The sequence below is a fragment of the Mesorhizobium sp. WSM4820 genome (genome assembly GCF_055811075.1).
Genome location: NZ_JBVVQN010000010.1, coordinates 54,780 through 111,633, shown reverse-complemented (window position 1 = coordinate 111,633; position 56,854 = coordinate 54,780). Strand labels below are relative to the sequence as shown.

The window sequence follows — 56,854 nt, the reverse complement described above, 5'->3', positions numbered from 1 at the left end:
CGTCGTTCTATCTGCTGAGCGCGCTTGACCTGCGCTGGAATGCCGATGGCGGCATCGAAAGAGTGCCACCCGAACAGGCGATCTTCGTGCAGGTGTTCATGCGCACATTTTTGGTCGCCGCAGCGGTGACGCTGGCCACGCTGGTCATGGGCTTCCCCCTCGCCTATCTCATCGCCTCCGTGCCCAAGGGCCTCGCCGCAATCCTCATCGTTGCGGTGCTGCTGCCGTTCTGGACGTCGATCCTGGTGCGAACCGCGGCCTGGACGGTGCTCCTGCAGAAATTCGGCCTGGTCAACGACCTGCTGCTGTGGCTCGGCGTCGCCGACGACCGGCTCGATTTGATGTACAGTCGCATCGGCCTGATCATCGCCATGACTCACATCCAGCTGCCGTTCACCCTGCTGCCGATCTACAGCGTCATGCGCACCATCCAGCCCTCGCAGATGAAGGCTGCCTATTCGCTCGGCGCAAAACCCTTTACCGCCTTCCGCCGCGTCTACCTTCCACAGGTCTTTCCGGGCGTCATGGCCGGTTGCCTGCTCACCTTCATCCTTTGCCTCGGCTATTACATCACGCCGGCGCTGATCGGCGGCGCCGGCGACCAGCTGATCAGCAATTTCATCGCCAGCTATGTCAATGTCGAACTGAATTGGGAGATGGCGGCGGCGCTCAGCTTCATCCTGCTCGTCTTCACCCTGGCGCTGTTCGGCATCTTCGCCCGCATCCTCGGCCTCGACCGCCTCAAGCTGGTATAGCCATGTTGCTATCTCCCTATCCAACGACAGGCGAAAGAATCCGCATCACCCTGCTCTGGCTGTGGTGCGGCATGGTGATCCTGTTCCTCCTCGTGCCTATCCTCATTCCCGTTCCCTTGTCGTTCAACAGCGGCGCCTTCTTCATCTTTCCGCTGGAGGGAATTTCGACGCGCTGGTACGAGGTCGTGCTCGGAACCCAGCGCTGGCAGGCAGCCATCGGCAACAGCCTGATCGTTGCCTTCGGGACGACGCTGATCGCAACGATATTAGGCACATTGACGGCGATCGCACTTTCCGACGAAAAATTTCCCGGCCGCCGCATCGTCATGCCGCTGCTGTTGTCGCCGTTGATCGTGCCGGTGGTGATCACCGCCGTCGGCTCTTATCTGTTCTATGCGCGCGTCGGCCTCGCCAGCACCTATGCCGGCATCATCCTGGCGCATACCGCGCTCGCCAGTCCGTTCGTCGTCGTCACGGTGGGGGCGAGCCTCTCCGGCTTCGACCGCAATCTGATGCGCGCCGCCGCCATCTCCGGCGCAAGACCCATCACATCGTTCTTCAGGGTGATGCTGCCGCTGATCCTGCCCGGCGTACTGTCAGGGGCGGCCTTTGCGTTCGTCACCTCGTTCGACGAGGTCGTCGTGGCGCAGTTCCTGGCCAGCGCCAATCAGCGCACCATGCCGCTCGAAATGTTCATCGGCCTGCGCGAGAAGCTGAGCCCGGCAATCACCGCCGCCGCGACGCTGATGATGGCACTGTCGATCATCCTGCTCATCGTCGCCAATGTTCTGGCCCGCCGTGGCAAGCAGCGACCGCGCATCGACTAGAAGACCGTGCGGCGGTCGGCCCGAGCTTCTATAGGCCTGCCTGCGTCAGGCCCTCTCCATCGGTGATCGATTTCCATAGAAGACGGTCGCGAGCGGGTGGATAGCTGCCGCAGGGGACTGCGATCCCAGGTTTCCCTGCAGCATTCCTTTGCAACACTTTGCGCTCCCCGACGTTCTCCCAAGGCACGCTTCGAAGCCGCGGCGGTTCGGCGATCTGCATCGATATGACGCTGGAGGACACGCCATGGACATGAGCAACAGGAAGACGCAGTTCAATGTCTGGTACTGGATCGCCGCCTTCATCGGGCTGATGATCTTTCAATATGTCTACACCGCCACGCAGCACGTCGCGCAGATTCCCTACAGCCATTTTGAGACCCTGCTGCGCGACGGCAAGATCGCCGACGTGCAGGTTTCCGATCGCTTCATCCAGGGTCGCTTCAAGCAGCCGCAGGACGGCAAGCCGCTGTTCATTACCACGCGCGTCGAGCCTAATCTCGCGCGGCAGCTGCAGGAACACGGCGTCACCGTCACTGGCCAGATCGAAAGCACCTTCCTGAGCGACCTGCTCTCCTGGGTCGTCCCGATCCTCGTCTTCTTTGGCTTGTGGATGCTGCTGATGAGACGAATGGCGGGTGGCATGGGCGGTTTGATGCAAATCGGCAGGAGCAAGGCTAGGGTCTATGTCGAGGCCAATACCGGCGTAGGCTTCGACGACGTGGCGGGCGTCGATGAGGCCAAGGCCGAGTTGCAGGAAATCGTGGATTTCTTGAAAAGCCCGCAGGAATACGGCCGTCTTGGAGGGCGCATGCCCAAGGGCGTGCTGCTGGTCGGACCGCCCGGCACCGGCAAGACACTGCTCGCGAAAGCCGTTGCCGGCGAGGCAAAAGTTCCGTTCTTCTCGATTTCGGGCTCGGAATTCGTCGAGATGTTCGTGGGCGTCGGCGCCGCCCGAGTGCGCGACCTGTTCGAGCAGGCACGCGCCAAGGCCCCGGCGATCATCTTCATCGATGAGCTCGACGCGCTGGGCCGCGCCCGCGGTGCAGGCCCGATGATGGGCGGACACGACGAAAAGGAGCAGACGCTCAATCAACTCCTGGTCGAGCTCGACGGTTTCGACCCGAAAATCGGCGTCGTGCTGCTCGCCGCGACGAACCGCCCGGAAATCCTTGACCCGGCACTTCTTCGCGCCGGCCGTTTCGATCGGCAGGTGCTGGTCGATCGCCCGGACAAGCAAGGTCGCGTCCAGATCCTTAAAGTCCACATGAAGAAGGCCAAGCTGGCGGCGGATGTCGATGCCGAAAAAGTCGCCGCGCTGACGCCGGGTTTTACCGGCGCCGATCTCGCCAACCTGGTCAATGAGGCGACCCTGCTCGCCACGCGCCGGAGGGCGGATGTCGTCACGATGGACGATTTCAACAATGCGGTCGAGCGCATCGTGGCCGGACTCGAGAAGCGCAACCGGCTGTTGAACCCGAGGGAACGCGAGGTCGTCGCCTATCACGAAATGGGCCATGCACTGGTAGCCATGGCGCTGCCCGGCGTCGACCCCGTGCACAAGGTATCAATCATCCCGCGCGGCGTCGGCGCCTTAGGCTACACGATCCAGCGGCCGACCGAGGACCGCTTCCTCATGACCCGCGAGGAACTGGAGAACAAGATGGCGGTGCTGCTCGGCGGCAGGGCGGCCGAGTGGATCGTGTTCGGGCATCTGTCCACGGGGGCCGCCGATGACCTGGCCAAAGTGACCGATATCGCCCGCGCCATGGTGACGCGTTACGGCATGTCGGAAAAGCTCGGCCATGTGGCGCTGGAAAAGGACCAGCGCTCCTTCCTGAGCCCCAACCCACTTGCCGGCGGTCCGCGCGAGCACGATTACGGCGACGCCACCGCCGAGGCTATCGACGAGGAGGTTCGCGGCATCGTCGACACAGCTTTTTCGCGAACCGTCGGGCTCCTCACCGAGCGACGGGACCTGCTGGAAAAGACGGCGCGCAAGCTGCTCGAGATCGAGACGCTCAGCGAGGCCGAGCTCGCATCGCTCGTCGGAAACGCCGCGGCAGCGGATCGCACGGCGGCATCCGAACCGCAATCGGGGAAGCGACCGATAAGACGAGGCAAGGCTGCGGCTGCAAATTTTTCGCGCCCCGCCGAGTGATGCATCGCCGATCTCGAGGCCGCCGCCGCGGGTGACCGGTTCCCCAGTGGCATAGTGTCGCTGCCAGTCAGCGAGATGGCCGCCCAGGCAATGATCATTCAACAAGGACCAGCACGGCCTCTCGCACGCCAGGCCGGCGCACAAGGGCGGCCGCCAATCCGCGTCATCGCTTGTTTAGCAAAGGCTGGCAAGGCAGCGTTAGGCGACTGACCCTGGTGTCTGTTTTTCGGATTGGCGTTGCTTCGTCACCCTCCGAACCCGCCAGCTCGGATAAGCCAGGCTGAATGACCGACCCATTTGCCTCGAATTCGCCCCGATCATCGAAGAGCGGTAGTGATTGCAATGCTGGCGCCATGCGTTGTTTACTGGCTCTTGCAGAGAAAACGAAAGCTCCAATGATCCAGGACAATGCCACGGTCGGCGTCGTGGTGCCGATGTTCAATGCCGAGCGCACGATTCGCGCTACTTTGACCAGCATCTGCCAGCAGGACCATCAGGCGCTGGACATTGTCGTGGTGGATGACGGGTCGACTGACAAGTCCGCCTCGATCGTCGCCTCTTGTGCTGAGAAAGACCGGCGCATACGCCTGATGCGGCAGCCGAACGCCGGTGTTGCGCACGCCCGCAACAGCGGTGCGGCCTCTACCGATGCCGAGTTTCTGGCGTTTGTCGACGCGGATGATCTCTGGGCCCCTTCCAAGATCGCACTGCAACTGCGCGCCCTGCAGGAAGGCGGTTCTTCCGCGGGCCTGGCATATTGCTGGTTTGCGCAAATCGACGAGAACGGCCGGGTATTCTCACTATACCGACCCGATGCCGATGGCCGCGTTCTGCAACGGATGTGCAGAATGAATTTTGTCGGCAACGGAAGTTCGATGCTGCTGCGTCGCTCCGCATTCGAGCGGGCGGGACAATTCGATCCTTCCCTGAGGGCCAGGAATGCACAAGGCTGCGAGGACCTTCTTATGTGCCTCAGGATAGCGGAAAGTTATGAATTCCGTGTCGTGCCTCAGCACCTGGTGGGCTATCGGATGACGAACGTCAACATGTCGAGCGATGTCATGCAGATGCTTCGTTCATGTGAAATCGTCCTTGCCGAGTATCGCGAAAAATATCCGCAGTTCGGCAGCGATCTCGATGCGCATCTGGTCGATATGATCCATTGGCTTGCCATCAGAGCCTTGGTCGGCGGACGGCTGTTCGCAGCCGGCGACCTGCTGAAGAGATACTTCGTCCTGGAACCGCGCACGGCAATTTCCCGCCTGCCCAACATGATCGACATGTACTGCCGGGCCAGGCTGGTTCCTCGCTGGATGAAGGTTGGAGTGAAACGGATGCGCAACAAGAACGCCGAGTTCCGTCCGCTTTATGAAGAGACCAGCTGGTGAATGTGGGCGCGTTCTATTCGCGCGCTTGCGGCGCCTCATCCGCTTGGCGGCAGCGCCTGCATAGGCCGGGCCGACCATCGTCGGACTTGGTCTGGCTGCGGCGGTTCTCGAAGGTCGCACCTCGTGCTTAAGACCTAAGCGCCGTCTTCGACGAGAGCGGACGGATCAATACTCCTCGGACCCGACGCGCGAAGCTGGCGCGGCGTCGGCGTCTTGAGGGCCACCTCGACTCGCCTTCGAAGCCACTCCGGAGGAACTGGCTGGCAGATGAAGGTCGGATCGGCGTCGAAAAAACTCCCGGAGGTACAGATGGAATGCGGTGAGGTTGGAACCATGCGCTGTTCAACGGCAAGCAGTCTCGGCACAAAGCGACGCAGCCGCCGTCGCAGGGCTTGTGCGGACGGCTTTGCGAAGACATGAAACAGCGCGGCCGGATCTGTCCATGTTGCATGGACAAGCGGGCCGATGGCCGCGCCCGGCGACGTGCGGGCGGCTTCGGTGCCGTAATACGCTGAGGCCACGCCATCGGACCAACGAAACAAGAAAGACGCTAGCCTGGGATGTCGCGTGCGGACTGTTTCAAGGACGATCCGGTGCGATTTCAGCATGACGACATACCTGGTCGACATGGAAGATAGTGATCGCCGGTAACCAATCAGATACTCGGGAACGACATCATAATCGCAGATCGCGGCAATGTTGAGCTGCATCTGCAAGTCTTCGGCTCCTTGGGCGCCTGCGGCTCTGAGCGACGGGTCGTATCCCCCGGTTGCCGTAAGAACTGATCGCCTGACTAGCGGTGAACTTGCATTGCCGATAAAATTCTCAACCAGCAGCCAGTTGTGGACGTCCCCGCGAGCGAGAGTTGGCGGGGAGCATTCGATCACCCAATCATCATCATCGATGACGCGATACCATGCGTAGACAAGGCCGAGAGACGGCCGCGACTGAAAGAGGCTGTGCTGCTTTTCCAGCTTTGTCGGGTGCCACACATCATCCGCATCAAGTGGCGCTATAAATTCACCCTTCGCCGCATGAATTGCCAGGTTTCTGGCGACAGCAACCCCTTGGTTCTGCTGTCTCAGAAGAGAAATACGCGGATCACTGGTTGCAAATGCCTCGACGATCTCAGCGGTCCGGTCGGTCGACCCGTCATCGACCACTATGATCTCTAGCTGTTTTAAAGTTTGCGAGGCGGCCGACTGAAGGGTGTGTCGGATGGTCTTTTCCGCGTTGTAGGCAGGAATGATGACGGAAACTGCGGGTTGCATATCGAAAAAAAGCCTGCTTTTGATGAAGGTGAAAGAAAGACGGGAGCGCCACCGGCCCAAATACTAGCATGCTCGAGCGGGAGAGTATCAAGCCGCCTCTCCCTACGGCTACTTCAACGTCTGAGAATTCGCCCGGTCATTCGCACTTACGGCGGCGACATGTGCTAATATGCTGGTTTTAATCCGCCCAAACTGTGGATGCCTTTCATGCTTCCTTTCATTTCGCTCACATCCGTGCCCGTGGCCTCATGGGCTTATTGCCATCAGCTATATGCTTGAATACCCACATGTATCGCGCTTCTGCCGATCGAGATGGCATCCGCGATCGGACATGAGCGCGGTTTTTACCGTTCCTGCGGCGGGAGACCGATGGTGATCCCGCGAGTTCTCCTGCAGCTTGGTCGGCTGGTGCGGCGTCGAAGCCTGCGCCGTGCTCCCATCATACTGATGTACCATCGCGTTGCAGACGTCGCCGTCGATCCGTGGAGCCTGGCCGTCCATCCGGCGAGGTTCGACGAACAAATCGAAGCGCTGACGCGGAGCCGGCGGGTGGTGCATTTGCATGAGCTGTTTGATGTCATCGCACGGGGAAAGCCAGGCAAACCGCTTGCGGTTGTCACGTTTGATGACGGCTATCACGACGTCTACAGCAACGCTCGCCCGATCCTGCAGCGTCATGACTGCCCGATGACGCTGTTTGTTGCGACCGGAGCAATCGGAAGCGGCAGGGAATTCTGGTGGGATGCGCTCACGCGCATCTGTCTTGAGACGCCTGAACTGCCTGAACAACTCGACATCACGATCGAGGGAGGCAGGCATCACTGGCTTATCCCAAAGATGGTGGATCAGGCCGGCCGTGACAAAGTCTACCGGGAGGTATGGTCGGTGCTCCGAACGCTGCCGTATGAGCGTCAGAACGCACACGTCGAAGACATTGCGAAATGGGCGGGCGTTGGTCTCGACGCCAGGCCAGAGCACTGCATTATGACTCCCGCCGAAGTTGATGACATCAATGATGACCTGATCACGATCGGCGGTCATACTGTCAGTCATCCCACGCTTCCGGCCCATTCCTTCGCGACCCAGCTTCGCGAGATCGTCGACGGCCGTTCGGCCTGTGAGCAAATGACCGGAAAACGCGTCCTTTCTTTTGCATATCCATTCGGAGATCATGACGCTCTGTCGGTATCTGCCGTCAGGGAAGCGGGATTTGAGTTCGCATGCACGACGCGCGCCGGGTGCGTTGCGCCCAAGGCAGACGTGCTGCGTTTACCTCGATTGTATGTCGGCAACTGGTCAGGGGACGAATTCTTGCGAAAAATCGAGGATAATCTGTTCTGATGAACGCACAGCAGACTACCATTATCACGCCTCGACGCGGTTGGTTTGACCTCGATTTCTGGCACCTGTGGCGCTATCGCGATCTGCTGCTCCTGTTCGCGATGCGCGACATCAAAGTCCGCTACAAGCAGACCTTGCTTGGTCCGGCTTGGCTGATCCTGCAGCCCCTCGCGCTTACCGCAGCCTTGACCACCGCCATCAGCGGTATCGCGGGCATTTCAACCGGTGGCCATCCGGCGCCAATCTTTTATCTGACGGCACTGGTGCTGTGGTCGTATTTTTCCCAAGTCGTCTCCACCGCGAGCCAGGTCTTCATTGCTAACGGTCATCTCTTCAGCAAGATCTACTTCCCGCGACTTGTCGTTCCCGTGTCGTCGCTGCTGTCGAACGGTGTGGCCCTGGCGATCCAGCTTGGCGTCGCATTTGCCTTCTTGCTCTGGTACCAACTGACAGGAAAAGTGGACGGGTTGTCGTGGCGCCTCGCGTTCTTTCCGCTGGTGATCATCCAGGTCGCGGCCTTCTCGTTGGCTGTTGGGCTTTGTCTAGGGGCGTCGACCGCGAAGTACCGCGATACAGCTCATATGACTCCGTTCTTGATTCAGATCTGGCTGTTCGTGACGCCGATCATCTTTCCTTTTTCGGCTATTCCCGAGCAGTACCGAACGCTGACCGGATTTCTGAATCCGCTCGCTGTCATAATTGATGAAGGGCGCTGGTGCTTCTTCGGCACCTCGGCAGTCGGTGCGCCACAAATCGCTGCAGCGCTTGTCACGACCTCGGTTGTGCTGTTCATCGGCATCGTGATCTTTCAACGCGTCGAACGAACGGCCATGGACATGCTGTGAAGAGCAATAACAACCCTTGCGGCCCCGTAGAAGGTCGCCTTTCGTCGGCCGCCGCGCATTCTGCACAATGGGCACGACGCCGATGCCATTGATCTCCGTCATCACGCCTTTCCTCAATGTCGAGCGGTTTCTTCCGGACGCGATCGAAAGCGTGCGCGCGCAAACCTTCACCGACTGGGAAATGCTTCTCATTGACGACGGTTCATTCGACGGCAGCGTTGCAATCGCGGTGGCTGCAGCAACCGGCGATCCGCGAATCCGTTTCATTCGATCGAACGGCCAGCGTCGCGGCGCCGCCGCGGCGCGCAATGCCGGAATCGCGGCCGCGTCGGGCATGTTCTTCACGTTCCTGGATGGCGACGATATATTTGAGCCGGAAAAATTCGAGACGGAACTTGCGATCTTTGATGCGCATCCTCGCGCCAAGGTCCTTTACGGACCGACCCTGTGGTGGTTCCCCGAAGAGCCGCACAGGAACTGGACCGACTCGATGCCACGCCAATCGGACCGTCTGCACATGCCGCCCGACCTGCTCGACCAGGTCATCGTGCGCCAGCGGGCTCATGTGCCGTGCATCTGCTCGATCATGGTTCGCCGCGAAGCTTTGGTAGCGGTGGGCGGCTTCGATGAGGCGTTCGAGCTCTACGAAGACCAGACCCTTCTAGTGAAGCTGCTGTTGCGCTATCCGGTATTCGTGACATCCACGCCCACCGGCCGATACAGGCAGCACCTCGATTCGACATCGGCCAAAGCGACTGCTTCCGGCATCTACGATCGACTGCGCCCGCATGCGGCTCGCATTGGCTTCCTCGAATGGGTTGAGATGCATGCGTCGGCCTCGGGATTGATGACGCCGAAGTTGCAGCGGGCGCTCCGCTTCGCATTTGCGCGCTATCCAGCCCAGCGTCGGCCCCTGACACTTCGCGATAGATTTGACCTCGCCATCGACGCCGGACGCCGGTTCGCTCGGCGGCTGACGCCACGTCGCATCCTGTCGAAGGTGTTCGGGCTGCTGACGAGAGCACGGAGGTAGTGGCCGGGACCGGTGGCGCGGATTGGATCGCGACCGAGCCTGAGACTTCTGATATTAACGATACCGTTCTACGTGAATGACAAGTCGCATCGCCTCGCTGGGAGCGACGTGCTAAAACTGACGAGTCTCCAGCATTTCTGTGCCAAAATTCTGTTTGTGAGGCCTAAGGTCGCGTTCGATTTCTGGCAACGAACACCAGCCGTTGCCTCTCTGCGAAGCTAAGGAGAATTTGGCTGTTTCATGATCGCAGTCGTCATAACAACTTACAACCACACTCGCTTTCTCGAGGACGCCATTCAGAGCTGTCTTCGTCAAAGCCGGCCGACGGATGAAATTATTGTCGTCGACGACGGATCCACCGACAATCCGGCATCGGTTGTCGAGCGTCATCCAGGCGTGCGCCTGATCAGGCAGGACAATTGCGGGCTCGCGTCCGCCCGAAACACTGGACTGGCGGCTTCCAGATCCGATTACATCACCTTTCTGGACGCGGATGATCGTCTCCTTCCGATTGCCATGGAGACGGGCGTGCGAGTGCTGGATGCGCATCCAGATGCGGTTTTCGCTTACGGAGCTCATCGCTTCATCAATGGAAGGGGTGCGATCGAGTCAGACAAGCATCACATCGCGCTTGTTGAAGATCCTTATCTTCAGCTACTGCGGACGGGAAACTTCATTGCGATGCATGCGACCGTGGTTTATCGGCGGGAGAGGCTCGCGGCCATGGGCGGGTTCGACGTTTCAATGCGGTCCTGCGAAGACTATGAGCTATTCTTGCGAATCGCCCGGCGCGGTTCGATCGTAACGCACGACGATGTCGTCGCCGAGTATCGCATGCACCGCGACAACATGTCTAAGAATCGATCGATGATGCTCGCTGCAGCATTGTCGGTGCTTGACAAGCAGTTGGCAGGTCCGGTTGACGACGATGTGCGTCTTGCAGTCCGCGATGGTAGGCGGTTCTGGAAGACCTATTATACCGGAGAGGTGACTACTGATGCCTTGCGCGCGATCCGCGCCGAACCCGCCAAAGCGATGCGCATGCTGCGGCAGGCGTTGCAGATGTCGCCGCCGATCACGCTGCAAACGGCGGCATTTAAGATAACACGCAAGGTCGGCAGGCATGTGCAACGGCTGCTCGGAGCTTCCGGCGCTGATTGGCGGGCTCCGCGCGTCGGTTCGGTGCGGTTTGGGGATTTCGCACGCACGATGCCGATCAGCCACTCATTTGGATATGATCGCGGCAAGCCAATAGATCGGTATTATATCGAGAACTTCCTACAATTGAATGCGGCCGACATACATGGCCGTGTGCTGGAAATCGGCGACAACAGCTACACGATGCATTTTGGCGGTGCTCATGTCGTCAAGAGCGACGTGCTGCATGTTGATCCCGATGATCCAAACGCGACCATCATAGGCGACCTGTCGCATGCCGGAGTGCTGCCGTCAAACGCCTTCGACTGCATCATACTCACGCAAACACTTCATCTGATCTTCGACATGTCGGCCGCGGTCGCTGCACTGGCCGAAGCGCTCAAGCCCGGGGGCGTGCTGCTGCTAACTGTTCCTGGCATCACCCCGGTCGATCGCGGCGAGTGGGGCAGCACGTGGTTCTGGTCATTGACGCAGGCGGCGTTGGCGAAGTTGCTTGCGAAATCCTTCAGCACGGCGAACATGGCGCTCGAAACCCACGGCAACGTCTTTGCGGCAGTCTGTTTTCTCCAGGGACTCGCCAAGGAAGAAGTTTCTGACCAGAAGCTCGACGTCCGGGATACCGCCTTTCCTATCGTTGTCACGGCGCGCGTCGTGAAGGACGGGCTGACCGCGGATCAACCCGGCAGTCGAACCGCAAATGTTACGGCTTGAGATCGATGACAGAATTGCCAGCCGTTGAGGTCCGAGGACTTTCCAAGCGCTACCGGCGCGGCGCGATCGGCGTGAGCTCATTGCGTGAGGAGGTCGAACAACTTGTCGCGCGTCTGCGCTCGCGGGAAGCCAAAGCTTCCCTCAACGAATTCTTTGCCATCAAGAACATCACTTTTTCCGTTCCGACTGGCACCGTGTGCGGTATCATCGGACGCAACGGCTCGGGAAAGACCACGCTGCTCAAGGTTTTGACCTCGATCACGGCTCCGGATGAGGGCGAGGCAGTGATGCGAGGCCGGATCGGAAGCTTGCTGGAGGTAGGGGCCGGATTCCATCCGGATCTCGACGGGATCGAGAACATCTACCTCAACGGCGCGATCCTCGGCATGAGTAAGGCCGAGATCAAGCGTAAGCTAGACCGGATCATCAAATTTGCCGATATCGGCAGCTTTCTCGAAACGCCGGTCAAGCGTTATTCGTCCGGCATGTACGTTCGGCTTGCCTTCGCGATCGCTGCTCATCTGGAGCCGGAGATTCTCGTCGTCGACGAGGTGCTTGCTGTCGGCGATGCTGAATTTCAAAGGAAATGTCTCGGCACGATGAAGAACGTCGCGGGTGAAGGTCGGACCGTGCTGTTCGTGAGCCACAACATGGCCATGGTTCGGCAGCATTGCACAAAAGCGATTTATCTGGACGGCGGCCTTCTGAAGGATTTTGGCGAGGCATCATCGATCATCGATGCGTACTTGTCGAACACCGCCTCGAGCAGCAACGGATCCGAGCGCGTTGGCGATGATGACCTCTGGATGCAAGTGGCTATTGTGTATCCGGGTACGCGCGAGCGCTGCAGCCAGCTCAAGTTTGGCGGCGATTACGATTTTGTGCTGAAGCTGGGCGCGAGGAATTCGTTTCACCGAAGCGTGGTCCATATCCAGATCTTTGATCAGGAAGGCAACTTGATCTCTGTGCTCGAAAGCCTCGCGGAAGGTGTTGGTCAATTTGACATAGTTGGGCAGGCTAAGGTCGTATTCAGCGTGCGATCGTTGGGATTGTTGCCTGGCACTTATAGCGCTGGAGCGGCTCTCTATGCGTGGGGAGAGGATGACCCGGACCTCGCCAGCGAGAACTTGCTAACGTTCGACGTTGTTGCAGCAACAGTCAATGACGCCTATTGGCCATATCTGAAAGAGCACGGGATTGTGCGACTGTCGCATTCTGCCCAGTTGCTTAAGGTGGATTGAAGGCGCGTGGAGAGACGTCCTGGCGAATAAATCTTCGATGTAGTTCAATCCGTCGACCGCGCGGCCGCAACGCTGCAATCGCGCGCCCTGCAAAGACTGAAGGACAGCCCGGGCATGCGGGAACACCTCGGTCAGGCATCGCGAAAACGGATAGCGGAAAATTTCTCGCTTGCCGCAGTTGCCGCCGCTCTCGATTGCTTGCTGACCAGGCGGTAGGGCTCTTCCGCAAGAAAGATCGTCACAAACGGCGGCGATACCAGGCCAGCGCCGTTTCGACGATCCGGTCGATTCCGGATTGCTCAGGCATCCAGCCGAGTTCCCGGGTCGCCTTGCCTGCCGCGGCGACAAGCGCAGGCGGGTCACCTGCCCTGCGCGGACCGTAGGCCACGGGAAGGCGCGTTCCCGACGCCCGGCTCACCGCATCGACCAACTCGTTCACCGTCGTTCCGGTTCCGGTGCCGAGATTGTAAACATGGACTCCCGGATCGCGCAGAAGCTTCTCCCCCGCCAGAACGTGCGCACGGGCGAGATCGGTGACGTGGACATAGTCCCGCACCGCGGTTCCGTCCCTCGTGTCGAAGTCGGTGCCATTAATGGTAAAAACCCGGCCCGACCTGACCGCCGCCTCGATAGCGAGCGGAATGACATGCGTTTCCGGTTCATGCCGCTCACCGACCTCGCCGTCGGGATCACATCCGGCCGCATTGAAATACCGCAGCACAACCGCGTTGAGGCCATGGGCATCCGAAAAATTGTCGACCATTCGTTCTATGATGAATTTCGACCACCCATAGGGATTGATGGGCGACTGCGGATGCGTTTCATCAATCGGAGAACGAACGGGGATGCCGTAAGACGCGCAGGTGCTCGAAAAGATCAGCTTGTCGACGCCGGCCTTCAGCATTTCCTCGAGCAGGACCAGCGTCCCAAAACTGTTGTTTCGGTAGTAGAGCTCCGGGCGCTCGACGGACTCGCCGACATAGGCGTAAGCGGCGAAATGCGCCACCACATCCGGCCGATACTGGTGCAGCGCTGCTGCCACCGCTGCAGCGTCGCAAATATCGCCCTCGACAAGCGGTCCCCATTTGACCGCGTCGCGCCAGCCGCGCGAGAGGTTGTCATACGCAATGACCGACCAACCGGCACCGGCGAATGCCTTGCAACAGTGTGAGCCGATATAGCCCGCCCCGCCAGTGACCAACACTGTTTTCATTCGGCTGCAGCGGACCGAGCATATCCCGATGAGACCAAGTCTTCGAAATAGGCAATGGTCGTGGCGAGACCGTCGCGCAATGCGATTCCTGGCTTCCAATTGAGCTCGCGCAAGGCATACCCGATGTCGGGCTGCCGCTGCCTTGGGTCATCGACGGGCAAAGGTAAAAACCTGATCTCGGATCGGCTTCCAGTAAGTTCGATCACGAGATTGGCAAGTTCGAGCATCGTGAATTCGACCGGGTTGCCGAGATTCATTGGACCGGTAACATCGTCGCCCGTGTGCATCAGGCGAACCAAACCGTCGATGAGATCATTGACGTAGCAAAATGAGCGTGTCTGCTGGCCGGTGCCGTACACGGTTATTGGCTTGTTTTGCAGTGCCTGCATGATGAAATTGGAAATGACGCGGCCGTCGTCCGGACGCATCCTCGGACCGTAAGTGTTGAAGATGCGCGCTACCTTGATCCGCAGCCTGTTCTGCCGCCAATAGTCGAAAAACAGGGTTTCGGCACACCGCTTGCCTTCGTCGTAACAGGAACGGGGACCTATCGGGTTTACCCTGCCCCAATAGTCCTCGGTCTGCGGGTGAATCTCGGGATCTCCGTAGACTTCAGACGTGGACGCCTGAAGGATCTTTGCGCGAACCCGCTTGGCGAGTCCCAGCATATTGATCGCCCCATGGACATTGGTCTTTGTCGTCTGGACCGGATCGAACTGATAGTGAACCGGGCTTGCCGGGCAAGCAAGGTTGTATATTTCATCAACTTCTACGTAGAGCGGAAATGTCACGTCGTGACGAATGATCTCAAAGGATTTGTTGTCGAGCAAATGCGAGACGTTTCTCCGACTTCCTGTGAAGAAATTGTCGACGCATACAACCTCGTGGCCTTCAGCAAGCAACCGCTCGCATAGGAACGATCCCAAAAAACCTGCGCCCCCTGTCACCAAGACTCGCTTTGCCTGCTGCATGTTTGGGATCCTCACGCCAGTTCTTCACGCAATCGAATGCGCAAAGCCCCAGGGCGAGGATAGGAAAAAAATGCTGCGCCGAAAACACAAAATGTTAACGGACCTGAAATAGTCGCGTGAGATGTGCGCAAGAATACCGCGAAAAAAACCATTCGTTCGTCCGTTTTGACGGTTTCGTCCGAACGTCGCCTTGCCGGGAATCGGCATTTGGACGTGAACGCGCTGCGCCGCAGCATGATCGATTGTTATTAAGGGAGATGGGTCTACTATCACCGCCGATGAACGCCTCGAGACTGGGGGTCAAAAGCTGAACATGCTCGATGTCCACTGTCGACCCCCTGCGTACTCTTCGCCCAACCCCTACGCCGGTTGCAACTCCCTGCGCGACAGCCGCGGGAAGGCGATCGCCACCGCCACCGCGCCGAGCCCGACAAGGGCCGAGCCGATGAACAGCCAGGAATAGCTGGCATAGGCATCGAACACCATGCCGCCGGCGAGGGGGCCGAAGGCCATGCCGATGCTGGACAGCATGGTGACGGCACCAAACACCGTGCCGAGGATGCGCTGGCCGAAATATTCGCGCGCCAGCACCGCATAGAGCGGCATCACGCCGCCATAGGTGGCGCCGAAGATGACGGCGAGCGTGTAGAATTGACCAAGCTCGCTGACCGCAAGATAGGCTGCAATGACCACGGACTGTATCGCCAGACCGGTAATCAGCACCGGCTTGACCCCCAGCCGGTCGGCAAGCACGCCGTATAGAAGCCTGCCGCCTAAGCCCGCCAGGCCCTCGATGCTGTAGATGCTGACCGCCGCCATCGGCGCTATGCCGCACAGCATGGCATAGCTGACCATGTGAAAGATCGGTCCGGAATGCGCCGCGCAGCAGGCAAAGAAGGTCAGTGCCAAAACGATGAATTGCGGCGAGCGCAGCGCCTGTGGAACCGACATGCCGGTATCGTTGGCGGCAATATCGGCGGCGGCGTCTTCAGCGGCAGGCTTGGGCGGCTGGCGCACCAGCAAGGCGGCCGGCACCAGCAGCGCCCATGCCGCGACGCCAATGACGAACATGGCGGTGCGCCAGTCATAGGCCGTGATCAGCCATTGCGCGAAGGGCGAGATCGTCATCGGCGCCACGCCCATGCCCGCCGAGACCAAGGAAACGGCCAAGCTGCGATTGGTGTCGAACCAAGCGGCGGTCAGCGCGATCATCGGCGCGAAGAAGGCGCTTGCCGCGAGGCCGACGAGCACGCCATAGGTGATCTGGAAGACAAGCAGCGAGCCGGTGCGGCTGGCCAGCACCAGCGCCAGCCCGAGCAGCACCGCCCCTGTCATCACCACGATGCGAGCGCCGTAGCGATCGTAAATGGCGCCCCAGGCGAAACCGCCGAGACCCATCACCAGGAAGTTCAGCGTCATCGCGCTCGATATGCCGGCGCGCGACCAATCCGTGTCGAGCGCCATCGGTTCGAGGAAGATCGCCAGCGAGAACATCGCCCCGAGGGCGACGCAGGTCATCAGGGCGCCAGCCGCGACGATGACCCAACGATAGGAAAGGCTCATGCTTTTTCTCCCGAGATCGTTTGGACACGGCGCGACTTCGTTCGAACTTCGTCACAACGCTTGCGTCCGAAGGACGATGCCGACATTTCGAATCCTACAATCCGGTTGCATTTTTTATCCAGTCGCGAAATCGCGCCACTCGATTGCTCCTTGCCACCCGATTGCTCCATTGCATTGACCGTGCCCCGTCCTGAGCTAGATTTCCAACCTGGCGATCAGGAGCTGTCAGGCATGGAACTTCATCGCGGCCGTCTCATCGACCACGTCCAGTTGGTGGTCAGCGATCTCAAGGCAAGCCGGCGCTTCTACGAGGCGGTTTTCAAGGTGCTCGATGTTCCCATCGGCGGCAGCGCCGAGGATTATTTCTGGGCCGACGAGCTGTTCGTCTCCAGCATCGACAGCCCTGCGGCCAGCGGACAACTGACGGGCCGCCACCACCTTGCCTTCCAGGCCAAGGACCGCGCGATGGTCGACGCCTTCTACAGAGCCGGCCTCGACGCCGGCGGCGCGGACAACGGCGCGCCGGGTGAGCGGCAGCACTACCATCCCGGCTACTATGCCGCCTTCCTGCTCGATCCCGACGGCAACAACATCGAGGCCGTCTTTCACGGGCCGGCCAACCGCAGCGTCCCCTCGGTGAAGATTACGTTCTAATGACCGGGTGATGGATCGACGGCGGACGCTGTCCCGACCTATCCTATCGTGTCAGCGCCGCCATCTGGTTCGCCAGGAAGTCGACGAACAGCCGGGCGCGGACCGGTAGCTGGCGCCCGTACGCATGGACGATGTGCACCGGCATAGTCGGCATCGCCACCTCGGGCAGAATGCGGACCAGACGGCCGGTGTCGAGATCGTCCTGCACGGCAAACTGCATCAGATGCGCGATGCCGGCTCCGGCCAGCGCCGCTTGCCGGATGGCGCCGCCGTCGTCCGTATCGAGCCGCCCGTTCGGCACGATCACCGCGCCGTCGGCGAAGGTGACCGGATAAGGCCGCCCGGCCATGTGATAGCGGACGGAGTCGTGGCTCTGCAACGCCTCGACCGATGCCGGCCGGCCGCGCCGTTCGACATAGGCCGGCGAGGCCACCAGCACGACCGGCAGATTGGCGATTTTGCGCGCGATGAGCCCGGTGTCCGACAGCGTCCCCATGCGCACCGCTACATCATAACCTTCGCGGATCAGGTCGGCGTGACGGTCGGTGACGCTGAGCTCGAGTTTCAGTTCGCCGTGCTGCGCCAGGAATGCTTGTGCCCATGAGGCAATCAGGCCGCGCCCGAGTTCGACGGATGCCGTGACGCGCAGCAGGCCGCGCGCGGTATCCGCCATCTGGACGATGTCCTCGGCATCGTCCAGCGCTCTGAGCAAAGGCGCGACCCGCTCGTAATAGGCGAGGCCTTCGCCGGTCAGTGCCAGCCGGCGCGTCGAGCGCTGGATCAGCCGCACGCCCAGCCGCCGCTCGAGCCGCGCCACGCTCTTCGACACCGCCGACGGGCTGGAGCCGACCAGCCGGCTGGCGGCATGGAACGAGCCGGCATCGACCGTGCGCACGAAGGCGACGAGACCGGCGGTCTTTTCGAGGATGGTGGTCATTCAAGAATTCCAGGCACGAAAGAACCGATCGAGGTGATCCTAAATACGCTATCCGATCACCATTAAATACCGCTCATCATCGACAAAGGAGAGATTTGATGAGCAAGCTGAACGGCAAGGTCGCCATCGTCACCGGCGCCTCCAAGGGTATCGGCGCCGGCATCGCCAAGGGTCTTGCGGCGGCCGGTGCCGCCGTGGTCGTCAACTATGCCTCGTCGAGGGAAGGTGCGGACCGCGTCGTTGCCGAGATCAAGGACGCAGGCGGTCGAGCCGTTGCCGTCCATGGCGACGTGTCGCATGTGGCCGACGTGCGCCGCCTGTTCGAGGCCGCCAAATCGTCGTTCGGCGCGGTGGACATCCTGGTCAACAATGCCGGCGTCTTCGCATTCGAGCCGCTGGAAGCGGTGACCGAGGCCGAATTCCACCGTGAGTTCGACACCAATGTGCTGGGCACCATCCTGACCATCCGGGAAGCGGTGAACCATTTCGGCGCCGGAGGCGGCAGCGTCATCAACATAAGCTCGGTCGCCAGCCTTAACCCGCAGCCGAACTCGCTGGTCTACGCCGCCACCAAGGGCGCAGTGGATTCGATCACGCTCTCCATGTCGAGAGAGCTCGGCGCCCGCAACATCCGCGTCAACGCCATCGCGCCTGGCGGCGTCGACACCGAAGGCCTGCAGCGGATCGGCATCGTCGGCAGCGAGTTCGAGAAGCAGGTCATCGCCATGACCCCGCTCGGCCGCTTCGGCCAGCCCGACGACATCGCCCGCATCGCGGTGTTCCTCGCCTCCGACGACGCATCCTGGCTGACCGGCGAGCGCATCACCGCCTCGGGCGGTTGGAGATAGGCATAGAGCGCGCGGACCTGCCGTTTCACGGACCATCCCACGCAGCGTGACGTCGATAAAACCCCGCAATCGATGACGAGAGCGATCTGAGCCCTATGTTGCGGCGATGGAGCGCCGTGCGGTATCGATGACGGCGAGAAGCCAGGGAGGCAACGGATGACGGACGACGAAAGAGCAATCCGAAAGCTGGTCGAGACGTGGATGGATGCGAGCAAGCGTGGAGACACCGCGACCGTCCTCGGCTTGATGACGGACGACGCGATCTTCATGGTTCCCGGCCGGGAGCCCTTCGACAAGGAGATCTTCGCGGCAGCCGCGCAGGAGATGGCCGGCGTTCATGTCGACGGCACGAACGAGATCATTGAACTACAGCTTCTTGGCGACTGGGCCTTCATGCGCGGTCGTATCGATATGACCGCAACGCCGCCGAACGGGAAGCCGGTGCGTCAATCGGGATATACGCTGACGCTCCTGCGCAAGGAGGCTGATGGTGCGTGGGGGCTGGCCCCGCGATGCGAACCTGCTGACCGCGCAAGGCTAGAGCCGGTCTCCGGCATCTCTGCACCGGAAGGCGCGCCAGGGAGCGACAGGATGGCGAAGATGTGTGCAGGTCGGCCTGAACAGCGTTCCCCTCCTCCACTGATCACACCGGCAAGAGGGCGTTCGGCTTGACATCGGCGATGGAGGCGAAGGTGTGCGTTTCGCGCACGCCGGGCAGTGGCAGGATGACCCGCTGCAGGAAATCCTTGAACACCGCCATATCGGCGATCCGCGCCTTCACCAGATAATCGAAACCGCCAACCACCATATGGCACTCCAGAACCTCCGGGGCCTTCGCCACGGCTTCGGCGAAACGGTCAAAGACATGCGGCGCCGTGTGGTCAAGCCGGACCTCGATGAACACCAGCGTTCCCCGGCCGACCTTGCGCGGATCGAGCACCGCCCTGACCGCGGTGATGAACCCGTCGCGGAACAGGCGCTTCACCCGCTGGCTGGCTCCGGTCGGCGACAGCCCGACACGCCCGGCAAGATCAAGCGTCGTCCGGCGCCCATCCTCCTGCAGCAGCCGGAGCAGGCTGCGGTCTATCTGGTCGAGGTCGTCCATTTTCACAATCCACTCTATCTCAGGGATTTGTGTGCTGATTTCACGCAGAGATGTCAAAATCAACGTATTTCATCACATAAAACCTCGCAATAGCCTGCGCTTCCTCACCCACTCAAAGCAAACGTGGTGAGCCGATTTCGACAAACAAAAGGAGTGCAAGATGACCAAGGAAGCGTTCAGCCCAGCCGGCAGGAGTGCGGCGGAAATCAGCAAGGGAGCGACCGAGATCCTGGTGCTGAGCGAAGTCGACGTGATGGCGTGCATCGATCTCAGCCAGCTTCTCGATGTTCTGGAAGACGGCTTCAAGGCGCTGTCACAAGGCAAGGTCGTCAATCCACCCCGACCACAGCTCGATATCCCCGGGGCCGGCTACAGCCTCGCCATGCCGGCCTGGATGGAGGGCATGAACTTGACCGTCAAGATCGTCAACGTCTTCGAAGGCAACCTGGCCAAGACCCTGCCCAGCCACCTCGCCACCATCAGCCTGTTCGATCCGCTGTCCGGCCTGCCGGTCTGCATCATGGACGGCACCTTCATAACCGCGGTGCGAACCTCCGGCTCCGCCGTGCTGTCGGTGCGCGCGCTCGCGCGCCGGGACGCCAGGATAGCGACAGTGGTCGGCGCCGGCGTCCAGGCCAACCAGCACCTGCATCTGTTGCCGCTGGTGCGCGACTTTGCCGAAATCCGGGTCGCTTCGAAGAGCTTCGACGATGCGGCAGCGCTTGCCCGGCTGCATCCGTCGGTGGTGGCGGTCGCCGACCTCGAGGCGGCAGTGCGCAGTTCCGACGTGGTGTGCCTGGCGACGCATTCCTACGAGCCGGTGATCGAGGCAGACTGGGTTCGGCCGGGCACGCACGTCTCGTCGGTCGGGGTGGCACCACCCGGCGGTGAAATGCCGATCGAGCTCATCGGCAAATCCAGTCTTTTTGTCGAGACCAGGGATGCGTTCGAACCGACCCCGGTCGGTTCTTGCGAGCTTGCCGGCTTCGACCCGGATTTCGGCACCGAGCTTGGCGCCATGCTGCTCGACCGCGCGCCGGGCCGCGTTTCGGATCAACAGATCACCACCTACAAGGCGATGGGCATTGCCATGGAAGACATGGTCGCCGCCGATCTCGCCTATCGTTGCGCCAAGCGTCTGCACAAGGGAAAGCTCATCGTGCTGTAGGCGTGCCGCGAGCCAGGTTGGGATCGACGTTGCTGACAATGGCGCTTTCGCGGAAGCGGCCGGGCTAAAGGGCGGTCCCTCAGCCCGGCACACGCTTCAGCGCCTGCGCCATGCAGTGGATGCCGCCGCCGGTCTTCGAGATCTCGCTCATGTCGATGGCCGCCACTTCGAAGCCGCGCGCCTTGAGCTGGCCGATCAGCGTCTGGCTGGATGTCGGCGCGATCACCCGGTCCTTGCCCAGCGACATGAAGTTGCAGCCGAGCGCCATCGTGTCCTGGAACGGCACGTCGATGATCTCGTGGCTCTTGCCCTTCAACCAGTCGACGATGCCCGGCTCGGTGCAGGCGAGGCAGACGGCGGTCAGTTTCTCGGCGATCGGCACCACCATCAGGTCGATATGGACATAATATTCGTCGATGAAGGCGATGCGGGTTTCCCAGCCCTCCTTGTCGAACCAGGCCTGGACCTGGCGCGCGCCCTCCTCCTGGGTGCGGGCGCCGCCGCAGCCGATCAGCACCACGCCGTCCTCGATGACGTTGAAGTCGCCGCCCTCGAAAGTGCCCGCGGTGACCATATCGTAGATCGGGATGCCAAGCTTCTCATAGGTGCGGATCGCCGCATAGTTCTCGCCGCGCCGCCACCATTGGGACATCGCGGTGATGACGGCGCCATACGGCGTCATGACGCTGGAATCGCGCGAATAGACCTGCATCGGCAGCTCCGGCGCCGGCTCGTGCCAGTGGATGTTGACGCCGAAATGCTCGTAAGCGGCGACCAGGTCCTTGTGCTGCGCCTGCGCGATCTGGACGTTGCACGGCGCCTCGCGCAGATGCTTGCGCGATAGCGAGCTGGTCGAGAGATGGCGCAGGAAATTCGGCGAACCGAGCAGCACGTCGGTCAGGACATCGGTCTCGTTGGCAAAGCCCCAGACGGTCAATGGCTTGGTACCGCCGGCCGGATTGCGGCGCTGCAGTGAAAACGGCTCTGCTACGATGCGGTCGTGAACGGTCATGGCATTCTCCTGGCTTCGAGTGATCACGCGGCTTGCGGGTTGCCTGGTATCCACCAGTCCCGTCCGCGCGGGGTGGTGACATATTCCGGCCAGCGGAAATGAATCGGCGGTTCGTAGTCGCAAAGCGGCGCCAGCCAAGTGCTGCCACCAATGCCGCCGCCAGTGCGGGCGACGAATTCGTCCATCGCCGCATCGCGGGCCGCCTTGTCTTCCAGCAGGCGAAGAGCTGCCAACGCAATCGTTTTCGACGCGCAGGCAACCATCGGATCGATGGTGGCGGAAATGGCGCCCAGCGCATTCATCGCCCAGGACGGATACGCCTGGCCGTTTTGCGAACGCAGCGCCGGCCGGGCGACATAGAACCGCGCCGTCGGCGTCTGCCACGACATGTCGGTGTAATCGTCGGAGGTGGAATTCAGCTGCGACGGCGGCAAGTCGCGGCGCAGCAACGCCTCCGCCTCCTCAGGCGCAATCAGCTGCTCCAACTCGGCGATGAACGGCTCGTCGGTCGCCGCGCCGCCGGCATTGACCTGGATTTCACGGGCAATCGCCTTGGCCGTCTTGTCCCAGCGCGGCGGCCCGACCGTCGACAGCGCATCGTAGGCAATGTCAGCCATGGCATGATTGGCGAGCCCCGGCCGCGACTTCGACACCCAGTGCCGCTCATGGCGGCAGCCGCTCATCTTGGCGGCGGCCTCCGCGTTGCGGTCGAGCACGGCGGTGACCTGCTCGGCCATGGCAAGCGTCGGCACGCGGATCATGTACTGGATTTCGGCCAGACCCGCCGGCAGATTGTCGGCGGTCGCCTGTCCTGCCGTCAGGATCGCCTCGCTGATCGACCAGCCGCCCTGATGCGGCAGCATGGAATCACGCAGCGCCTTGGACGCCATGTACATCATGACAAGCGCGTCGTTGGCGCCGGGCGCCCGCACCGCCGAATGCGCCTGCGGAATCGGTGCACCATCGCTTGCGCGAACCCAATTTTCGGGTTCGTCGCACGCAAAGCGATAGATCATCGCATAGGCCGCGCCGCAATGCGTGTCCCAGCGAGCCGTGTTGCAGAGCGGCAGCATGTAAAAGGGATGGAAGGAGATCATGCCAGCGAGGCCGTCATAGTAGCCTTTTGCCGCATGGATCGGCTTCGACCCCCGCACCTTCTCCGCCGGCTCGCCGGTGAAGCGCAGTGTGCCTGTTATGCCGTGGCGCTGCATCGCCGCCTTGGTTGCCAAAAGTCCGCCAAGGCTGGCAATGCCGAGGCCGGAATGCGGATCGGTGTGGCCGCCGGCCTCAGCGCCTAGACCGGGACGCGGTCGCTTGACGGTCGCCGCGTCCTGGCAATTGCCCGGCACCGCGTCATACTCGGCATACATGCCGATCGTCGGCCCGGCGCCGTTGGTCCAGTGGGCGCAAAAGGCGGTCGGCATCCCGCCGGAGCCTTCCTCGACCGAAAAGCCCTCGTGCTTCAGACGGTCGACATACCAGGCGGCCGACTGGTATTCGCGCCAGGCGGTCTCGCCGAAATCGAAGATCGTCCGCGTCCACGCCGACAGCGACGGCTGGATGTCGTCCAGACAGGCAAGCGCGGTCGCTTGGGCCGAGGTGGTCACCGGATCCTCCATCGGTCAAAGAAAGCAGTGAAGCGCCTCGCCAAAAAGTGATATGTTTTCCCGGCTCATGCAAATTCGGTTCACCTCTTGAGAATTCCCTCGACTCAGGCGCTGCGCGCCCTCGACAGTTTCGCCCGCCACGGCAGCGTCTGGCGCGCTGCCGACGAACTGCATCTGACCCGCAGCGCGGTCAGCCACCAATTGCGGCTGCTCGAACGCGATCTCGGCTTCGACCTGCTCGAGCGCATCGGCAAGGGCGTGGCGCTGACGCCGCGCGGCCAGCGTTACGCCAGCGACGTGCGCAAAGCGCTGACGGTGCTCGGCGATGCGGTAACGCGCCATGCCGGCACCGGCGTCGGCGGCTCGTTCAGCGTCAGCTGCACGCCGGGCTTCGCCTCGCTGTTCCTGTGCACGCACATCGGCGAATTCCGGCAGATGTACCCCGATGTCGCGCTGCGCATCCTGACGCCGCGGCGGCTGGACGACGTCAGCAACGCCGACGCCGACGCCTTCATCGCCTTCGGCGTCGGCAACTGGCCGAACCGCGCGGTCGAACTGTTGTGCGAGATCTCGTTCACGCCGCTGTGCAGCCCGACGCTGCTCAACAAGATCGGCGGGTTTTCCAAGCCGGCCGACGTGCTGCGCGCCAATCTCCTGCATCTCGGCGACACCGAGGACTGGGCGCGCTGGCTGGCGCTGTCGAAGGTCGAGAATCCCGACACCGAGGGCGGCATCTTCTTTTCCGACATGAACCTGGTTTTTTCGGCCGCCATCGCCGGCCAGGGCATCGCCATGGGCGACGAACTGACCAGCCGCCGGGCGCTGAGCGAAGGCCGGCTGGTGCGCCCCTTCGACATCGCAATCAGTTCGCCACGCTCGTATTTTCTCGTTTCCGAACATGCCAAGGCGGCGCATCCGGTGCTGGAGGCGTTCGGGAGGTGGCTGAGGTCGAAACTGTCGGAGAATAGAATCCATCCGTATTGAGCGGGACGATGAAGCGCCAATCTTCCCCCCTCGTGGGGGAGATGCCCGGCAGGGCAGAGGGGGGCGCGAAGGAACGCTAGCTTTTCCAGCAACTCTGAAACCAGCGATGGACCGCTCCAAATAGTTGATAGGCTGGCGGGACAGCGCCCCCTCTGTCCTGCCGGACATCTCCCCCACACGGGGGGAGATTGGCAGCTCGAGCGTCCCGCTCGCCTCTCCCATGTGAACAACAGATGAATCAAATTTGCCGATCAGGCGAAAACTATTCGGTTGCGGTGAGCCGCGGGCCTGCCTACGATTTCAATCACATTGAGGACAAGGCAGGATGCAGCAACCCGGCCGTGCCGCAGAGATCAAGGCAATCGGGATCGGCAAGAGCTTCGGCTCGTTCCGTGCACTGGACGATCTGACGCTCGATATCGGCCGCGGTGAGTTCCTGACTCTGCTCGGGCCGTCGGGTTCGGGCAAGACCACCTTCCTGATGATCCTTGCCGGTTTCGTGCAGCCGACCGACGGCCGCCTTTACAGCGACGGCGTCGACATCACCGAGCGGCCGGCCGAGCAGCGCGCTGCCGGCATGGTGTTCCAGGGCTATGCCCTGTTCCCGCACATGAGCGTCGAGGCCAACATCGCCTTCCCGCTCAAGGTGCGCAAGAAGTCGGCGGCCGAGATCAAGCGTCGCGTCGGTGAGATGGTCGAGCGCGTCGGGCTGAAGGGCCACGAGAAGAAACTGCCGTCGCAATTGTCCGGCGGCCAGCAGCAGCGCGTGGCGCTGGCGCGCGCGCTGGTGTTCGAGCCGGGTGTGCTTTTGCTCGACGAGCCGTTCTCGGCGCTCGACAAGGGCCTGCGCGGCCAGATGCAGGCCGAGATGAAACGGCTGCACCAGGAAACCGGCACCACCTTCGTCTTCGTCACCCATGACCAGAGCGAGGCGCTGGCGCTGTCGTCGCGCGTCGCCATCTTCAACCACGGCAAGTTACTGCAGGTCGGGGCGCCTGACGAGGTCTACGACCGGCCGGCCAACCGCTTCGTCGCCGAGTTCCTCGGCGAGATCAACATGCTGCCGCTGAAGGGCGTGCGCAACGCCGACAACGGCGCCACCGGCCTGTGCGAAGACCGCACCATCACCCTGCGCGGCAATGCAAGCGCCGTCGGCAGCAACGCCATCCTGGCGATCCGGCCCGAATACATGTCGATCGCCCCCGAAGCGACAGCCGGCGAGAACGGCATCGCCGCGACTGCGGTCGCCTCGACCTATCTCGGCGCTGCGACGCGGCTCGATCTCACCACGCGCCAAGGTGCCAAGGTGACGGTCTCGGTGCCGAACGAAGTCGCCGCTTCGGCACTCAGCAAGGGCAATTCCGTATGGCTGACATGGCCGGCGGAAAAAGGTTTCCTCCTTCCGGACGGAGGATGACGACCAGAGTGACGAATGCAAATTCGCACCGACTACCGGGATAAAAACAACGACAAAAAAGGGGAACTGACATGACAAACAATTCAAAGATGAGCGAAACCAGGAAACACGCCATCGAGACACTGTCCGCCAGGGCGGTGCGCGGCGAGATCTCGCGCCGGCAGTTCACGCAGCTGGCTGCGCTCGTGCTGGCCGGCCCGCCGATGCTGGTGCGCTCGACCGGCGCCTTCGCGCAAGCCAAGGAACTGGTGCTGGTCAACTGGGGCGGCGACGCCATCACCGCCTATGACGCGGCCTATGGCCAAGCGTTCACCAAGGAGACCGGCATCACCGTCAAGATGGACGGCTCCGGTCCGACCGAGGGTGCGATCGCCGCACAGTTCAAGAGCGGCGCCCCGACCTGGGACCTGGTCGACGTCGACCCGTTCTCGGCGATCACGCTCGGCGCGCAGGGCATGCTCGAGCCGATCGACTATTCGATCGTCGACAAGAACAAGATGCGGCCTGGCTTCGGCTGGGAGCACGCCGCCTCGACCTATTTCTTCTCCTATGTCATTGCCTACGATTCCGAGAAATTCGGCAGCCAGGCACCGACCGGCATGGCCGACTTCTTCGACGTGACGAAATTCCCCGGCAAGCGCTCGCTCTACAAATGGGGCGTGTCGAGTTGGGAAGCGGCGCTGCTCGCCGACGGCATCGCGCCGGCCTCGCTCTATCCGCTCGACCTCAAGCGCGCGCATGACAAGATCGCCGCCTTCAAGGAGAATGTCGTGGCCTATTGGGGCGGCGGCGCCGAAAGCCAGAGCGTGCTGCTCGACGGCGAGGCTTCGATGGCCATCGTCTGGTCGACGCGAGCCTCGCTGATCGAGCAGGATTCCGGCGGCAAGATCAAGTTCATCTGGGACCAGGGCCTGATCTCGCCCGGCGCGCTCGCCGTGCTCAAGGGCAATCCCGGCGGCAAGGACGCGGCGATGAAGTTCATTGCCAGCGCCCAGGATCCGGAGAAGCAACTGATCATGTTCGACAAGCTCGGCCAGGGCCCGGCCAATCCGGCCACCGACGCGCTGATCCCCGCCGACAAGAAGCGCATCAACCCGGTCGACCCCGAAAACATGAAGAAGCAGATCCCGCTCGACATGGAGTGGTACGCCAAGAACTACGGGGCCGCACTCGACGAATACACGAAGATCATCTCCGCCTGATAGACCGGGATAACCGGAGCCGAGATGAAAGCATATCTCTCCGACAGGATGGGCGCGGCGCTGTTGATGGCGCCGCTGCTGCTGTTCCTTGGCGCCGCCTACGCCTGGCCATTCTTCGGCGTCGTCAATTGGAGCTTCACCCTGCCCGAGCCGGGGCTCGGGCAATATGGCACGCTGCTTAGCGACCCGCTGGTGCAGTCGGTGTTTGTCCGCACGCTGCGCATCGCTGCGATCGTCACGATTGTTTCGGTTGCCGCCGCCTACGCCATCACCGTGGTCTGGGTGCGCGGCACGCCGGCGCAGCGGGTGATCGCCGAGTTCTGCATCCTGGTGCCATTCTGGATCTCGGTGCTGACGCGCGCCTTCGGCTGGGTGGCGCTGCTTTCCAATCGCGGCCTGTTCAACACCTGGCTGCAGGCGATCGGCTTCATCTCGGAACCGCTGACGCTGGTGCGCAACGAATTCGGCGTCATCGTCGGCATGACCCATTTCCTCATTCCTTTCGCCGTGTTTCCACTGGCGTCCTCGATGCGCAGCCTCGACGACCGCGTGCTGCTGGCGGCGCGCGGGCTCGGCTCCAGCCGCATGCGCACCTTCTGGTCGGTGTTCGTGCCGATGACCCGCTCCGGCATCATCGGCTCGGCGCTCATCGTCTTCGTCTTTTCGCTGGGCTTCTTCGTGACGCCTGCGATCCTCGGCGGCGGCCGCAGCGTTATGGTCGCCGAGCTGATCTATCTCCGCATCTTCCAGAGCCCGGACTGGGGCCTGGGGGCGGCGATCAGCGTCGTGCTGGTGCTGTTCGTCGGCGCGCTGATGGCGCTGCTGTTCCGCTATGTCAGACCGAAGCAGCTGATCTGATGCCGACCTACCGCCCCGGCCCCGTCTCGCTGGTCCTCGCCGCCCTGGTTGCGCTCTTCCTGCTGTTGCCGCTGCTTGCCGTGATCCCGGTGTCGCTGACGCCGACCCGCATGCTGGCGATGCCGTCCGGCGAATTGTCGCTGCGCCACTACCGGGCGCTGATCGAGGATCCGCGCTGGATCAATTCGATCCTGCTCTCGATCAGGATCGGCGTCGTCAGCAGCGCCTTTTCCACCGTGCTGGCGCTGTGCTTCAGCCTCGGTGTGTGGATGTTCCAGCCGCGCTTCACCGCCGCGCTGGTCGGCTTCGTGCTGCTGCCGATGGTGGTGCCGCCGGTGGTTTCGGCGATCACGCTCTATTTCCTGCTGACCTCGATCTCCGGCGTCTCTTCGTTCTTCGGCTACGACACGTGGCTCGGTGTCGCCATGGCGCATGCTGTGATGACGGTGCCCTTCGCCACGGTGCTGATCCTGGTGTCGCTCAGCCAGCTCGACCGGCGCATCGACCTTGCCGCGCGCGGTCTCGGCGCCACCGTGTGGGAACGCGCCACCCGCATCATCATGCCCAACATCAAATTCGGCATCGTCACTGCCGCCCTGCTGTCCTTCGTGCTGTCCTGGGAAGAGATCGGCGTCACCCTGTTCATCACCTCCGTAAACGCCATCACGCTGCCCAGGCTGATGTGGATGGGCCTGCGCGACAACATCGACCCGGCGATCGCCGCCCTCTCGGTGATCCTGATCATCATCACGGTGCTGGTGCTGGCGGCGCGCAGTGCCGTGGTCAGGCTGCGCGCGGGGCAGTAGGGCGTCCGAAGCGGAGCGCATATCCCGCTCGATAGTTGGCGGGACAGCGCCCCCCTCTGGCCTGCCGGCCATCTCCCCCACTTGGGGGGAGATCGGCAGCTTTCGGCGACGGCTCCCTCCTTCGGCGGTAGTGATTGGCGAAAGCGGAGATGACGGCCAATCTCCCCCCAAGTGGGGGAGATGTCCGGCAGGACAGAGGGGGGCGCGAAGGATTGCCAACCTTTGAAAGCTTCTTCTACCCCATGGCGTGGCGGATCGACTTGGACAGACGGCTCAGGAATGCCGGTCTAGACGATGCGTCGAGCTTCCACGACAGCACCGCCGTCGCCAGTTTCCGCGGCAGCACCCCGACCGACAGGAACCAGGCGGCAAGGACGGCGCGCCGGCGCAGCGACGCGGTCATTTCGAGGCTGGCGACGGCGCCCGCCGCCCCAAGCGCCAGCCGGGAATCATTGGCCACGGGGTGCCGGCGCCTGTCCGCGCACAGCGACGCCAGCCGCTCTTCCAGGTGGACCGGATCGTGGCGGACAGCCTCCGACGGAACGATGGTCAGGCCGATCCCGGAGGCTTGGTCCGACAGCGCCTGCATGCGGCGGAAGTCGTGGGTTACCCGCCAGCGTGCCCGCTCGGCGAGCTTTTCACCGAACACCGAATGGTTGGCGCCGTGGATCCGGTAGGCGCCGACGCATTCGTCGATGGACCGGACGTGTCCGTACATGGGCGCCAGCGTTACAAGGTAGCCATCGGCGCCCTGGCGGAACTCCGCCTCCGGTATAGGCATGATCGATTCGAGGGTTGTGCGATCAAAGGCCAGCCCGCTGGTCACAGTCGTCTGATAGCGGCCCTTGTGCAGGAGTTTCGGCATGACGTCACCGCTGTCGAAGGGCAGTTCGGGCGGCGGAAAGACGTCCTTGATGCGTTGTCGTTCGTCGACGATATGCAGCCTTGACTGCACCTGGGCGGTTGCCGCATCCCAGGTGTCGACGATCCTGGAAACGGCGGTCGGATAAAGAAAATCGTCGGCGTCGAGGAACAGGACGATCTTGCCCGAGCTTGCCGCGAACCCGGTGTTGAACGCCGCCGCATGCCCGCCATTTTGCGCGCGCGGGCAGGCTAGGATCCTGTCCCCATATGATTTCATGATTGTCGTGGAATTGTCCTGCGAGGCATCATCGACGACGATGACTTCGACATCCGCGTAGTCCTGCTCGAGGGCGCTATCGATGCTGCGTTTGAGGAAACGCGCGTAATTGTAGTTCGGAATGATGATGGATACCGGAATCCTCGGGACAGACTGCATCGCATTTGACCTCGCATCTTGCTTTGGTTTCAGCAAACCCGCGCGCGGGCCTGGTTCCTCCTCAAGCGCGTCCCACGAATTCCTGGGAGAAGGCTCGCGCCTTTCGTCAGGACGGGTCACGTCTCTTGCTTTGCGACTTCATGCTGAGGCCGCCATTGCCTTCAAGAGCTGCCGCCGAGATCATGGTCGACGGCAGCAAGGGCTCCGACGGTTCGGCTCGGATGACACGACAACCGAGCCTGACGGAAAGGCTTGGGTCGCGATCAGGTCGGGACCGAAGCGGACAGGCACCTTGAAGGCATGGCGGATACTGGCCTTCAAATGCGGCTGGAGCAAGCCCCACGCCAAGACCAAAGGCTCACAAGCCTGTTACGTCTCAGGCGGCATGCAGCGTTGGAATGGCGCTGACATCCACTTCGCGCTCCGCGTGCCAGGCATCATACGCGGCCGCGACCATCGGCTTACAAGGCCAATCGTCTTTTCCCGGAGCCGGCGAACCGGCTCCGGGCCGTATGGGGGCAGGCCTGATCAGTCACGCGGCCTGCAGCCCCGGCAGCGACAGATCGGCTTCCTCCGGCAAGTCGCCGGCCATCGCGGCAGCGAACCTGGTCTGGTCGAGTTCCCCTTCCCAGCGCGCCACGACCACGGTCGCCACCGCATTGCCGATGAAGTTGGTCAGCGCCCGGCATTCCGACATGAAGCGGTCGACGCCGAGGATCAGCGCCATGCCGGCGACCGGCACTGCCGGCACGACCGAGAGCGTCGCGGCCAGCGTGATGAAGCCGGCGCCGGTGATGCCGGCGGCGCCCTTGGAGCTCAGCATGGCGACGGCGAGCAGCAGGATCTGGTCGCCGAGGGTGAGCGGCGTGTCGGTCGCCTGGGCGATGAACAGCGCGGCCAGCGTCATGTAGATATTGGTGCCGTCGAGGTTGAAGGAATAGCCAGTCGGGACGACCAGCCCGACCACCGAGCGGTTGCAGCCGGCGCGCTCCATCTTGGCCATCAGGCCCGGCAGTGCCGCTTCCGAGGACGAGGTGCCGAGCACCAGCAGCAGCTCTTCCTTGACGTAGCGGATCAGCGCCAGGATCGAGAAGCCGTTGTAGCGGGCGACCGCGCCCAGCACCACCAGCACGAACAGCAGCGACGTCAGGTAGAATGTGCCGATCAGCATGGCGAGGTTGGCGATCGAGCCGATGCCGTATTTGCCGATGGTGAAGGCCATGGCGCCGAAAGCGCCGATCGGCGCGGCCTTCATCAGGATGGCGACGAGGCGGAAGATCGGCGTGGTCAACGCCTGCAGGAAATCGACGACCGGGCGGCCGCGATCGCCGACCGCGGCAAGAGCGAGCCCGAACAGCACCGAAAAGAACAGCACCTGCAGGATGTCGCCCTTTGCGAAAGCTCCGGTGATCGTGTCGGGGATGATGTTCATCAGGAAACCGACGATGCTGGTGTCGTGCGCTTTTTCGGTGTAGGTCGCCACCTTTGTGGCATCGAGCGTGGCCGGATCGATATGCATGCCGGCGCCCGGCTGGACGACGTTCGAGACTACGAGGCCGACGACAAGCGCCAGCGTCGAGAATGCCAGGAAGTAGATCATCGCCTTGCCGGCGACGCGGCCCACCTTCTGCAGATCGGAAACGCCGGCGATGCCGGTCGCCACCGTCAGGAAGATCACCGGCGCGATCACCATCTTCACCAGCTTGATGAAAGCGTCGCCGAACGGCTTCATCGCCTCACCGGTTTCGGGATAGAAGTGGCCGAGCAGCACGCCGGCGGCGATCGCCGCCAGCACCTGCACATAGAGATGCCGGTAGAACGGAAGTTTGCCGCGCGGCGCGGCGGCAGCGAATGCTGTCTGCATGACGTCCTCCATTGTGCTCCGATCGAAAGCTCGACCTCCCGGAGCGTTTGCATTTGACCCCCAGCAGCCTCGTGACCGCTGAAGTCGTGTTTGCAACTGCCGTGCCAAGTGCGCGGAAAAGAGCCTCTCCCTTTGATTTTATTGAGTATTCCAGAACTGGTTGTTCGTCTCGCACACACACAAAGTGCGGATGTTCGCATGGTCGAATTGTGCTTTGTGCGAAATCATGCACAAATGGGCGATGCTGCAACGACCCGCCGCTGCCTTGCCGTCGACGCCCGAGCAACTCGGCAGGCGAGCGCGCCGTGCCTGGCTGCTGTTTGCGGTAATCGCCCTTGCGACGGCCACGGCCGCACTTTACGGCGCCGGTCTCTATGGCCGCATCACCGAGCTCGGGACACTGACGGCGCAGGGCCGCACCGACGCCAATCTGAAGGTCGCGCTATTGCGCGCCGTTCTGGAAAGCCCGCGCGCCCTGCCCCTGCTTTTGTCGGAAGACCAGCAGGTGCGCGACGCGCTGGCGCAGAAAAGTGCTGCTGCAATCGATGTGCTGAATCGCAAGCTTGAAGGGCTGGTCTCCGGCACCAAGGCCTCGGTGCTCTATGTCATCGGCAGCGACGGACTGGCGATCGCCTCCAGCAACTGGCGCGACCCGATCAGCTTTGTCGGCAACGACTACCGGTTCCGCGACTATTTCTCCGCGGCGATGCAATCTGGAACCGCCGAATATTTCGCGCTCGGCAATGTCAGCAAACGCCCAGGCCTCTACATCTCGCGACGCGTCGGCGATGCTGCCGCACCGCTCGGCGTCGTCGTCGTCAAGGCGGAGTTCGATCAGCTCGAAGCCGACTGGCACGAGGTGAACCGCCCGGCCTATGTCAGCGACGAGCGCGGTATCGTCCTGATCACCAGCGTGCGGTCCTGGCGCTTCATGACGACGGCGCCGCTTGCCGGGCCTGATCGTGCCGCGATCCAGAACAGCCAGCAGTTCGGCGATGCACCGCTGATGCCGTTGCCGATCACGCGCCCGCAGGCGCTCAGCCCGGACACATCCATCGTCCACGCGGTGACGCCCGGCGGCAGCGACGCGGAATATCTGAGACTTTCAGCCCCGGTTCCTTCGACCCCCTGGCGCCTCGACTATCTCGTCCCGGCCGAGGCGCCGATCGCCGCCGCGGCCCGTGAAATGCGGCTCCTTGCGCTCGGCGTCTTGGTCCCGTTGCTCGGCCTTGCTGCGTATCTGTTGTGGCGCCGGCAGTCGGGACAAATGCGGATCGCCGCCGAACAGGCGGCGCGCACCGAACTCGAGCGCCGCGTCGTCGAACGAACCGAGGATCTGAGCCGTGCCCGCGATCGGCTGCAGGCGGAGATATCAGACCATCGCAGCACGGAAGCCAAGCTGCAGGTTGTGCAGCAGGATCTGGTCCAGGCCAACCGCCTCGCCATCCTCGGCCAGGTCGCCGCCGGCGTCGCCCATGAGATCAACCAGCCGGTTGCCACCATACGCGCCTATGCCGACAACGCCCGCGTCTTCCTCGACAGGAAGCAGACTGCGCCCGCCGGGGAAAACCTCGGTGCCATCGCAGCACTGACCGAGCGCATCGGCACCATCACCGAAGAATTGAAGGCCTTTGCCCGCAAGGGCCGCACCGCCGCCGAGCCTGTCGCATTGCGCGGTGTCATCGAGGGCGCCGTCGTGCTGTTGAGAAGCCGCTTTGCCGGCCGGCTCGACGCACTGGCGATCGACCTGCCACCGCCGAGCCTCAAGGTCATGGGCAACCGGGTCCGGCTCGAACAGGTGCTGATCAACCTCTTCCAGAACGCGCTTGAAGCGCTGGACGGCCGCAACGACGCTCATGTGCGGGTTGCGGTCGAGGAGACCGCGGACGGCGTGATGGTCGGCGTGTCCGATAACGGACCTGGCATTCCGCCAGGGATTCTCAAATCGTTGTTCACGCCGTTCAATACTTCCAAGGAAAAAGGCCTCGGTCTTGGTCTTGTCATCTCGAAGGATATCGTCGCCGACTACGGCGGACGCATCGAGGTTTCGAGCGACGGCAGCGGCACCCGCTTCGCCATCCATCTCTTGAAAGCAGCATAGTGGCCAAGGCAGCATGACGAACGACGACGCAGCGCCGGTCATCTTGGTCGATGACGACAGCGATCTCCTCAGGGCTACCGCGCAGACGCTTGAGCTTGCCGGCTTTTCGGTCTCGGCTTTTTCGGTGGCGGCCGAGGCGCTGGCCAGGCTCGACACCGGTTTTGCCGGCGTGGTGGTGTCGGATATCCGCATGCCTGAGATTGACGGCTTGCAGCTTTTCAACCGCATCCTGCGGCTGGACCCGGACATCCCGGTCATCCTCGTCACCGGGCATGGCGACATCGCGGTTGCCGTCAAGGCGATCAAGGACGGCGCCTACGACTTCATCACAAAACCCTTCGCCGCCGACCGGCTGGTGCAGAGCGTGCGCCGCGCCGCGGAAAAGCGCCGCCTGGTGATGGAGAACCGCGCCTTGCGCGAGGCGGCCGGAGAGGCGCAGGACGGCCTGCCGCTGATCGGCCAGACGCCGGCGATGGAAAGGCTGCGCCGCACGCTGCGCCAGATCGCCGACACCGATGTCGACGTGCTGGTGACCGGCGAAACCGGTTCCGGCAAGGAAGTGGTGGCCAGCCTTTTGCATCGCTGGAGTCGCCGCGCCAAGGGCAATTTCGTCGCGCTGAATTGCGGCACGCTGCCCGAGACGGTCATCGAGAGCGAATTGTTCGGCCACGAGGCCGGCGCCTTCACCGGGGCGCAGAAGAAGCGGATCGGCCGTATCGAGCATGCCAGCGGCGGCACGCTGTTCCTCGACGAGATCGAAAGCATGCCGGTCTCGACACAGGTGCAGATGCTGCGCGTGCTGGAAATGCGCGAGGTCACCCCGCTTGGCACCAACGAAATGCGGCCGGTCGACCTGCGCGTCGTTGCGGCCGCCAAGGTCGATCTCGGCGATCCGCGCCAGCGCGGCGCTTTCCGCGAGGATCTCTATTACCGGCTCAACGTGGTGACGATCTCCATTCCGCCGCTGCGCGAGCGCCGCGACGACGTCGCACTGCTGTTCTTCTACTTCGCCGAGCGCGCCGCCGCCCGCTTCCGGCGTCCGCTGCCGGCGGTGCCGGCCGCGGTGCACCGCCATCTGAGCGACCATGACTGGCCGGGCAATGTGCGCGAGCTCGCGCATTTCGCCGAACGCTTTGTGCTTGGACTGGAGGAAGACGCAGGAGTGGCATCCCCTGCCCCAGCCCAGCCGGATGCCGCCATGAAACTGCCGGAACGGCTGGAGCGCTACGAGGCCGACATCATCCGCGAGACGCTTAACCGCAACGAGGGCGACGTCAGGCGCACGATCGAAGCGCTGGGGATCCCGCGCAAGACCTTTTATGACAAGCTGCAGCGCCACGGCATCGTGCGCAGCGAGTTTTCGAGGTAAGGGGGCCGATCGCTTGTGCTGCCCTTCGGGGCGGCCAGATCATCCCTGCCCGTTCGGCGCTGACGGACCCTGAGATTGACGACATCGTCGCCTTCCTCGGCACGCCGACGGATGCGGATCAGGCAAGGCAGTGCGGCGGCCACGCCAGCCGCCACTCGATGACCGATTCACGGCGCAACCAGTGATTGCTCTCTGAAATCGGTTGGTTAGAATGCGCCACGCGTCGCTTGCGGCGGCGCCGAGGGCTTCGATTGGCGGGGTGGTGAAATTGGTTCGAGTGTGGCTCAAGCCCTCATGGTGGGCGCTGGCCGCCGCAATCGTCCTGACGGTTTCGGCCTTCCCGGCGTTCGCGGCCAGCAGCGATTGCATCAGCGATGACGAGGTCGAACTGGCGGTGCGAATCGCCGCCTGCACGCGCATGATCGAGGATACGACGGAGCCGGCCGGCGATCGACAAATCGCGTATGGCAAGCGTGGCAACGCTCTGGTGGAACTTGGCGACTACGACCGCGCCATGGCGGATTTTGATCAGGCGATCAGCCTCGATCCGAACCAGGCCAGAGCCTACAATGGTCGAGGCTGGGTCTGGTTCAGCAGGGGCGACTATGACCGCGCTATCGCCGACTACAACACGGCGATCAAGCTCGAACCGCAAAAGGCGGCGATCTATGTCAATCGAGGACTCGTCTGGAAAAGCAAGGGCGACCTCGACCGTGCTATGGCCGATTTTGACCAGGCGATCCGTCTCGATCCGAAGCTCGCCAGTGCTTACATCGGTAGAGGCATAGCGGGGGCCGGCAAGGGGGACAATGACCTCGCCATGGCCGATTTCAACCAGGCGATCAGCCTCAATCCCAAAAATGTGGATGCCTACAACAGTCGAGGCGTCGTGTGGGCCAGGAAGGGTGACTTTGACCGTGCCATCGCCGACCATAGTCAAGCGATTGCCCTCGATCCCAAGAATACGCTCGCATATTCTAACCGAGGCCTCTCTTGGGCCGCCAAGGGTAATGAGGCGCTTGCGATAGCCGATTGCTCGCAGGCAATCAGCCTCAGTCCGAACGTCGGCCACACCTATGGAGACCGGGGGCTCGTGGAGTTGCTTTTCGGCTTGCTTGCGAAAGCACAGGCCGACATCGAAAAAGCTGCGGCGCTCGAGCCTGGAAATGCCTACCTCGCGATCTGGAGGCACATCCTGGAGCGCAGCAGTGGCGATGACGGCCATTTGCGCGAAGCAGCCAAAACGCTCGACATGACGAACTGGCCGGCACCGGTAGTGCATATGTTTCTTGGTGAACAAACCCCCGCCGAGGTACTGGCAGCGGCTGGCGGAGCGAGCATGGCCACGAAAATCGTACTGCGCTGTGAGGCGAATTTTTTCGTCGCCGAGTTCAACCGACTACAGGGACACACCGAAGCCGCATTGCCGCTTTACCGGCGCGCGGCCAGCGAATGCCCTCAGGACCACATCGAGCGCCATCTCGCCGCCGCCAGATTACGTGCGCTGGACGTTATGCCGTGACAGAAGAATGAGTCCCAGCCGAGACTTGGGATCGGAAAGACAGACGCATCTCCTGCAAGGCGCGCAAGCGCATTGAAGTCCGGGCCGTGGTGCTTGCCCGGCACATTCCGTCACATTGGTTCAGGCTTGGCCGGCCATCTGTCAGGATGATCGCGCGACCAATTACAGTCTTCGCGGCCCTGCGCTAGACTGAGCAACCGCAACCGGACCACTCTCATGATTGTCCAGACCTGCATCAATGGCGCGCGCAGCGCCGATTTCTATCCGCAGTTGCCGCTTGACGCGGACGCCATGGCGCGTGACGGCGCGTCCTGCGTGGCCGCCGGTGCGGCCGAGCTGCATGTCCATGCACGCGGGCTCGACGGCCGCGAAAACCTTGCCCCGGCGACGATGGACCGTACCATCCTGACGCTGCGCCGAGCCTGCCCGGGAACGCTGATTGGCGTGTCGACCGGCGCCTGGATCGAGAATGATGACGAGCGCACACTTGCGGCGATCGCCGGCTGGAGCGAATTGCCCGACTATGCGTCGGTCAATCTGAGCGAGAAGGCAGCGCCCGAGGTCATGCAAAGCCTGCGGCAGCGCGGCATCGGTATCGAGGCCGGGCTCGCCTCCGTCGCTGATGCCGAGCGCCTGGTCCGCCTCGACCATGGCAACCAGGTGCTGCGCATCCTGATCGAGATTTCCGAGCAGGCGCTGGACGAGGCGCTGGAAGCCTGCGACGGCATCGCCGCCGTGCTTGACCGCGCCGGGATGCGTCGCGCCATCCTGCTGCACGGCGCCGACGCCACGGTCTGGCCGTTCGTGCACCGGGCGGCGGAGCGGCGCTGGTCGACGCGTGTCGGGCTGGAAGACGGCAAGGCGCTTCCGGACGGCACTACGGCATCCGGCAATGCCGCACTGACGGCTGCTGCGGTTGCGATCTTCCGGGCCGGTCGTTGATTCATCCCGTAGGCTTCGGGCGCCTTGCCGATCTTCTCGGGATGCTGCGTCAGGCCACGTCCCGCAAAGGCGAACGCGGCGTAGTCGATTTCGCGGTTGCGCGATCCTCGTGAAGCGCGAACCCTGCTGCGCCCGGGTCGCCCAGCTCAGAGCGGAGCTGCATGCTCGGGATGTGGTAGTCGCCGCCATTCTGCTGCCGGTAGGGAATGGGCCGGGTTGTCTCGAGCGTCCGCATCCTTTCGCGCAGGCGCTCCGCGACAGGCTCGAAATCGGCCTCGCCAAAACGATCCACTCTGTAGACGACGAACGGCGGAAGCACGTCGTAGCCCGGATAGTAAAGGATCCCGTGATTGATCGGGAACAGCAGGTCGTCGATCGGGCCGTTGACGCCGCGGGCGGAGTAATGCTCCTCCCAGCCGCCGGCGGTCACGATCAGCATCGCGCGCTTGCCGGCGAGCGTTCCCTCGCCAAAGCGGTCACCCCATCGCTTGTCGCTATGCTCGCCGACACCATAGGCGAAGCCGTAGGCGTACACCCGGTCGACCCAGCCCTTGAGGATTGCCGGCATGGCATACCACCACAGCGGGAACTGGAGGATCAGCGTGTCGGCCCACAGCAGCTTGTCGATCTCTGCTTTAACATCTTCGGTTAGCGTGTTGGTCGCAAAAGCTTTTTTGGATGCTACAGCCGGCAGGAAGCGTTCTTCGGGCGGCCACGACGGAAAATCGGCACGGTCCACCTCGGATTTCCAGCCATCGGCATAGAGGTCCGATATCAGCACTTCATGGCCCTGGGCCTCGAGTTCCCTGATGGCGACGTCACGCAGTGCTCCGTTGAGCGAACGCGGTTCAGGATGAGCAAAAACAAGCAGGACTTTCATGGGGCCACTCCGATGAAGGATGATGGCACTGAAGGTAGCTAGGCCAGAGATGATCCGCTACATCTTAGCAATGCATAAGATTATGCCGAATAATGGATAGATCTGATGTGACCCTCGAGCGCATGCGCACCTTCGTTCGCGTCGCCGAGCGCGGCAGCCTGTCGGCGGTGGCGCGCGAGCTCGGGGTTGGGCAGTCGACGGTCACGCGGCATTTGCGCGAGCTCGAAGACGCCGTCGGGGTGCCCTTGCTCAGCAGGACCACCCGGCGTGTCACGATGACCGATGAAGGCAGCCGTTACTATGCCGACAGCGTTCAGATCCTGCGCCTCGTCGAGCAGGCCGGCGACGAGGCGCGGGGCACACGCGGCGCGTCGGCCGGCACGATCCGGATATCCTGCACGGCGGCGCTCGGGGTCTTGCACGTCAGCCGGCTGATCTTCGCCTTTCAGGACCGCTACCCCGACATCGGGGTCGATCTCAGCCTCACCGACGAGCGCATCGACCTTGTGCGGGAGGGCGTCGACGTCGCGCTTCGCCTCGGTCCGCTCACCGACAGCTCGATGAAACTGCGGGCGCTCGGCCAGTCCCGGCGTCTGCTGGTGGCGGCGCCCGCCTATCTGGCGGCGCGGGGCAGACCGGCCGTCCCACAGGACCTGCCTGGCCACGAAGGCATCCGGATGTCGAACATCGCGGGAAGCGACACGCTCGCCCTGGAGGGGCCGGGCGGCGAACGCCACGCGGTGCCTTTTGGCGGCCGGTTTCGGGTCGACCATGGGCTTGCCGTGCGCGAAGCCCTCGTCGCCGGGCGCGGTATTGCACCTGCCCATCACTGGCTTGTCGACGATCTCCTCGCCGCCGGCCGGCTGGAAGTGATCCTGCCGGACTACGCCCCGCCTCCCATTCCGCTGAGCATGCTGATCGTCCCGGAGCGCGCCGGCATTGCCAGGGTCCGGCTGCTGGTCGATTTTCTCGCCGAGCGGATCGGCGGCATTCCAGGGATCGAGAAACCGCGTTAGTCGGCATGCCCTCGGTCGGCTGCGGCTGGCAAAACCCTTCTGTCTTCCAGGATGCGGCCTTGTTGACGGCGCCGAACGCTCTTGCGATTTAAAAAGATACACCCTAAGCTGTTTTCATATCAGAAAGAAAATTCGATAAATTCTTTCCATTTATGAAAGCCTGAGTTTTTGCGGGAACATCTCGATCAGACCGACCGGCGACTGGTCAAGCTGCTGTCGCAGGATGCGCAGCTTGGCGTCAATCGCCTCGCCGAGAAGATGGCCGTCTCGGTGCCCACGGTGCGCATGCGGCTGCGCAACCTGCTTGACCGCAACCTGCTCAAGATCGTCGGGCTGCTCAACCTGACCGAGCGCCCAGAATTGATCTCGGCGATCGTCGGCATCAATGCGCAGGGGCGCGGCCGCGCCCGGGAACTGGCGCAGCGCATTGCCGAACTGCCTTTCGTGAACTCGGCCTCCGTGGTCACCGGACGCTTCGACATTATCGTCGACGTGACGGTGGCCGGCGATGTCGCCGATCTCTATCGCGTCACCAGCGAGCTGATCCCCGGCGCCGGCGAGCCGGGGGAAGTCGTGCGCAGCGAGACGTTCGTCGTCATGGCCTCCTGCAACAAATGGGTCAGCCTGCCGGAAGGCTGCTGGTCGGACGAGAGCAAGCGCGACGAAATTGGGCGCGACGAAACTGGGCGCGACGAAACTGGGCGAAAGGAAATACCATGAAGATCGCGGTTCTCGGCGGCCTCGGCCTGCAAGGCCGGGCGGCGATCGCCGATCTCGTCGCCAGCGCCGATGTCGAAGAGGTCGTCTGCGTCGATACTGCGCCGAATGGGGCAGCCCGGCTTGGCGGCCTGACCGACCTTGCCCGCGTGCGTTTCGTCGTGCCCGAAGGCGCGATCGCCCCTGTGTTGGCGAATGTGCTGGCGGGTGTCGACGCCGCCATCGATCTGTTGCCGCAGCCGCTGATGCGCGAGGCGGTGCAGGCCGCGATCACGACGCGCACGCCGCTGGTCACCACCAATTACGGCAAGACGATCGCCGACCTTGCCCCCGCAGCGGAAGCGGCCGGCGTTTCGATCATGACCGAATGCGGGCTCGACCCCGGCATCGACCTTGTGCTCTACGCGCGCGCCGCAAGGCAGTTCGACGCCATCACCGCGATCGATTCCTATTGCGGCGGTATCCCCGAGCCGAAGGCGATGGCCAAGCCGCTGTGCTACAAGGTGAGCTGGAATTTTGACATGGTTCTGATGAGCCAGAACCGCGACAGCGTGCTGGTCGAGAACGGCAAGCGGGTCGATGTGCCGGCCGGCCAGCAACATGAAAATCGCTTTATCCACGAGATCGAGATCGCGGGGCTCGGCAGGCTGGAAGCCTTCCCCAATGGCGACGCGCCGCATTATGCCGGCATGCTTGCCGCCGCCAAGGGGTTGCAGCGCTCCGGCCGCTATTCGTTGCGCTGGCCGGGTTGGTCGGCGTTCTGGGCGCCGCTGAAGGAGCTTGGCTTCCTTTCCGAAGACAAGGTGCCCGGCGTTGGCGCCAGCCCACGCGAATTTCTCGGCCGGCTGCTCGGCCCGCAACTGCAATACGGCGCCGGCGAGAAGGACCTTTGCGTGATGCGTAATGTCTTTACCGGCACCCAAGATGGCCGCCGCAAGACGATGATGTCGGACCTGGTCATCGAACGCGACCTCGCCTCCGGCCTGTTCGGCATGAGCCTCGGCGTCGGCTATCCCGCCAGCATCGTGGCGCAGATGCTGGCGCGGGGCGAAATTGCCGAGCCCGGCCTGCTCAACCCGCTGTTGCATGTGCCGGACGGCCGCTTTCTCGATGAACTGGCCAGACGCGGTATACGGGTATCCGAAACGATCGACTGGGACTGAAGGATTTTCGAACGGTGGTCGCCGCCGGCAACGGCGCTGCCGCTCAAAAAGCACCCCAAAGGGGTGGAACAACAAAGTGAAAATAACAAACGACAACAAGGAGGAATGCCCAATGACTATTGCCAAGCTTTTCATCGCCGGCCTTGCGCTCGCCGGTCTCACTGCCGCGGCCAGTGCCGGAACGCTCGACGAGATCACCAAGCGCGGCGAATTGCGCGTTGCCGTGCAGACGCAGGGACCGCCCTTCTCGCTGGTCGGCGCTGCCGGCGAGCGCACCGGCAGTTCGGTCGAGCTTGCCGAACTGATGGCCAAGGAAATGGGCGTCAAGATCACCTTTTTGGATTTCGATTGGGACGGCCTGATCCCGGCCCTTTTGTCGGGCAAGGCCGATCTTCTGGTCGCCGACATGACGCCGACGCTGGCGCGGGCGATGAAGGTCGCCTTCACCAAGCCTTACATGTATACCGGCAGCACCGTCTTCACCAAGGCCGACAGCAAGTTCAAATCCACCGAGGATTGCAAGGCCAAGGGCACCAAGATCGCCGTGCTGCTCGGCGCCACTGGCGAGAAGGAGGCCAAGAAGGCTTTCCCGGACGCCGACATCAAGAGCTACAAGGGCGGCGGCCCGCTGCTGCTTGACGCCGTCAACAACGGCCAGGCCGATTGCGGCGTCAACGACGTCTCGGCGGTCAAGGGCCAGTCGACCGCCTACCCGGCCGGCAGCTTCACCATCATGCCGGACATGCTGTCGAAGGAGCCGCTGGCCTTCGCCACGCGCTATGACGAGCAGGACCTGCTGACCTGGATGAACCTGTTCCTCGATCAGGTCAGCCTCGACGGCCGCCTGCAGAAGAACCTCGACTACTGGGTTAATTCAGACGACTGGAAGAAGGATCACTGAGCATAGTGAATAGTGAATAGTGAGTAGTAAATCGCTACTCGCTATTCGCTAATCCCTATTCACCATTCACTAATCCCTATTCACCATTCACTATTCACCATTCACCGCCCCACCCATGCTCGAAAATTTCAACTTCCGCACCATTGTCGAATATCTGCCCCTGTTCGGGCAGGGCCTCGTCACGACCGTGTGGCTGTCTGTCCTCGCCTTTGCCGGGGCGCTCGCCGTCGGCATCGTGCTCGCCGCCATGAACCTTCAGCGCGGCTGGCTGTTCCGCATTCCGGCCAAGGCCTATATCGACGCGGTGCGCGCCACGCCCTTGCTGGCGCAGCTTTATTTCCTCTATTTCGGCCTGCCGCGGCTCGGCATCATCCTGCCTGAGCTCGTCGTCGGCATCCTTGCTTTGTCGCTGAACAGCGGCGCCTATGTCGCCGAGATCATCCGCGCCGGCATTCTGTCGATCCCGCGCGGCCAGGTCGAGGCCGGCGTCGCGTCGGGGATGACCTATGTCCAGCGCATGCGTCTGGTCATCCTGCCGCAGGCGTTCAAGGTGACGATCCCGCCGCTACTCGGCCAGGCGATCGTGCTGGTCAAGGATTCCGCTCTGCTGTCGCTGATCGCGGTCGCCGAACTGACGCGCGCCGGGCAATTGCTCGCCTCCGACCGCTTCATGCCGGCGGAAGGTTTCATCACCATTGCCGCCTTCTACCTGCTGCTCTATTACGGGCTAAAGGGACTGGCGGCACTGTCCGGGCGCTGGCTCGGCCTCGCGGGGGCACGGACATGATCTGGCAGCAGCTGCAAAGCCTCGCCGGCAGCTATCCCCTCGCCCTGCGCGGCCTCGGCATGACCGTGATGCTGTCGCTGGTCAGCCTGGTGCTGGGCACGCTGATCGGCTTTGGCCTCGGCATCCTGCGGACCGGCGGCAACCGGCTGATCAGCGGCGTGATCGGCGCCTGGGTCGACCTGATCCGCGGCACGCCGTTCCTGGTGCAGATCTTCCTGATCTTCTTCATCTTGCCTGAACTCGGCATCGAGCTCGACGCCTTCACCGCCGGCATCATCGCGCTGACCAATCTGGCCGCCTGCTTCATCTGCGAGATCGTCGTCGCCGGCATCCGCTCGGTGCCGACCGGCCAGGTCGAGGCGGCGCTGGCGTCCGGCCTGTCGCGCTGGCAGCGCATGCGCCAGGTGGTGCTGCCGCAGGCGATGCGCATCGTGCTGCCGCCGCTGGTCGGGCAATATGTGCTGCTGATCAAGGATTCCTCTGTCGTTTCGGCTATCGGGCTCACCGACCTCACCCGCGTCGGCTGGCTGGTGGTGCAACGCGTGCCGAACGGCCTGCTGGTCTTCTTCCTCGTCGGCCTCGGCTATTTCATCGTCTGTTATCCGCTGATCCTGCTGGCGCGCCGGCTTGAGCAGCGCATGGGTGCGGCCCATGGCGAGGTGCAGTTGTGACGTTGAACCTCAGCAAAAATGGTACCGGCATAATCGAGTTTCGCGGCGTCAACAAATGGTTCGGCACGCTCAATGTGCTCAAGGACATCACGCTCAGCGTCGAGCCACGCGAAGTGGTCGTTGTCTGCGGCCCGAGCGGCTCGGGCAAGAGCACGCTGATCCGCTGCATTAACGGGCTGGAGACGATCCGCGACGGCGACCTGATGGTCGACGGCCAGCGCCTCGGCGACCCCGCCACCAACATGACGCGGCTGCGCACCGAGATCGGCTTCGTCTTCCAGTCCTTCAACCTCTACCCGCACAAGACAGCGCTCGAGAACGTGACGCTGGCGCCGATCCATGTCCGCAAGATCCCGCGCGCCGAGGCCGAGAAGGCCGGGCGCGAGCTGCTTGCCAAGGTCGGCCTTGCCGACAAGGTCAATGCCTATCCCGCACAACTCTCCGGCGGCCAGCAGCAGCGCGTCGCGATCGCCCGCTGCCTCGGTATGCGCCCCAAGATCATGCTGTTCGACGAGCCGACCTCGGCGCTCGATCCTGAGATGATCTCGGAAGTGCTCGACGTCATGGTCGCTGTCGCCGAGGAGGGCATGACCATGATGGTGGTGACCCACGAAATGGGCTTTGCCCGCAAGGTCGCCCAGCGCGTGGTGTTCATGGATGCCGGCGCCATCGTCGAGAGCGGCACGCCGGATGAATTCTTCTCGCACCCCAAGACCGACCGCAGCCGCGCCTTCCTGAGCAAGATTCTGCGGCATTAGAGTCAAAACTCAACCAGCTGGCTGTCGCCAATGGCCGAGACGGGTGGGATGCTGCCATTCGTCTCGTCGATGGGAACGAGCAATTAGCGCCATGTTCAGACATTCGCGGTGCTTCTCCAGAGCGGACGTTAGCTCATCGGTAGGAGGCGACCTGCGGACCATGCCTGATGGTAGATGTAGGGAACGGCGTGACCCCCATGCGATGAACCGGCGGTAGGCCGCCGCTCCGAATTTGAGCGGCCCGTCCGGCAACGCTATAATTGACCGGCAGGGGACGTTATCGATGAGGCAAATCGGAGCCATGACTGAGCAGGACGTGCCGTCGGTATCGCTGCTCATTGGAGAGTCTTGGCGCAGGACGTGCTCGCCAATCATGGGTGCCGAGACCGCGGCCCTGATTTCGGATGAAGATCACACGCTGCAGCGGATTGCGCCGGAACTGACAGACACCAACAAAATGTCGTCCGTCGCAGAACGGCCAGACGGCTCGATTGCCGGCTACGCGATGGCTAAGGTGAATGAAGCCGGCGACGTCATGCTTGACCGGCTCCACATCGATCAAAGCGAGTACGGCACCGGGCTAGCCGCTAATATATTGCACGCTGACTTTGCCGCCCATTCCGGCATCCTGAGCATCGCACTCGAAGTGCTCGAGGGAAACGACCGGGCAATGGCCTTTTACCGCAAACATGGTTCGAAGTGGCCGCGTTGCACGGTGCAGAAGGCCATGCATCGTTGATTATGCGCAAACTGCTATCGCGCGCCTAGTCGGAACTCGCGCATCGAACAGTACATCACGTCTTCCGTGCCCAACGCACCGGCGGCCTCCCCGTTCGCAATCCAAATAGACGTCTTTCAGCTGTTTGATTGGCATGTCAGCGTGAGCGAGCGCGAGGGACTTAACAACTGACATGATCATTTTGAGATCCTCCCCAGTTCCCGTCGGTCGACATTCAGTCCTTGGGGTCGCAGGTGTAGTGCCGTTCGAAGGTCCCGTCCGCGCGCCGCTGCTTGTCGAAGCCGCGATGTAAGGCTCGATCGCGCGCTCGTGGACCAGCCAAAGGGGATCTCGGCCGAGGCGTAGCTACTGCCGGCGGCCAACCGTTTCGGGATCGAGGCCGAAGCGATCCTGGTGCGCTCGATCGTCGTGCCGGCCGCGCCTGCCTCCGCATGACGGATGGCGCGGCTTCGCAAAGCGCACATGATTTCGTCACGTGAGATGCCGATGTCGCCAAGAACGTCATCGGGTAAACGGCTCAACTGGTCCGTTGCCGACAAGAGAGCTTTTCGCTCGGCGCGGAGGCGTAACCACCTGCGAAATGGACCAATGGCGGCAGCATGAATTATAACCATGATCAGATCATACCTTCATTGATCTGAATTGACCGGTACGGAACGGCGCGAACGGCACTCCGGGCGAGAGCTTCAGCCGTCCGCGAGGCAAGTTAGGCGTAGTGGTCGATGGATTGGTTTTGCCGCGGCGTGCCCATACGGCGGGCGGTGGCTGGCCCCGGGCCACGCATGTAATAAAGCTCCGGGCGGTAGCGCGGCGCGACGAATTTGCGAAACCCCGCAGCAAGTTTTGTGACGGGAGCCAAGAATTTCATGACTGTTCCCTTTCCTTTCGCCGGCTTGCGCACGAACCGGCGGGCCTGACGTTGCAACAAGGATATGACAGTCGAACCAGGCTCGGCTGTGGGAATTCCCACACCGGGGAAAACATTGGCGAAATCCGCTCCCAGTTTGCATCCCGGAAAGCGGGGCCTGCGGCCATCAAATTTCCTTGGATAGGGAGTAAGGTGAAGTACACTTGATTGAACAAGAGACCGTTGTGACAAGCTCTCTGGCCTTCATCTCAAGACTTTGCGATGCCGACCTCGCCGCGCTGACCAAACGGTGGCACGAGCGCAGCTATCGACACAACGAGCTGATCATTTCCCACGGCGACACTGGTCGCGATGTCTTCTTCCTGCTGGAAGGACGGGCTCGCGTGACACTGGTTTCAGCGGACGGCAGGGAGATAGCGTATCGCGATGTCGAGCCGGGTGACATTTTCGGGGAGCTCGGAGGCATTGACGGGATTGCACGCTCTGCCAGCGTAGTCGCGCTGGAGGCAACCCGCGCTGCACGGCTGTCCGGCACAGCATTCCGGGATATCGTGATGACCCACCCGACTTTTGCCTGGATGCTGCTTGAGCATCTGTCTGCCCAGCTCCGGCGCATGACCGAGCGGGTATTCGAATACAGCACTCTGGTCGTGCGAAAACGGCTGATCGTCGAGCTCCTGCATCGGGCGGAGAAAGCCGCACTCGTGGACGGCGAGGTGTCCATAAGCCCGGCACCGACGCATTCCGAGCTGGCGGCAACGATGAGCACGCACAGGGAAGCGGTCTCGCGCGAAATGAGCGACCTCGCCAAGAGAGGCCTGATCGAAAAGCGCGGCAGCAGGTTATTGCTGCATGACGTCTCGGCACTACGGGCGCTGGTCGACAAGAAGGAATAGCGAAGGCTGTCGCTGCGGCGGGGGGCAGCGCACGTTTCATACTCCTCGGCCGCAAGTGATTATTCCTTCCGGCAAACCGGGCAACCTAGCGTGCCAGCGCGCGGGTCGGGCTTTGATCGCTTCACCCCTTGCAAGAATCATGACTCGGCTTCTTAAAAGTTCTCCGAACGAAGGGCAGACAAGGATTGAACTCGGTCGTTCAGAGTGATTGGATTCTGCCCTGGTCTGGAAAGACCCGGCCGGCGTCTTCAGCCGAATGTCGCCAGAGGCTCAGTGCGAACCTCAACCCACTTGCCGTCCTAGTTGGCCTGCTAGCCGGCCTGCCTGCATCCCTCAGAGCGTCGCCAGCCGCGAATTTGTCATGGCCGTTCCATAGGCTTGCCGCAGCGTCCGCTTCTCCTCCAGTGCAATGATGACGCTTGTGGCAAAATCCGTCTTGTACATGACGGCGAGCCGTGTCAGCCCGCCTGGCGTGAAGACGTTGATCTCCAGAAGCTTGTCCCCGACGATGTCGAGCCCAACCAGAAACATGCCGTCGTTGATCAATTTGGGGCGCACCATCTCGGCAATGCCCAACATCGTGCCTGTTACCTTGACTTTGCGGGCTGTTCCGGCGGCATGGATATTGGACCGGACGTCGCCCTTGGCTGGAAGGCGGCGAAAGGCTGCGTAATTGCCGTCGCGCACCAGCGGCAGACCGTTCATCAGGAAAAGACGCACGTCACCAGCCTTGGCCTCCGGAATGTAGACCTGCGCGATGAGATAGCCGTCACCGCTGGCCGCTTCGAAAATCTGGTTGAGGTTGGAATCGGTGGGCGTTGCAATATGGAAGACGTTCTTGCCACCCGATCCTTGGAGTGGCTTGACGATGCAGCCCTTCGAGTGTTTGTCGATAAATGCGCGGATCTCGGTAATGCTGCGCGATATCAGGGTAGCCGGCCTGACCGCCTCGGGAAAAGACTGAAGGTAGAGCTTGCTCTGCGCCTGTCCCAGGCCATCCGGATCGTTGACGACAATCGCGCCGCGGGCCGCCGCGAGCCGCCCGAACATAACGCCTGCGTTGGCGGCCCATGGCCGATCGGTGGCGTCCAGCGATGGATCGTTGCGCAGAAACACAATGTCGATATCGCTTATCGCCAAAGTCTTTTTCTGCTTCGCTGCATCCTTCAGGGCAGCATGCAGTCTGTCGGACGTCTTGTAGGAAGCATCCGGCAGAACCGCTACACTGACAGCCAGACCGTCATCCGGACGCAGTATGAAGTCGCCTGGTTCAACATAGACAACCGAATGGCCGCGCTGGACGGCGGCCAGCGCCAACGCTGTCGTCGTGTAGGCGGGCGTCTCGCTCTCAATGGAATTGACAAAGAACGCAATGCGCATCGAGGAGACTCCGCTCAAGTTTCAACCATATCGATCGGACTGATTCCCGCCATCGCTTTCTTGAGACGCGGACGCGCCGCGTCGGAAGAGAGGAACGCGGGCTCGAGGCGCGGCGCCCGCAGCAAGCCGCGCGCGTTGAGTTCCTGGATCGCTCCGAAATGCGCGGCGGAGATCTTGCCGATCCAGAACGGCGTGAGGCTGCCGCCGTCCTTCAGATGATCGAGGATCTGCACCATGCCCCGCAGATAGATGGCGTCCTTTGCAAGGCCCCCGCCTCGATAGACACGCAGAACGACGTTGAAGGCGCCGCGATCGTCGAGACCGAAATCCCTGTGGAGGATGCGGAAGGTCTCCTCGAATGTTGCTCCGTCGAGCATCGCCTGACAGGCGATAACCCTGGCCGCGATCAGCCTCAACCGCGCTGCGGTCATGCCGCCGACCAGATATTCCGCCAGCACGGCCAGTCCCTCCTGCATGCCCTCATAGCCGGCGAGTCCGTTGCGGAAAATGGCGAGCCCCTGCGCATCGCCGTTGAAATAGGTCAGCAGATGGACACCGATCTCGTGACTGAGCAACGCAGTCAGACGCTCCGGTGGAAGGTTGGTATCGCGTGAAACCAGCAGCCGGTTTCGAGAGACGAGGAGGCCGGCCGGCAGGTCGCCGCGGATCTCCACGGAGGCATCGAATTCGGGATAGGCTGCCCGGTAGCCGGCGATCATGTCTCGCGCGGCCGCGGCGACAGCGTCGGCGCCCAGGCCCTTCTGCCGGGTGGCCGACGCAACCCTAGGCGCCTTTTCGAGAATGGCGCGTGCTCGCGCCGCCAGGCTCGGCTCGACGCTACCATAGAGAGCTCGTCCGAGCTCGACGAAGCGGGGCGTTTCGCGCGCCGCGAGCATCGACAGCTGGAGATCGAGTTCCTGCTGCTTTTGCGAGAGCAGCGTGGTCAGCAGCGGATCTTCCAGATGATCGAGCGAGACCGAATAGAGCTTCCGTTTCTGGCCGGCGACCTCGAACTCGAGCGGCCTGTAGAGCAGTACGGGCACACGCTCGAAGGCGCCTGCCTGGAATTCCAGCCAGGCTGGTTCGGCATTGATCGGTGTGACGGCAAGCAGAAAATCGAATGTCGACGCGACGTTGTCGATCGCCCGATCAGCGCGCACCACCGCGTCGATATAGGCGCGCCGCCCCAGCGAACGATGGGTTGCCGGCTGTTCCAGCCTTGATGCCTTCAGGAAGGCGCTGACGGCCTGAAGCGCGGAATCGACCATGTTGGCGACGACAAGGTCGTGGAGTTCGGGGTAGACGCGCTTGGTGCCAGGCACCCGGTAAATCGGTGCGAAGCGTACCGTCAAGCATGCCGCATCACCGAGATCATCCAGAAGCCGTGCTTCGGCGCGTGTCGTGGGGTTGAGTTCGTCGACGCGGGGCGTACGGTATTTTGCTTCGCGTGCGGACGCAGCGGTGGCGAAGCGCTTCAGTGCCGCCTTCTCCCCCGCCGTGTCGCCGCAGGCCAGCGCAATCTCGAAGGGCGGCAGGAACGGAACATCCTCGGTCAGGAACCGGTCTTCGGCCAACTCGCCGATGTCCAGCATGAGGAAGGCGCCGCAGTGATCGCGCAGCCTTCGCACCACCAGCCGCGCGGCCTCGCGGGCGAGGCCGATGTCGGCCGCGATCAGATAGGACGCGTTGGCGGAGACGGCATGGAATGCCGCATCCTGATGCGACCCAACATGGACACACAGAAAGGGCAGCGGCCGATCCATGTGCAAACGGTTGCCATTGCCGAAATCGCGGCGGATTGGTTTGCCGTCCCGCAAAAGCGCGTCCAGGTCCGATTCGATTTGCGCCAATGGAGGCGCGGGCTCAACGAGCTTGGGCTTCATCGCATGGCCCGCAGCGCCGACTCCAGGACGGGCACCGTAGACGCCAGCATGGCGCGCAGCCGCTCGATTGTTCCCCAGTCGGGTTCGCCACTCCATTCGTCCATGAAAATCTTCTTGAACTCGACGGCGATGGCACACCCGGTTTCCGGAAAATTGGCATGGACGAAACGAGTCTGTTCGCCCTTGCCCTGGAAGGACACATTCTCGCGCACATCGATTGGCTCGCCGTTGAGACGCTGGCCGCGAAGCGTCTCGATGAAAGCGTCGACGACCGGTGCCCAGCGCTCGCGGTCCATGGAAGACGTACCGATGTTGATGTCGGGCGCGACGTCACGGGACGTAGGCATAGCCTCCCGCCCGTCGCGCCGGTGATTATAACTATGGACGTCGATGAGAACGAACCTGCCATGGCGCTTCTCGATACCGGCAAGGACACGGTTCAGCTCACTGTAGAAGGCGTCGTGAAAGGAGAGAGACTCCGTAACGATGTCCTCGTCCGGCTGCTCTCGCCAGACTTTCAGGCCCCAGGACTGGTCCGGCGACCGGTAGACCGCAGCGTCTCGCGCACGGTTCAGATCCACTTGGAAGCGTGACCGATGAACGATGATCTGGGTAGGAAAATCGGCGATGAAACGCTCGGTGAACGGGTCCTCTTCTCGACGCCGGTCGGGATCGGTGAGACACATGAGCGATCGACAAGCCCTGCCAACGTCGGTGCCGCTGTGGATAGCTGTACCGACTATAGGCGACTCTCCGAGCTTGATCGTCCAGCCTGCCGGTGATCCACCCGGATCATTGTTGCCCGGATCATTGTTGGAAGTCATCGTGTTCACAGTCCATCGAATGCGTGGAGAGTGTGGACGGTTCCAATTCATCGAACAAGCGATCGTTGGCTCGCCCTGGATCAGCAGGCTGAACCGTCCAAAAACGTCAGCCGAAGGTGGCCGACGGCTTCAGCCGAACGTCGCCAGAGGCTCAGTGCGGACCTCGACCCACTCGCAGCGCCGGCTGTCGTGATAGAACGACAGGAAGGGCCGCGGGAACGATGGGTCGGCGAAAGCCCCCACCGGAATGGCGATCAGACCGGGCTGGACATCGATCCGGTAATGGACAGTGGTGCCGCAATCCGGGCAGAAACTGTAGATGACACGGCCGCCTTCGTCGCCAACGCGCGTGAACTCCGCCGCTCGTCCCTGGATCGACACATCATTCTCCGCAAACCGCGCATTGAAGCTGAACGCGCTGCCGGTGCGCCGCTTGCAAGCCAGGCAATGGCAGACAGAGACGCGTACAGGCTCGCCCGAACAGGTGGCTGACAGCTGACCGCAGGAACATTGGGCGCGGCGCGTGACCATGGCTGGCCCCTTTCAGCGAACATCAATGGGTTTCGGCATGGGTCCTGAGCTCAGCCCTCTTCTGGTCGGAGACGACGGCAAGGTCGAGCACCTTCTGCAATTCGGCCGCGTGGCGGAACGACGGCTCGGCCTGGACGCGGTTGCGCACCGCATCGACAAAACGCTGGTAGTTGGTCGGCACCGTTCCGGCATCGAGAACCTGCCATTTTGCGTTCTCGATGTCCTCGCCCATGCACGCTTTCAGTTCCGAGTTGGTCAGATTGTGCACGACCTCGATCCCACCCTTGTCGCCATAGATGCGCAGCCGCAATTCGTTGAGATGGCCGGTTGCCCAGCGGCTGGCATGGACGACGCCAAAAGCGCCGTTGCTGAAATCCAGCGCCATGGTGAAACTGTCGTTGGCGTCGAGCTCGTACTCGCCGATCCGGTTGCCGGGCGCCTTGTCGAAGGACCTGAGGCGGCAGAACACATGGTCGATGTCGAGCGCCGCGCCATAGCTGGCGAAATCGAGTATGTGGATGCCGACATCGCCCAGCACGCCATTGGAGCCGTGGCCGCGCGACAGCCGCCACAGCCATTTCGGATCCGTGCGCCAGTCGCCCCAGAACTTGGAGACCAGCCAGCTCTGCAGATAGGATGCTTCGACATGCCTGACCTGGCCGATCTCGCCGGCAAGCACCATGGTGCGCGCCCGCTGCAGCGGGGCGACGTTGCGATAGGTCAGGTTGACCATGTTGATGATGCCGGCTTGCTCGGCGGCATCGGCCATTTCACTGGCCCGCTGGTAATTTTCGGCCAGCGGTTTTTCGCACAGCACTGGCTTGCCCGCCGCGATCAGCATCATGGTGGTCGGATGGTGGATGCGGTCGGGCGTCACGTTCGCCACCGCGTCGAACTTGTCCCATGCGAGCGCGTCTTCCAGCGACGCGAACCTGTTGGGGATTGCGTAGCTGTCCGAAAACTTGTCGACACGCGCGCGGTCGAGATCGACGGCGCCGACCAGTTCGACGCCTTCGATCCTGCTGAACTGCCTGGCGTGTTCCTCCGCCATCCAGCCGGTGCCGAGTATCAGGAGACGCATGATTCTTATCCTTAGGATGAGGCCTTATCTTCTTGTTCGATCATGGTTTTTCAGAACCGAAGGTTCGCGACAGCGGTCTAGCGAAAACCGGCTTCGCCCGCGGCATGGAGCTTTCCGCCGCGCTCGACGATCGGCTCGAGCGCCTTTTCCACCGGCACGTTCGGCGCATCGAGGATGGCTGGATGCGCGCCCTGCGGGTTGTGCGCCCATTTCACCGCATTGCGCAGCACCTTTTGGACATTCGCGTCGTGATAGGTCGGATAGGTCTCGTGGCCGGGCCTGAAATAGAAGATGTTGCCGGCGCCGCGGCGCCAGGTCAGCCCCGACCGGAACACTTCGCCGCCCTGGAACCAGGAGATGAAAACCGTTTCCAGCGGTTCCGGCACGGCGAACTGCTCGCCATACATCTCCTCGTTCTCGAGCTCGAAATACTCGCCGATCCCGGCGGCGATCGGGTGGTTGGGGCTCGTTACCCAGAGCCGCTCGCGCTCGCCGGCCTCGCGCCATTTCAGCGTGCAGGGCGTGCCCATCAGCTGCTTGAAGATCTTCGAGAAATGGCCGGAATGAAGCACGATCAGCCCCATGCCTTGCCAGACGCGGCGCGCCACGCGCTCGACGACTTCGTCGGCGACGGCGCCATGGTCCTTGTGTCCCCACCACACGAGGACATCGGTTTGCGCCAGACGGTCGGCCGGCAGGCCATGCTCCGGTTGCTCAAGGGTCGCCCACGATACGGAAATTTCGGGGTCGAGCTTCAGCGCGTCGGCGATCGTTGCATGCATGCCCTCGGGGTAGATCCCCGCCACCACCTCATTGGTCCGCTCATGGATATTCTCGCCCCAAACGACAGCGCGTATCGTCATGACATTCCTCTTGATCGGTTGAAGCCGCCGCCCCGGTCAGGTCAGTCATAGTATCCTCGGCCGGGATTGAAAACGGTTTCGAGGCTGGCTGCTGACAATTGGGGGGAATTCCCGAGATGTCGGCGGGATAGCGCCCCCATCTGTCCTGCCGGACATCTCCCCCACTTGGGGGGAGATTGGATGTCACGCCGGCTCGGGCTAGCCGCGCACGACGAGGCGTTTGATCTTGCCCTTCTTGAACGCGGCGAGGAAGCTGGCGTAGTCCTTGAAGACGACGCAGCCGCTCGATTCCCCGCGGCGGCCGCGCAGCAGGTAGGTGTGCGCAAGAAAGCCGTCGCGGCCAAATTTGTTCTTGCCGTCGATAGGAGTGAGACGCAGCGCCTCCACCCCATGGAAGCGCGATTCACGCAGCCTCAGATCGTAGGTGTGGGGCGGCGTCGGGCCGGCATTCTTCCGGTTGGCGTAGCGAGGCTGGTCGGCCATCGAGCCCAGTCCCGAATGCGCCTCGAGCCGCGAGCCGTCCGGCATATAGACGGTTTTCGCCGAAATGTCGTAGACGGCGACGCCGCTGCTGGGCTTGGTGAACAGGTTGCCGAAGACCCCGCCGCCGCCCGCCGGGCTGTCGGGTTTGGCATAGGCCAGCGTGTCTGCGGCCTTCGACCGCTTGGCCGGCTTGCCCTGGCTGCTTTGCATGCCCCGGCTGCCCTGCATGCCCGGGCTGCCCTGCATGTCCTCTTGCATGCTTGGTTTCGCCGCCGGTGACGAACTCCTCGGCGACAAGGCTGGCGCCCGGGGCATCTCGACCTGCGGCGCGGCGGCGGTCTCCATCCTGTTGACTTTGGATGGCTGAGACTGGGCTTTGGCGGCCTTCGATGCCTGGACCTTGGGCGCATTGGCCTTGGGTGCCCTAACCTCGGGTGCCCTAACCTCGGGCGCCTCGTCTGACTGGTCGATTTCCGCCTGCGGACGCCAAGTCGGCAAGGGAACGCTGCCGGGCATTGCGTCCTGCGGCGGCAGCGACGCCATCTGCACCTCGCCCTCTCGCGTGGCAGCAGGATCGGCCGTCGTCGCCTGCGGCAGCACGTCGATCATCGCTTCCGGCAATGCATTCGCAAGCGCCAGCGCCAGCCGGGAGGATCGGTCGATTTCCGCAATCTCGGGCCCGAAGCGCACGGATGCGGGACCATGCTGATCGGTCAGGCGCACCGGCTCCGCAAAGCGCTGGTCCGTCGGCAGACTGACGACCGCAAACGGCGCGGCCCCGCCGGAGGCGCGGGCAAAGGCAGCAGCAATCTTTTGCGGCGACAGCGCCGCTTTCGCCACCACGCTGTCGAAGCGCGATTGCGGTGAGATTTCGGCGACAAGCTGCACAGCGTCCGGCCGCGCTGACGGCTTGAGACGCCCTACCTTGCCTTCATGCTCGAAGCTCGCGGCGGCCTGCGCGCAGCCGGCATTGCATCGGCCGAGCAGCGACGCCTCACGCTGCCGGCTTGCCACTGACGGCGCCCACGAATTGGCCCGTGAATTGGCAAGTGTGTGTCGGGGATCGGCGAGCGCCATTGAGCGCGGCGCGAGCAGGTTTTGCGGAAGACTGTTGGAGGCGGCGGTGAGCGAAGTTCCCACCGAATGGAGGCCGGCCACGGTCGCAGCCGACCACAGCGCGATCGCAGCGCCAACAACGGGAATCGCGACCCAGCGCAGTCCGGGCCTCATCGAGGGCAATCCACTATCAGGATTGTCACCCCGGTTATTCAAACGCATCAACGCCATACAACCAAACCTCAATCGGCCTTGCGGCATGCGGGCTCGCAGCCGTCACAATCACAGTCGCCTGGTGCCCCCCGGCACGCTTCACGTCTGTTGCCGATTGAATCAAAAGATGGACAAACTTGGTTAACCAATCCCTCTACCGATCGCCGATCAGGCGAAGGTCTATGTCAAAAAAGGCTCCCTCCAAAACTATGAAAATAGCGGAAATGCCCTCTGTATCAGGCTTTGCTGCCCGTTTTTGCCGGCCGAGTCAAGAAACCGAAAGGACTAGGCCGTGCCTGGGCGGGCCTCAGTTAAAGGCTGTTTCGAGTTCGAAAGCGTCGCATCACCCGTGATCGTCTGCGCGCAGGCTGCGTTGCCGGCGCTGCCTTACAGGTAAATTCGTTTGTGCTAATATACCTTAGTCATGCACATTTGTGCGGCGACCAACAAAAGGGAGGATGCGATGGAAACCATGAATCGCAGGTCTGCAATAGCGCTCGGCGTAACTGCCGCCGCGGTAGCGCCTCTATTCGCTTTGGCGAGATCCGCAACGGCCAAGGAGTACGGCCCGAATGAAGGCACGGAGATTGCGCCCGGCGTCAGACTGGTGGAGGTCGGCACTGGGACCTCCGACATTCCCGCTTACAAGAGCATCTCAATTGTCGACATTGTCTTTCAGCCCGGAGCAGTGGCCCCTGAAATGGTCATGGACAACGACATGGTCTGCACGATCGCTGCCGGCGAATTCACGATCAAGAAAGCGGACAAGGAATTCAAACTTAGAGAAGGCGACATGTACACTTGCGCCAAGGGCAAGACCGACGGTTCCACCAACACAAGTGCCGTGGTCGGCGTACATCGCATTGCGGTCTTGATACCTGCCTAGAACAATTCCAGGAAAAGTGTGCAACGGTTTTCCGCCCGGAATTGCGCAAAAAACAAATAGCTAGAGCGGTTCAGCGAACCGCTCTAG

At 62.5% G+C, this 56,854-nt stretch carries 51 protein-coding genes (1 of these 51 running past the window's edge); 32 read left to right on the top strand and 19 right to left on the bottom strand.

All coding sequences use genetic code 11. From position 1 onward, the window contains the following. The 4 genes from AC0L2R_RS17660 to AC0L2R_RS17645 form a co-directional block, all read left to right on the top strand. A protein-coding gene (locus AC0L2R_RS17660; RefSeq protein ID WP_473510502.1) for an ABC transporter permease crosses the window boundary here: on the top strand, window positions 1-755 show its 3' portion. Its footprint begins 526 nt before the window's first position; only the last 755 of its 1,281 coding nucleotides appear in the window; its start codon lies off the left edge, out of view; its stop codon occupies window positions 753-755. A gap of 2 nt (window positions 756-757) precedes the next feature. Then, complete coding sequence (locus AC0L2R_RS17655; protein WP_473510500.1) at window positions 758-1,582, top strand: ABC transporter permease; 825 nt, start codon at window positions 758-760, stop codon at window positions 1,580-1,582. Between the two features lie 244 nt (window positions 1,583-1,826). Then, the gene (ftsH, locus tag AC0L2R_RS17650; protein WP_473510498.1) at window positions 1,827-3,740 is read left to right on the top strand and encodes an ATP-dependent zinc metalloprotease FtsH; all 1,914 of its coding nucleotides are present in this window, start codon (window positions 1,827-1,829) and stop codon (window positions 3,738-3,740) included. A gap of 284 nt (window positions 3,741-4,024) precedes the next feature. Then, window positions 4,025-5,128: a glycosyltransferase family 2 protein gene (locus AC0L2R_RS17645; protein WP_473510496.1), complete on the top strand. Its 1,104-nt coding sequence runs from the start codon at window positions 4,025-4,027 to the stop codon at window positions 5,126-5,128. A gap of 134 nt (window positions 5,129-5,262) precedes the next feature. Here AC0L2R_RS17645 and AC0L2R_RS17640 read toward each other — a convergent pair whose 3' ends face one another. Beyond that, entirely contained in the window at window positions 5,263-6,399 is a 1,137-nt protein-coding gene (locus AC0L2R_RS17640; RefSeq protein ID WP_473510495.1) for a glycosyltransferase family 2 protein, read from the bottom strand. A gap of 369 nt (window positions 6,400-6,768) precedes the next feature. Between AC0L2R_RS17640 and AC0L2R_RS17635 the strand changes: the two genes are divergently transcribed. The 5 genes from AC0L2R_RS17635 to AC0L2R_RS17615 all read left to right on the top strand — a co-directional run bounded on the left by AC0L2R_RS17635 (window position 6,769) and on the right by AC0L2R_RS17615 (window position 12,728). Beyond that, entirely contained in the window at window positions 6,769-7,740 is a 972-nt protein-coding gene (locus AC0L2R_RS17635; RefSeq protein ID WP_473510493.1) for a polysaccharide deacetylase family protein, read from the top strand. Further along, window positions 7,740-8,585, top strand: a complete 846-nt coding sequence (locus tag AC0L2R_RS17630) for an ABC transporter permease (protein WP_473510491.1) — start codon at window positions 7,740-7,742, stop codon at window positions 8,583-8,585. Before AC0L2R_RS17635 ends, AC0L2R_RS17630 begins: the two co-directional genes overlap by 1 nt. A gap of 82 nt (window positions 8,586-8,667) precedes the next feature. After that, on the top strand, window positions 8,668-9,618 hold the full coding sequence (locus AC0L2R_RS17625) for a glycosyltransferase family 2 protein (RefSeq protein WP_473510490.1): 951 nt from the start codon (window positions 8,668-8,670) through the stop codon (window positions 9,616-9,618). A 240-nt stretch (window positions 9,619-9,858) separates the two neighbouring features. Then, window positions 9,859-11,487 (top strand): glycosyltransferase family 2 protein, encoded by a 1,629-nt coding sequence (locus tag AC0L2R_RS17620; protein WP_473510489.1) that lies wholly within the window; start codon window positions 9,859-9,861, stop codon window positions 11,485-11,487. 5 nt (window positions 11,488-11,492) lie between these two features. Then, window positions 11,493-12,728, top strand: a complete 1,236-nt coding sequence (locus tag AC0L2R_RS17615; protein WP_473510487.1) for an ABC transporter ATP-binding protein — start codon at window positions 11,493-11,495, stop codon at window positions 12,726-12,728. Between the two features lie 238 nt (window positions 12,729-12,966). Here AC0L2R_RS17615 and galE read toward each other — a convergent pair whose 3' ends face one another. The 3 genes from galE to AC0L2R_RS17600 all read right to left on the bottom strand — a co-directional run bounded on the left by galE (window position 12,967) and on the right by AC0L2R_RS17600 (window position 16,475). Continuing rightward, the gene (gene galE, locus AC0L2R_RS17610; RefSeq protein ID WP_473510485.1) at window positions 12,967-13,941 is read right to left on the bottom strand and encodes a UDP-glucose 4-epimerase GalE; all 975 of its coding nucleotides are present in this window, start codon (window positions 13,939-13,941) and stop codon (window positions 12,967-12,969) included. Next, window positions 13,938-14,912: a UDP-glucuronic acid decarboxylase family protein gene (locus tag AC0L2R_RS17605; RefSeq protein ID WP_473510483.1), complete on the bottom strand. Its 975-nt coding sequence runs from the start codon at window positions 14,910-14,912 to the stop codon at window positions 13,938-13,940. Before AC0L2R_RS17605 ends, galE begins: the two co-directional genes overlap by 4 nt. A 360-nt stretch (window positions 14,913-15,272) precedes the next feature. After that, a complete protein-coding gene (locus AC0L2R_RS17600; protein WP_473510482.1) occupies window positions 15,273-16,475 on the bottom strand; it encodes an MFS transporter in 1,203 nt (400 codons plus the stop codon). 222 nt (window positions 16,476-16,697) lie between these two features. On the opposite strand from AC0L2R_RS17600, the gene AC0L2R_RS17595 reads away from it, so the two are divergent. Continuing rightward, window positions 16,698-17,129, top strand: a complete 432-nt coding sequence (locus AC0L2R_RS17595; protein ID WP_473510682.1) for a VOC family protein — start codon at window positions 16,698-16,700, stop codon at window positions 17,127-17,129. A 43-nt stretch (window positions 17,130-17,172) separates the two neighbouring features. Here the strand turns inward: AC0L2R_RS17595 and AC0L2R_RS17590 are convergent, their stop codons facing one another. After that, complete coding sequence (locus AC0L2R_RS17590; RefSeq protein WP_473510480.1) at window positions 17,173-18,066, bottom strand: LysR family transcriptional regulator; 894 nt, start codon at window positions 18,064-18,066, stop codon at window positions 17,173-17,175. Window positions 18,067-18,164: 98 nt separating this feature from the next. Here AC0L2R_RS17590 and AC0L2R_RS17585 point away from each other — a divergent pair, with 98 nt between their 5' ends. Further along, complete coding sequence (locus AC0L2R_RS17585) at window positions 18,165-18,914, top strand: SDR family NAD(P)-dependent oxidoreductase (protein ID WP_287207963.1); 750 nt, start codon at window positions 18,165-18,167, stop codon at window positions 18,912-18,914. Between the two features lie 156 nt (window positions 18,915-19,070). Further along, a complete protein-coding gene (locus AC0L2R_RS17580; RefSeq protein WP_473510478.1) occupies window positions 19,071-19,586 on the top strand; it encodes a YybH family protein in 516 nt (171 codons plus the stop codon). Here AC0L2R_RS17580 and AC0L2R_RS17575 read toward each other — a convergent pair. Continuing rightward, window positions 19,558-20,019: an Lrp/AsnC family transcriptional regulator gene (locus tag AC0L2R_RS17575; protein WP_128187514.1), complete on the bottom strand. Its 462-nt coding sequence runs from the start codon at window positions 20,017-20,019 to the stop codon at window positions 19,558-19,560. The two genes, AC0L2R_RS17580 and AC0L2R_RS17575, sit on opposite strands and share 29 nt — an antisense overlap. Before the next feature lie 160 nt (window positions 20,020-20,179). On the opposite strand from AC0L2R_RS17575, the gene AC0L2R_RS17570 reads away from it, so the two are divergent. Next, window positions 20,180-21,187, top strand: coding sequence for an ornithine cyclodeaminase family protein (locus AC0L2R_RS17570; protein ID WP_128170485.1), 1,008 nt, complete (start codon window positions 20,180-20,182; stop codon window positions 21,185-21,187). A 79-nt stretch (window positions 21,188-21,266) separates the two neighbouring features. Here the strand turns inward: AC0L2R_RS17570 and AC0L2R_RS17565 are convergent, their stop codons facing one another. Beyond that, window positions 21,267-22,199 carry a dimethylarginine dimethylaminohydrolase family protein gene (locus tag AC0L2R_RS17565; RefSeq protein WP_473510476.1) on the bottom strand — a complete coding sequence of 311 codons (933 nt, stop codon included), beginning with the start codon at window positions 22,197-22,199 and terminating at the stop codon, window positions 21,267-21,269. Between the two features lie 23 nt (window positions 22,200-22,222). Next, a complete protein-coding gene (locus AC0L2R_RS17560; protein WP_473510474.1) occupies window positions 22,223-23,818 on the bottom strand; it encodes a zinc-binding metallopeptidase family protein in 1,596 nt (531 codons plus the stop codon). A 75-nt stretch (window positions 23,819-23,893) separates the two neighbouring features. Here AC0L2R_RS17560 and AC0L2R_RS17555 point away from each other — a divergent pair, with 75 nt between their 5' ends. The 5 genes from AC0L2R_RS17555 to AC0L2R_RS17535 all read left to right on the top strand — a co-directional run bounded on the left by AC0L2R_RS17555 (window position 23,894) and on the right by AC0L2R_RS17535 (window position 29,073). Next, on the top strand, window positions 23,894-24,790 hold the full coding sequence (locus AC0L2R_RS17555; protein ID WP_473510472.1) for a LysR substrate-binding domain-containing protein: 897 nt from the start codon (window positions 23,894-23,896) through the stop codon (window positions 24,788-24,790). Between the two features lie 325 nt (window positions 24,791-25,115). Further along, window positions 25,116-26,207 carry an ABC transporter ATP-binding protein gene (locus AC0L2R_RS17550; RefSeq protein ID WP_287070095.1) on the top strand — a complete coding sequence of 364 codons (1,092 nt, stop codon included), beginning with the start codon at window positions 25,116-25,118 and terminating at the stop codon, window positions 26,205-26,207. A gap of 89 nt (window positions 26,208-26,296) precedes the next feature. Continuing rightward, window positions 26,297-27,409 carry an ABC transporter substrate-binding protein gene (locus tag AC0L2R_RS17545; protein WP_473510680.1) on the top strand — a complete coding sequence of 371 codons (1,113 nt, stop codon included), beginning with the start codon at window positions 26,297-26,299 and terminating at the stop codon, window positions 27,407-27,409. Between the two features lie 24 nt (window positions 27,410-27,433). Beyond that, window positions 27,434-28,267 (top strand): ABC transporter permease, encoded by an 834-nt coding sequence (locus tag AC0L2R_RS17540; RefSeq protein ID WP_128187506.1) that lies wholly within the window; start codon window positions 27,434-27,436, stop codon window positions 28,265-28,267. Further along, on the top strand, window positions 28,267-29,073 hold the full coding sequence (locus tag AC0L2R_RS17535; RefSeq protein ID WP_091599363.1) for an ABC transporter permease: 807 nt from the start codon (window positions 28,267-28,269) through the stop codon (window positions 29,071-29,073). The genes AC0L2R_RS17540 and AC0L2R_RS17535 overlap by 1 nt, the downstream gene beginning before the upstream one ends. Window positions 29,074-29,308: 235 nt before the next feature. On the opposite strand, the gene AC0L2R_RS17530 is transcribed toward AC0L2R_RS17535, so the two are convergent. Both AC0L2R_RS17530 and AC0L2R_RS17525 read right to left on the bottom strand, forming a co-directional pair. After that, complete coding sequence (locus AC0L2R_RS17530; RefSeq protein ID WP_473510469.1) at window positions 29,309-30,373, bottom strand: glycosyltransferase family 2 protein; 1,065 nt, start codon at window positions 30,371-30,373, stop codon at window positions 29,309-29,311. 532 nt (window positions 30,374-30,905) lie between these two features. Then, entirely contained in the window at window positions 30,906-32,237 is a 1,332-nt protein-coding gene (locus tag AC0L2R_RS17525; protein WP_027155097.1) for a dicarboxylate/amino acid:cation symporter, read from the bottom strand. A gap of 226 nt (window positions 32,238-32,463) precedes the next feature. On the opposite strand from AC0L2R_RS17525, the gene AC0L2R_RS17520 reads away from it, so the two are divergent. The 4 genes from AC0L2R_RS17520 (at window position 32,464) to AC0L2R_RS17505 (ending at window position 38,171) form a co-directional block, all read left to right on the top strand. Continuing rightward, entirely contained in the window at window positions 32,464-34,338 is a 1,875-nt protein-coding gene (locus tag AC0L2R_RS17520) for a sensor histidine kinase (RefSeq protein WP_473510467.1), read from the top strand. Window positions 34,339-34,351: 13 nt separating this feature from the next. After that, entirely contained in the window at window positions 34,352-35,707 is a 1,356-nt protein-coding gene (locus tag AC0L2R_RS17515) for a sigma-54-dependent transcriptional regulator (RefSeq protein ID WP_473510465.1), read from the top strand. A gap of 211 nt (window positions 35,708-35,918) precedes the next feature. Continuing rightward, window positions 35,919-37,229 (top strand): tetratricopeptide repeat protein, encoded by a 1,311-nt coding sequence (locus AC0L2R_RS17510; RefSeq protein ID WP_473510463.1) that lies wholly within the window; start codon window positions 35,919-35,921, stop codon window positions 37,227-37,229. 216 nt (window positions 37,230-37,445) lie between these two features. Then, window positions 37,446-38,171 carry a 3-keto-5-aminohexanoate cleavage protein gene (locus tag AC0L2R_RS17505; protein ID WP_473510462.1) on the top strand — a complete coding sequence of 242 codons (726 nt, stop codon included), beginning with the start codon at window positions 37,446-37,448 and terminating at the stop codon, window positions 38,169-38,171. Between the two features lie 49 nt (window positions 38,172-38,220). On the opposite strand, the gene AC0L2R_RS17500 is transcribed toward AC0L2R_RS17505, so the two are convergent. Further along, window positions 38,221-39,051 carry an NAD(P)H-dependent oxidoreductase gene (locus AC0L2R_RS17500; protein ID WP_473510460.1) on the bottom strand — a complete coding sequence of 277 codons (831 nt, stop codon included), beginning with the start codon at window positions 39,049-39,051 and terminating at the stop codon, window positions 38,221-38,223. A gap of 92 nt (window positions 39,052-39,143) precedes the next feature. Here AC0L2R_RS17500 and AC0L2R_RS17495 point away from each other — a divergent pair, with 92 nt between their 5' ends. From AC0L2R_RS17495 to AC0L2R_RS17460, 8 genes are all read left to right on the top strand, one after another. Beyond that, window positions 39,144-40,067: a LysR family transcriptional regulator gene (locus AC0L2R_RS17495; RefSeq protein WP_473510458.1), complete on the top strand. Its 924-nt coding sequence runs from the start codon at window positions 39,144-39,146 to the stop codon at window positions 40,065-40,067. Between the two features lie 168 nt (window positions 40,068-40,235). After that, the gene (locus AC0L2R_RS17490) at window positions 40,236-40,787 is read left to right on the top strand and encodes an Lrp/AsnC family transcriptional regulator (protein ID WP_473510456.1); all 552 of its coding nucleotides are present in this window, start codon (window positions 40,236-40,238) and stop codon (window positions 40,785-40,787) included. Continuing rightward, window positions 40,784-41,947, top strand: coding sequence for a saccharopine dehydrogenase family protein (locus AC0L2R_RS17485; RefSeq protein WP_473510454.1), 1,164 nt, complete (start codon window positions 40,784-40,786; stop codon window positions 41,945-41,947). The genes AC0L2R_RS17490 and AC0L2R_RS17485 overlap by 4 nt, the downstream gene beginning before the upstream one ends. Before the next feature lie 112 nt (window positions 41,948-42,059). Continuing rightward, complete coding sequence (locus AC0L2R_RS17480; protein ID WP_473494880.1) at window positions 42,060-42,848, top strand: ABC transporter substrate-binding protein; 789 nt, start codon at window positions 42,060-42,062, stop codon at window positions 42,846-42,848. Window positions 42,849-42,963: 115 nt separating this feature from the next. Next, entirely contained in the window at window positions 42,964-43,635 is a 672-nt protein-coding gene (locus AC0L2R_RS17475) for an amino acid ABC transporter permease (RefSeq protein WP_473494879.1), read from the top strand. Next, window positions 43,632-44,306: an amino acid ABC transporter permease gene (locus AC0L2R_RS17470; protein WP_287054546.1), complete on the top strand. Its 675-nt coding sequence runs from the start codon at window positions 43,632-43,634 to the stop codon at window positions 44,304-44,306. Before AC0L2R_RS17475 ends, AC0L2R_RS17470 begins: the two co-directional genes overlap by 4 nt. 29 nt (window positions 44,307-44,335) lie before the next feature. Continuing rightward, window positions 44,336-45,064: an amino acid ABC transporter ATP-binding protein gene (locus tag AC0L2R_RS17465; RefSeq protein WP_473494922.1), complete on the top strand. Its 729-nt coding sequence runs from the start codon at window positions 44,336-44,338 to the stop codon at window positions 45,062-45,064. Window positions 45,065-45,296: 232 nt separating this feature from the next. Continuing rightward, complete coding sequence (locus AC0L2R_RS17460; protein ID WP_473510453.1) at window positions 45,297-45,803, top strand: GNAT family N-acetyltransferase; 507 nt, start codon at window positions 45,297-45,299, stop codon at window positions 45,801-45,803. 706 nt (window positions 45,804-46,509) lie between these two features. On the opposite strand, the gene AC0L2R_RS17455 is transcribed toward AC0L2R_RS17460, so the two are convergent. Further along, a complete protein-coding gene (locus AC0L2R_RS17455) occupies window positions 46,510-46,671 on the bottom strand; it encodes a hypothetical protein (RefSeq protein ID WP_167522729.1) in 162 nt (53 codons plus the stop codon). 224 nt (window positions 46,672-46,895) lie between these two features. Here AC0L2R_RS17455 and AC0L2R_RS17450 point away from each other — a divergent pair, with 224 nt between their 5' ends. Beyond that, complete coding sequence (locus AC0L2R_RS17450; protein ID WP_473510451.1) at window positions 46,896-47,567, top strand: Crp/Fnr family transcriptional regulator; 672 nt, start codon at window positions 46,896-46,898, stop codon at window positions 47,565-47,567. Between the two features lie 333 nt (window positions 47,568-47,900). Here the strand turns inward: AC0L2R_RS17450 and AC0L2R_RS17445 are convergent, their stop codons facing one another. The 7 genes from AC0L2R_RS17445 to AC0L2R_RS17415 all read right to left on the bottom strand — a co-directional run bounded on the left by AC0L2R_RS17445 (window position 47,901) and on the right by AC0L2R_RS17415 (window position 55,842). Next, window positions 47,901-48,947, bottom strand: a complete 1,047-nt coding sequence (locus AC0L2R_RS17445) for a glutathione synthetase (RefSeq protein ID WP_287174071.1) — start codon at window positions 48,945-48,947, stop codon at window positions 47,901-47,903. Window positions 48,948-48,961: 14 nt separating this feature from the next. After that, the gene (locus AC0L2R_RS17440) at window positions 48,962-50,830 is read right to left on the bottom strand and encodes a flavohemoglobin expression-modulating QEGLA motif protein (RefSeq protein ID WP_473510449.1); all 1,869 of its coding nucleotides are present in this window, start codon (window positions 50,828-50,830) and stop codon (window positions 48,962-48,964) included. After that, the gene (locus tag AC0L2R_RS17435) at window positions 50,827-51,654 is read right to left on the bottom strand and encodes an N-formylglutamate amidohydrolase (RefSeq protein WP_473510679.1); all 828 of its coding nucleotides are present in this window, start codon (window positions 51,652-51,654) and stop codon (window positions 50,827-50,829) included. Before AC0L2R_RS17435 ends, AC0L2R_RS17440 begins: the two co-directional genes overlap by 4 nt. Window positions 51,655-51,783: 129 nt before the next feature. After that, entirely contained in the window at window positions 51,784-52,185 is a 402-nt protein-coding gene (locus AC0L2R_RS17430) for a GFA family protein (RefSeq protein WP_473510447.1), read from the bottom strand. 22 nt (window positions 52,186-52,207) lie between these two features. Then, window positions 52,208-53,266 carry a Gfo/Idh/MocA family protein gene (locus AC0L2R_RS17425; RefSeq protein WP_473510445.1) on the bottom strand — a complete coding sequence of 353 codons (1,059 nt, stop codon included), beginning with the start codon at window positions 53,264-53,266 and terminating at the stop codon, window positions 52,208-52,210. Window positions 53,267-53,343: 77 nt separating this feature from the next. Then, entirely contained in the window at window positions 53,344-54,129 is a 786-nt protein-coding gene (locus AC0L2R_RS17420) for a ThuA domain-containing protein (RefSeq protein WP_128166634.1), read from the bottom strand. A 198-nt stretch (window positions 54,130-54,327) separates the two neighbouring features. Then, window positions 54,328-55,842: a DUF2778 domain-containing protein gene (locus AC0L2R_RS17415; RefSeq protein WP_473510443.1), complete on the bottom strand. Its 1,515-nt coding sequence runs from the start codon at window positions 55,840-55,842 to the stop codon at window positions 54,328-54,330. Window positions 55,843-56,344: 502 nt separating this feature from the next. Here AC0L2R_RS17415 and AC0L2R_RS17410 point away from each other — a divergent pair. After that, window positions 56,345-56,767, top strand: a complete 423-nt coding sequence (locus AC0L2R_RS17410) for a hypothetical protein (protein ID WP_473510442.1) — start codon at window positions 56,345-56,347, stop codon at window positions 56,765-56,767. Window positions 56,768-56,854 lie beyond the last annotated feature (87 nt).

Excerpts from the sequence above, each read along its gene's own strand:
- AC0L2R_RS17655 (WP_473510500.1), top strand. The coding sequence starts at position 758 with ATGTTGCTATCTCCCTATCCAACGACAGGCGAAAGAATCCGCATCACC.
- ftsH (WP_473510498.1), top strand. The coding sequence starts at position 1,827 with ATGGACATGAGCAACAGGAAGACGCAGTTCAATGTCTGGTACTGGATC.
- AC0L2R_RS17645 (WP_473510496.1), top strand. The coding sequence starts at position 4,025 with ATGACCGACCCATTTGCCTCGAATTCGCCCCGATCATCGAAGAGCGGT.
- AC0L2R_RS17640 (WP_473510495.1), bottom strand. The coding sequence starts at position 6,399 with ATGCAACCCGCAGTTTCCGTCATCATTCCTGCCTACAACGCGGAAAAG.
- AC0L2R_RS17635 (WP_473510493.1), top strand. The coding sequence starts at position 6,769 with ATGGTGATCCCGCGAGTTCTCCTGCAGCTTGGTCGGCTGGTGCGGCGT.
- AC0L2R_RS17630 (WP_473510491.1), top strand. The coding sequence starts at position 7,740 with ATGAACGCACAGCAGACTACCATTATCACGCCTCGACGCGGTTGGTTT.
- AC0L2R_RS17625 (WP_473510490.1), top strand. The coding sequence starts at position 8,668 with ATGCCATTGATCTCCGTCATCACGCCTTTCCTCAATGTCGAGCGGTTT.
- AC0L2R_RS17620 (WP_473510489.1), top strand. The coding sequence starts at position 9,859 with ATGATCGCAGTCGTCATAACAACTTACAACCACACTCGCTTTCTCGAG.
- AC0L2R_RS17615 (WP_473510487.1), top strand. The coding sequence starts at position 11,493 with ATGACAGAATTGCCAGCCGTTGAGGTCCGAGGACTTTCCAAGCGCTAC.
- galE (WP_473510485.1), bottom strand. The coding sequence starts at position 13,941 with ATGAAAACAGTGTTGGTCACTGGCGGGGCGGGCTATATCGGCTCACAC.
- AC0L2R_RS17605 (WP_473510483.1), bottom strand. The coding sequence starts at position 14,912 with ATGCAGCAGGCAAAGCGAGTCTTGGTGACAGGGGGCGCAGGTTTTTTG.
- AC0L2R_RS17600 (WP_473510482.1), bottom strand. The coding sequence starts at position 16,475 with ATGAGCCTTTCCTATCGTTGGGTCATCGTCGCGGCTGGCGCCCTGATG.
- AC0L2R_RS17590 (WP_473510480.1), bottom strand. The coding sequence starts at position 18,066 with ATGACCACCATCCTCGAAAAGACCGCCGGTCTCGTCGCCTTCGTGCGC.
- AC0L2R_RS17585 (WP_287207963.1), top strand. The coding sequence starts at position 18,165 with ATGAGCAAGCTGAACGGCAAGGTCGCCATCGTCACCGGCGCCTCCAAG.
- AC0L2R_RS17580 (WP_473510478.1), top strand. The coding sequence starts at position 19,071 with ATGACGGACGACGAAAGAGCAATCCGAAAGCTGGTCGAGACGTGGATG.
- AC0L2R_RS17575 (WP_128187514.1), bottom strand. The coding sequence starts at position 20,019 with ATGGACGACCTCGACCAGATAGACCGCAGCCTGCTCCGGCTGCTGCAG.
- AC0L2R_RS17570 (WP_128170485.1), top strand. The coding sequence starts at position 20,180 with ATGACCAAGGAAGCGTTCAGCCCAGCCGGCAGGAGTGCGGCGGAAATC.
- AC0L2R_RS17565 (WP_473510476.1), bottom strand. The coding sequence starts at position 22,199 with ATGACCGTTCACGACCGCATCGTAGCAGAGCCGTTTTCACTGCAGCGC.
- AC0L2R_RS17560 (WP_473510474.1), bottom strand. The coding sequence starts at position 23,818 with ATGGAGGATCCGGTGACCACCTCGGCCCAAGCGACCGCGCTTGCCTGT.
- AC0L2R_RS17550 (WP_287070095.1), top strand. The coding sequence starts at position 25,116 with ATGCAGCAACCCGGCCGTGCCGCAGAGATCAAGGCAATCGGGATCGGC.
- AC0L2R_RS17545 (WP_473510680.1), top strand. The coding sequence starts at position 26,297 with ATGAGCGAAACCAGGAAACACGCCATCGAGACACTGTCCGCCAGGGCG.
- AC0L2R_RS17540 (WP_128187506.1), top strand. The coding sequence starts at position 27,434 with ATGAAAGCATATCTCTCCGACAGGATGGGCGCGGCGCTGTTGATGGCG.
- AC0L2R_RS17535 (WP_091599363.1), top strand. The coding sequence starts at position 28,267 with ATGCCGACCTACCGCCCCGGCCCCGTCTCGCTGGTCCTCGCCGCCCTG.
- AC0L2R_RS17530 (WP_473510469.1), bottom strand. The coding sequence starts at position 30,373 with ATGCAGTCTGTCCCGAGGATTCCGGTATCCATCATCATTCCGAACTAC.
- AC0L2R_RS17525 (WP_027155097.1), bottom strand. The coding sequence starts at position 32,237 with ATGCAGACAGCATTCGCTGCCGCCGCGCCGCGCGGCAAACTTCCGTTC.
- AC0L2R_RS17520 (WP_473510467.1), top strand. The coding sequence starts at position 32,464 with ATGCACAAATGGGCGATGCTGCAACGACCCGCCGCTGCCTTGCCGTCG.
- AC0L2R_RS17515 (WP_473510465.1), top strand. The coding sequence starts at position 34,352 with ATGACGAACGACGACGCAGCGCCGGTCATCTTGGTCGATGACGACAGC.
- AC0L2R_RS17510 (WP_473510463.1), top strand. The coding sequence starts at position 35,919 with ATGCGCCACGCGTCGCTTGCGGCGGCGCCGAGGGCTTCGATTGGCGGG.
- AC0L2R_RS17505 (WP_473510462.1), top strand. The coding sequence starts at position 37,446 with ATGATTGTCCAGACCTGCATCAATGGCGCGCGCAGCGCCGATTTCTAT.
- AC0L2R_RS17500 (WP_473510460.1), bottom strand. The coding sequence starts at position 39,051 with ATGAAAGTCCTGCTTGTTTTTGCTCATCCTGAACCGCGTTCGCTCAAC.
- AC0L2R_RS17495 (WP_473510458.1), top strand. The coding sequence starts at position 39,144 with ATGGATAGATCTGATGTGACCCTCGAGCGCATGCGCACCTTCGTTCGC.
- AC0L2R_RS17485 (WP_473510454.1), top strand. The coding sequence starts at position 40,784 with ATGAAGATCGCGGTTCTCGGCGGCCTCGGCCTGCAAGGCCGGGCGGCG.
- AC0L2R_RS17480 (WP_473494880.1), top strand. The coding sequence starts at position 42,060 with ATGACTATTGCCAAGCTTTTCATCGCCGGCCTTGCGCTCGCCGGTCTC.
- AC0L2R_RS17475 (WP_473494879.1), top strand. The coding sequence starts at position 42,964 with ATGCTCGAAAATTTCAACTTCCGCACCATTGTCGAATATCTGCCCCTG.
- AC0L2R_RS17470 (WP_287054546.1), top strand. The coding sequence starts at position 43,632 with ATGATCTGGCAGCAGCTGCAAAGCCTCGCCGGCAGCTATCCCCTCGCC.
- AC0L2R_RS17455 (WP_167522729.1), bottom strand. The coding sequence starts at position 46,671 with ATGAAATTCTTGGCTCCCGTCACAAAACTTGCTGCGGGGTTTCGCAAA.
- AC0L2R_RS17445 (WP_287174071.1), bottom strand. The coding sequence starts at position 48,947 with ATGCGCATTGCGTTCTTTGTCAATTCCATTGAGAGCGAGACGCCCGCC.
- AC0L2R_RS17440 (WP_473510449.1), bottom strand. The coding sequence starts at position 50,830 with ATGAAGCCCAAGCTCGTTGAGCCCGCGCCTCCATTGGCGCAAATCGAA.
- AC0L2R_RS17435 (WP_473510679.1), bottom strand. The coding sequence starts at position 51,654 with ATGACTTCCAACAATGATCCGGGCAACAATGATCCGGGTGGATCACCG.
- AC0L2R_RS17430 (WP_473510447.1), bottom strand. The coding sequence starts at position 52,185 with ATGGTCACGCGCCGCGCCCAATGTTCCTGCGGTCAGCTGTCAGCCACC.
- AC0L2R_RS17425 (WP_473510445.1), bottom strand. The coding sequence starts at position 53,266 with ATGCGTCTCCTGATACTCGGCACCGGCTGGATGGCGGAGGAACACGCC.
- AC0L2R_RS17420 (WP_128166634.1), bottom strand. The coding sequence starts at position 54,129 with ATGACGATACGCGCTGTCGTTTGGGGCGAGAATATCCATGAGCGGACC.
- AC0L2R_RS17415 (WP_473510443.1), bottom strand. The coding sequence starts at position 55,842 with ATGAGGCCCGGACTGCGCTGGGTCGCGATTCCCGTTGTTGGCGCTGCG.
- AC0L2R_RS17410 (WP_473510442.1), top strand. The coding sequence starts at position 56,345 with ATGGAAACCATGAATCGCAGGTCTGCAATAGCGCTCGGCGTAACTGCC.